Genomic DNA, 54784 nt, shown 5'->3' on the forward strand with positions numbered 1-54784 from the left:
AGCGCATTGCCCTTGCTCGCATCCAGATAGTAAGGCTGGACCGGTCCCGCCGTGCCCTGCTGCACCCACACCGGCTGGCCAGAGGCCATGGGAATGGTGAAGCGGTCGCTGAAGCCCCGCACCCCGGGAAGGGTGCCGTAGTAGTGGTCGAAGGAGCGGTTTTCCTGCATCAGGATGATGACATGCTCCACGTCATTGATGGTTCCGGTCGCGTTGTGGGCGGGAATGGCCAGTGCCCGCTGGATGGCCGGAGGAAATGGTCCCAGCGCGGCGCCGGCCGCAGCGGCGCGCAGGAAATGGCGGCGATTGAGTGATGTCATGGGGTATGAAGGTGGCGTGGTGGTTTGGACGTGCCATCAAGGCGCGCAATCGAGCTCGGTGTTCAGGCGCGCGGGCACATCGGCCCCTTGCGGGGCCTCGCAGGCATTGGCCGGCGCCAGCGTGATCGCCTTTTGCTCCATGGCCATGCCATCGCTGGCGACCACGGGCGGCACTGCAGGGCCGGAGTCACCGCCACAGGCGGTGATCAGACTCGCGGCCACGCAGGCCAGAGCCAGTGTCCGCAACGCACCGGGCACGCCGCGTGCTGAAAGCAGGCAAATGAGTTTGGACATGTCTTTCCTCAGTGGCTGCTCAAGCTCGACAAGGGCTTGTTCGACAGAAAGATCGACTCCAGTTCCGCATCGCTGAGAACGCGGTTCCACATGGCCAAGTCGCCATACTTGTGCTGGAAGGTGGGGGCCGTAGTGCATTTGCCCGGCTGATACGGCGGCTTCACCGTGCCGTTGCATTTGTTCATCAGGAAGGCGCCCGTGCCATCGGCCCCGATCCCCCACTGCGGGTAAGCCGACAGCTTGGACAGGTCGACGCTCCCGGTGGATTTCCCCTGCGCGACGCGGTTGATGGTGCCGGTGACGGAGTCGTAGACGTACATGTTCATGGTCTTGGCCACGCCGTCCAACGAGAATGCGATGTAGACCCAGCGGTTCTCGGTGATCTGCGTGTAGGGACTGGTCGGTCCGTCGGCACGCGCGCCGCCCGAGCCAATATTGAAGGCCACGCCGCACTGGCCGCCCGTGCCACCAAACAAGCCAATGGCCACGCCGGCATTGGCGCCGCTGACGTAGTTCTTGTTGGACACCAGCGTCACGTTGTTTTTGTCCACGCATTGCGGGGTGTTGAACCAGAACCCCAGCGTGAACTGCGGCGCAGCGCCCTGGGACACATCAAAGCCCGCATTGGGGGTCAGCTTGTAGCCTTCGAGGCCTTCGACGGTCGCGTAATTGGTGTCCACCAGCAGGCCATGCGTGCCGGCAAACGGGCCGGGCACCACCAGGCCGGCCTGGGGATCGAGCGCTGGTGAAAAGGCGGCCATGCGGCTATTGCCGATGGCGTCCACGGGCGGCAGGCGGTCGCTGAACGGGTAGTAAGACACCAGTCCGTTGCGCAGCGTGGTCGCCAGGGGCACGGGCGGCACATAGGTGATCGGCGATGTGAGGATGGCGCGCGCCGCCGCTGCCTGGTCGCTGTCGATGACCAGGGTGTAGTTCAGCGCCGCGCTGCCCTGGGCCGTCAGGGCTTGGGCCAGATCGAGATCGGTGAAGCTGCGCGTTCCCGCCGGCAGCCGGGTGGCAATGGCTGCGCCCTCGCGCAGGATGGACACCGTGCCATCAGACGGTGCTTCCCACTCCAGGGCCACCCGCACGTTCGGCGAATTGTTCTCCAGCACCGCCGCCTTGAGCTTTGACACGGCCCGGGGTCCGACCAGCGCGGCGCCATCGAGCTGGTAGTCCCGGGCCTGCGGCAAGGCCTGCAGATGGCCCAGCAGCGTAGGCGCCACATCGGCAAGGCTGTTGTAGGCGTACAAGTCCTTGAGTTCGGACGGCTCGGCGGCGTTGAGGCCCAGCATGCCGTTGTTGACCGGCTGGTTGATGGCCATGAAGGTGGTCGACTGCGGCAACAGCGGCAAGCCGTCATCCTGGCTGTTCAGGCTGAAGCCGTGATTGCCGGTGACGGTGATCAGCCAACGCTCGTTCTTGCGCGCTGCCGTTGCCGCGACCAGTTGGCCCACGGCCTGGTCCAGGCGGGCCAAGGTGTCGGCATATTGTTTCGATCCCAGTCCGTGGTTGAGCACCGCGTCGCTGGCCGCGTGGTATTGCGCGACCACCGTGCGGTAGTCGCCCTCGATCATCTGCCGGGCTGCGGTGGTGACGCAGTCGGTGGCAGCGCCCTGGGCCGCGCAACTGGACAGCGTATCCAGGTAGCCGGCCGCATGCTCCGACGCCAGCATCTGCGCCAGTCCCTTCGAGGCCACCGCGGCCCCGCTGCGCCCGGCATTGCGGTCCTTCAGCCGCTGAAAGACAGTGTCGCCGTGCAGTGCCTGGTTCGGCGCAGAAGACATCACGCGGTGGCGGCTCGCCCACATTCCGGTCAACAGCGTGGCCCATCCCGGCGCGTCAAGCGTGGGCTGCTGGCTGGGCGTGCCGGCGATACCGCCGCTATAGGCGAGATGGACCTCCAACTGCGCCAGCTGCGGCAGTGCCTGCGCAGCCATGCCGCGCTGCACCGCCGCGTAGGTGGCGCCATCCAGGCTGATCACCAGCGCGCGCGGGGTCGCGGGCGTAGCCGGTTCTTGCGGCGTTGCGGGCAGCTCGGTCACGGGAGGCAACTCGGGCGCGGCCACACGCCGCTCATCGCCGCCGCAGGCACTCAAGCCCAGGACGGCCGCCGTGACCAGCGTGCCCAGGCGCAGCCATGGCAATGAACGTGGCCTCCCCCGCTGCGACGGAGAGAACTCCCTGGAACTAGAACCACCAACCTGTTGTACCAACGACATGCTTTCACCTTCCGAGTTACTTGACGATTGAAAATCACCGGACTCTTGCAGCAAGGCGCTGAACGCTGGGGCGTGGTCTTCAATATCCGGAAGTGACCCACGTCATGCCTGGCTTCGCGCCGATGCTTGGCATCGAACTGTGTGCGGCCAGGGCCTCAGCGCTGCAAGATCACAGCGCCATTGCGACGCGTTGAGGCAAATGCTAGGGATGTCAAATGACGGTCAAGTGAAGGTTCCAACGGCGGTTTTGACAGTTTCCATAGAGCAGATCTTGAGATGGAAACAGAGCGCTGACGCACCGGTGCGGCGCTCTCAGGTGGGAGAAATTTCGATCGTGGGCTGGATCCAACCATTGAGGACACTGCCGCAAGCAGGCAACAGACAACAGGAGCGCTTATCGACTGCCGTCAGTGGTAGCCAGGGCAGTGCGCCGTGGCGGCCTTGCGCCGCGTCTGGCCGATGCTGCGCCGACGCCAAAGCCGGCGCATTGCGGCCCTCCGATCCAGCGGACGGCCGCAGGGCTGGCTATGGCCGGAGCGCGGGCATGGCCTGCCTCGACAACTCTTGCAGATAGCGCCCTGCGACCCAGCCCCGTTGTCCCTGTGCCGTCTCGATCTGGCACCAGCGCGCACCTGCCGTCATGGTGCAGCCGAAGTTGCGCAGCACATCGCCATTGCGCACGGTCGCGATGGCGCCAGCGTCGGCGGCGGCTGCCGTTCGAACATTGAGCAGGTCATCGCGGCCAAGCCCTGCCACTTTCCAGAGATCGGGCCCACCATCGAGCCCATCGGCATGGTGGGGCGCGGCCACTGGCGCCGGCAGCGCGGCCGGACTGTGCACCTGAGCGGCGGCGTTCTCCACCGAGACCGTGAGCTGATAATGGGCGGTCTCGTTGCGCCGAGCCGCATTGCGCATCAGGTAGACACTGATCGCGTAGGTGCCGCTCGACGGAACGACGAAGGACGTCGAATTGCCGTTGATACTGCTGTTGTACAGCGCCTCCGAAGCCCCGGGAGCACTGACATTGAAGTAGTTGCTGGCATTGTCGGTGTCGAGTTGGATGCTCATCCGCTGCCCTGCGGAAACGCGCAGCCGGTAGCTTATGGTCTGGTCGCCCCGGATGCTGCCATCGATGGTGGTTCCTGAGCTGCCGCGAGGAAACTTCACATCCACGCGGCTTTGCGCCTGCGCGGTGAAGGACGTCATCATCAACGCCGCGAAGGCAACAAATCCAAGTCGGCTGAGCATTTTGCGCATGGCACCACTCCTGTGGGATCTGGGTTGCATGGGAGGATAATGGCATTGCATCGGATGGCAAGTGATGGGTTGAACGCCCTTTGCGTGGCGCGCTTGGATGGGGGTCTTGGCAATATCCGCCTGGCAACGCCCTTGAATGGCGACCTGCATGCGCCGGCGCGGCCCCCGCCGGGCGGGTGGATTCACAAGCTGGAGCGCTGAACGCGAGTCGCCCTATGAAGCCCCTCTTTTCCCTGGCCATCGCCTTGGCGTGTCTGAACGCGGCGCTGGTGACGATCGACATGCTTCGAAGCGCACGCCCCCTGTATGCCGTGAGCCTGACGCTCATTGCCGTGATGCTGTCAATCGCCTTGGTCTGCTGGCGCACGCGGCGGCACCTGGGCGCGGCGTTGGCACTTGCCGGATCGGACGGCTCGCCGCTCGGCCAACGACTTCTGGGCTCGATCCAGGCACTCACGCGGTGGCTCAGCCTCGCCGCACTGCTGGTCGCCATGGCCATGGGCGGTGTTCTCACCGGGATCCTCAGCAGAATGGCCGAAGGCTACCCGCTTTTCGGGTGATCGCCGGCGCCTGCGTTTGCCTGCGGCGGCCAGGCGGCGGCACGGCGCACCGCGGCGGCCAGGGCAGCAGCGTGCCAAAGGGATGGGCCGGGTCTGCGGCGGACAGTGCCAGCGCGCCGGCCTGGCCAGCGCCCTGCTCAATGCGTCAGCGCCTTCATGATCTGCCCATGCACCTCGAACAGCGCCGGGTCCTCGGGGTCGCGTGCGCGCGGGATGTCGACGTCGATCACCGCGCTGAAGTGCGCCCCCGCTCCCGGATGGCCCATCACATAGATGCGGTCGGCGAGAAAGGCGGCCTCCATCATGTTGTGCGTGACCAGGATGCCGGTGGGGCGCGGGCCGGCGTTGTCCATCCACAGCTCCTGCATCAGCAGCCACAGGCGGCGCGCCGTGAGTTCGTCCAGCAGCAGCACGTCCGGCCGCGCCCGGGCGATGGCCACGCGCTGCTTCTGGCCGCCCGGGAGGAACTGCGGATAGGTGGCGGCATGCTCCTGCAGCTGGACCCGCGCGAGCAGTTCGGCCGCCACCTGGCGCGGGTCGCCTGCGGGGCGGCGTTCGCGCTCGAACACCAGATGGCGCCGCTGGACGGCGCGCAGCGGCAGCAGTTGATCGACTCGCTGCAGCAACTGGTGCGCGGGCTGGAGCACTGTGCCCGTGCACCGCTGGTGCCGTTGATCTGACGCATTGCTGGTGTCTGGGCAGCCGCTCCTCTGGCGCGATAAGTCCCTGCTGCCGCTGTGACGCAAGCCTCTGCGCCTCTGGCGCCGTGTACCCGTCCCGGGTGGGGGTTGGCCCTGGCTTGGAATTCCCCTGCGCTGCGGACTCGTCCTGCGCGGTTGCCGGCAGCCGCGCCCGGCCTCACTTCGCCCGCGAAGAAAGATAGGCCAGCCCCGCGCCCAGCATCTCGCCGATAAGCTTTTGCACCGGCTGCGCGGTCACCTCGCGGTACTCGTAGGGGTAGGCCTCGTTCATGTAGAGGCTCTGGCACATCTCCAGCTGGATGGTATGCACGCCGCGGCCGGGTTGGCCGTAATGGCGGGTGTTGTAGCCGCCCTTGAAGCGGCCGTTGACCACGTGCGAGAAACCCGGCGCCGCCTGCAGTGGCGCGGTGGCGGCCGCGAACAGTTGGGGATCGCAGGAGATGCCGCCGTTGGTGCCGAAGTTCAGGTCGGGCAGCTTGCCATCGAACAGCCGCGGAATCACGCTGGCGATCGAATGCGCTTCCCACACCAGCACCTGGCCGTGCTGCGCGCGCAGGCGCTCGATCTCGGCCTGCAGCGCCTGGTGGTAGGGTGTCCAGTAAGTCTCCACCCGGCGCTGGATCTCGGCCGCGTCGGGCGCGCAGCCGTCCTTGTAGAGCGGGTTGCCGTGGAAGGTGGTCAGAGGACACAGTCCGGTGGTGTTCTGGCCCGGGTAGAGGCTCTCGCCGCCCGGGGGACGGTTCAGGTCGACGATGTAGCGCGAGACCTTGGCGCCCAGCAGGCTGGCGCCCAGGGATCGGGCCACGGCGTAGACCTGGTCCAGGTGCCAGTCGCTGTCGCCCGTCTGCAGCGCCTCGTCCGTGTAGAGCTCCCGGAACGGCGCGGGAATCGACGTGCCCAGGTGCGGGATCGAGATCAGCAGGGGCACGCTGCCCTGGTGCAAATGGTAGGTCGGCGTTTCAATGGCGGTGCTCATGGAGGCGTGTGAATCGTGGTTTCGGAAGGGCGGCCCCGAGGGGCGGCCTGGAGATCTGCGGGCCGCGGAAACCGTCACATGCCAACGCAGTCGAAGGCACCGCCATTGCCGCGTGCCGCCGCAGGGATTCTAGGCCAGGTCCTGGTGCTGGCTGGGCCTGCGGCGTGCCCCAGGTGCCAGCTCAGTCGAGTTCGATATGCGCCGCTTCGGCCACCTGCTTGAACTTGGCGATCTCGCGGCGGATCTGGGCCGAGAACTCGGTCGGTGTCGTGCCCGACGCAAACAGCCCCAGGCCGGCGAGGCGTGCCCGCACCTCCGGGTCCTTGAGGGCCGTGGCGACGGCCTGCTGCACCTGCAGCAGGATCGCGGGCGGCGTGGCGGCAGGCGCGACCAGTCCAAACCAGGAGGGCTCGTTGATCGAGGCCTGGCCCAGCTCGGCATAGGTCGGCACATTGGGCAGCACCTCGAGGCGTTCGTTCCAGGACACCGCCAGCGCCCGCAGCTTGCCGGACTTGACGTGGGGCAAGGCGGCGATGACCTGGTCGAAGTAGGCCGCGACCTGGCCGGCCAGCACGTCGTTGAGCGCCGGCCCCGAGCCACGGTAGGGCACGTGCACCATGCTGGTGCCTGTGGCGCGCTTGAACAGTTCGCCCCACAGGTGGCCGATGGTGCCGTTGCCAGGCGAGGCATAGGACAGCTTGCCGGGATTGGCCTTGAGGTAGGCCACGAATTCATTGAAGTTCGTGACTCCGGGCACCTGGGCGGGGTTGATGACGAGAATGCCGGGGGCCTTGACGATCTCGGTGACGCCGACGAAGTCCTTGAGCGGGTCGTAGGGCAGCTTCTTGTACACGGCAGGGTTCACGCCGTGCGTCGACAGCGTGGCCACGGCCAGGACCGTGCCGTCCGCCGGCGCGCGAGCCGCCTCCGCCATGCCGACCGAGCCGCCGGCGCCAGCGCGGTTGTCGACGATGACCGGGCGGCCCAGCAGCCGCGTGAGTGGCTCGATCAGGGCGCGGGCCGAGGCGTCGGTGGCGCCGCCCGGCGGGAAGGGCACCACCAGGCGCAGCGGCTTGCCCTGGGCCCAGGAGATGCCAGGAAGAAGGGGCGATGCCGCCAGGGCGGTCAGGATATGGCGGCGTTGCAGGGTACGTTGCATGTAGGCTATCTCTCGATTCGATCAGGTGAAGTCAGATGTGTGGCTTCATCAAGCAAGAGCCGTGCCGCGTGCTGCTGAGATGCTTGCTGAACCGGTGTTGTCCCGACTTCCCGCCCCGCTGCGCGCAAGCCGGCCGCGAGACCAACGACAATCGGCGCATGGAAAACGTCGATTCACCGCAGGGTGACCTGCAGCGGCGCAGCAGCCGCCAGCGCAATGCGGTGCAGCATGCCATCGCGCATGCGCACCAGCCCCTGCTGCCCCCCGAAATCCTGGCGCTTGCCCAGGTCCAGCAGCCCACGCTGGGAATAGCCACCGTCTACCGCAATCTGAAGATCCTGCTCGATGCCGGTGAAGTGCTGGCGGTGGAGCTGCCCGGCGAGCCCACGCGCTACGAAAGCGCGCACCGCGGCCACCACCACCACTTCCACTGCAGCCGCTGCCTGCAGGTCTTTGACATCCCGGGCTGTCCGCCGCAGCTGGAGCAGTTCGCCCCGGCGGGCTACCAGGTCGAGCGCCATGAGCTCACGCTCTACGGCGTCTGCGCGCAATGCGCGCAAGCCACGGGATGAATCGCCCGTCCCTTTGCTTCCCGCGATGCAAGACGCCACTACAATTCAATACTGATAAATCATTATCGTTATTGGGTTGTTATGATCGTTTGCTGGATATGCCCGCGCCGCACGGGTTTCTCGATGCTGCCTCTGGCACTGCTGTCGGCGCAGGCCTTGGCCCAGGTGGAGCGCGCTGCCGCGGCCACGCTGGCAGCGGTGGAAGTACGCGGCACCGCCCTTCCCAGCGCCACCACCGAAGGCAGCCCGGGCTATGCACCGAGCCATGCGACCGTCGGCGCCAAGGAGGCGACGTCGGTGCTGCAGATTCCGCAGTCGGTGAGCGTGATCACGCGCGCCCGCATCGAGGACCAGAACCTGCAGACCGCCGAGGACGCGCTGCGCCAGGTCACGGGCGTCACGGTGACCCCCTGGGATGGCGCCACCGCGCAGATCCGCTCGCGCGGCTATTTCCTCGAGCCCAGCCTCGATGGCATTCCCGGCTATGGCGGGCTCAACGCCACGCAGCAGTTCGACCTCGCCATGTTCGATCGCGTCGAAGTGCTGCGCGGGCCCGGCGGCTTGTTCCAGGGATCGGGCCAGCCCGGCGGCAGCGTCAACTTCGTGCGCCGCCAGGGCCTGGCCGAATTCGCGGCGGACGCCTCGGCCTCCGTCGGCTCCTGGTCGCAATACCATGCCGAGGCCAGCGTCGGCGGCGCGCTGGATGACGGCAAGACGCTGCGCAGCCGCCTCGTCATGTCCGGCACCGACCGCGGCTTCTACTACACGCGCGCGCACAGCCGCAGGACCCTGGCCTACGGCACGCTGGACTACGACCTGAGCCCGGCCACGACGCTGTCGCTCTACGGCGCGTACCAGCAGGACAGGACCAACCCGTTTTCGGGCCTGCCCGCCTATGCCGATGGGCGCTTCATTGCCGCGCCGCGCTCGACCAACCCCTACCCTGGCTGGGCGGTCGCGGACACCGCCACGGCGCTGCTGGCGGCCGAGGCCGAGCACCGCTGGGGCAATGGCTGGAAGCTGCGCGCGCGCTACAGCCGCCAGGTGCAGGATTACGATCTGCGCGACAGCTACCCCACCACCGGCGTCGATCCCGCGACCGGGCTGGTCCCCTATGCCCGGCGCGGCTGGGATTCGCAGACCACGCGCGACACCGTCGACGTCTATGTCGCGGGACCGTTCCAGCTGCTGGGCCGCGCGCACTCCGCCACTGCCGGCTGGAACCATGGCAAGGTGAGCAGCGACACCGACTACGGCGCCAACGACACCATCTCGGGCATTGCCTTCGGCAACCCCGATGCCGTGCCGGAATTGACCGTTCCGCCCTATGTGCGCGGCTACAGCGACGACACCCGCCAGCGCGGCTTCTATGGCCAGTTGCGGCTCAGCGTGAACGATGCGATGACGCTGGTGACGGGCGCGCGCAGCAGCGATTTCTCGGTGCGCTCGCGCAGCACGCGTCCCGGCAGCGCGCCTCCCGCCTGGAGCCAGGGTGCACGCGAGACCGGCCAGTTCAGTCCTTATGCCGGCCTGGTGCTGAGCCTGGCGCAGGACACGACGGCCTACGCCAGCTACTCCGACATCTTCATGCCGCAGACCGCCAAGGATGTGGCCGGGCGTACGCTGCAGCCGCGCGTGGGCAAGCAGATCGAACTGGGCCTCAAGAAGAGCCTGTCGGACGGCCGCCTGCTGGCTTCGGCAGCACTGTTTCGCACGCGTGATGAAAACCGCTCGATGCCCGACACGGCACACCCCGGCTCCTTTGTCCAGGCGGGAGAAGTGCAGGTCAAAGGCTGGGAATTCGAGCTCAGCGGCAGCCCCTGGGCGAATCTCGAACTGGTGCTGGGCTACACCCGACTGGATACCGCATACCGCGCGCACCCGACGCTGGCCGGCACGCAGTTCAGCTTGTTCGAGCCCCGGCACAGCCTCAAGGGCTATGCGCATTACCGGCTTGCCGGCCCCTGGTCGGTGGGCGGCGGGTTACAGATCACCAGCGGTGTCATCGGCACCGGCGTGGCCGGCACGCGGGAATCCGGCGGCTACGGCATTGCCAGCCTGCAGCTCGGCTACCAGCTCGATGCGCACACCAGCGTGACGCTGGCCGTCAACAATGCGTTCGACCGCAACTACTACGCGCGCGTCGGTGGCCTGAACTCATACAACACCTATGGCGAGCCGCGCAATGCGCAGCTGGCGCTGCGCTCGAAATTCTGACTTCGCTCGAGGTCCGTGCCGCTGGCGCGGGCGCAGCGCCCGACCGCTGTTTGCCCGGCTTTGCCTTACAGGAACTCACCCCCGACAAACAAAACGCACCCCGGACTTGGGGTGCGATGCGGGCCCGCAAAGCTCGGCAATGTGCTACGGCGTGGTCTTTTTCTCTCCGTGCCGCAGGGCACCGGTGGGTGAACCGCTGTCCTTATCTGCGGACTTCTTTACCTTTTCCTCTGTGGCGCTCGACTTCGCATGCGTATTCTTCGTCGAATGGGCGTTGCCGCCCTTGGAGTCTTTGGTCGATTGCGGCATATGAGATTCCTTCCAATACGCTGTGAATTCAGCCACTCCAATTTCAAGCAGACGCGTCATGAACCATGTAGGACCCGAGGAAATCCGCCCGAGGGGATGGTGCCCGTGAGCTATGGGCCCACCCGGTTGAAGGGGCAACCGCTGGCGCGAGGTCCCTCCCCGGCAGCGCACCCGCGGTCTGCCGCACGGCGCCGGCTGTGTGCGCCCGTTATTTCCTGAGCCTGCAAGCGGCACGCACCAGGCGCTGCGCCTCGCCTGGAATGTCCTTGAACGCCACCGGCGCGCTGCCCAGCTCGAAGCTGCGGCTCATCGTCATTGGCCCCTTCCAGGCGGGAAGTTGGTAGAACTTCATCTGGGTGTACCAGCCCGCCTGGTTCTCGCAGTCGATCACTGCCATGGAATGGTGCGAGCGGTACTTGCCGCCGCCATAGGCGACCCGAGACGCGCTGCGGGACACGCGCACCTCGACCGCCAGGTGATCCGCCTGGGATGGCGAGGGCAGGCGGATCTCGATCAGGTCCGCCTCCGGCTGAAGCGGATCACCATAGACGGTGAACCAATCCTGCGCCCAGGAAGAAGCGCAGACGGTGGCCAGCAATAGCGTTGCAAGGGTGCGGTGCATCAATGACAGTGGGAGTTGTGCGTGGATTGTCCTCGCTCCGCTTCACAGTGCCCATTTTGAAGGGCCACTGCGCTAGTCGGACTTCCGTGACCGGCGCCGGCTTTCTTCAGGGTTTCAATCCCGCGACCGGAAGCGTCATCAGCAAAATGGCCGGATTGGCCACGACCAGGCCGACGCCAGCCGCCATGTAGATCGGCGAGAGCAGTTTCAGCGCCTCGGCGCTGCTTTGGGAGTCGGTGACTTGCACCTCATAGCGCTTGTGCAGTTGCATCGAAGCCGCCGCCGCCGCGTCCGGGCGTGGCACATAGCGGCTGCCGACCATGAAGGCGGTGTAGTAGATCAGGCCGTCCTGGGTTTCTCCATAGCCCAGCTTCCGGGCTTCGGCCTTGTCCTGCGCCGTCGCGTCCGGTGTCAACTGCAGCCGGACATAGCCTGAGGTCTTGCCGCCCGCCGCGACATTGAAAGGCCGGATCATCTCGGCGGTCAGATGGCGCCGAAAGCCCGCGCCGAACGAGGCCGCCATGACGGGATCGGTGTCGAAAATATAGTGATACCGCTCGCCCAGCACCACGAACATGCGCGCGTCCGATGACATGCCCAGCGTCGAGAAGGTTTCGGTGTAACGCCGGGTCGATGCACAGGCCGAAAGCGCGATCACCAGCGCCCCAAGGATCAGCGCACGCAGCAGCGTCGGCAGGGTCATGGTGGGTGGCATTGGCGTTTCGCGCATAGGGCAGGCAGAAAATTGCGGGATGGGAGGCTAGTGCACCAGCTTGAACACGCTGACCGTCACGGACAGTCCCATGGCCTGGTTGCTGAGCAACTGGGACGCGGCCACCGATTCCTCGACCAGCGCCGCATTCTGCTGCGTGGCCTGGTCCATGTGGGCGATCGACTGGTTGACCTGCGCGATGCCCGCGCCCTGCTCGTGGCTCGCGGCGCTGATTTCGCCCACCATCTCGGTCACGCGCTGGACGCTGGTGACGACTTCGCGCATGGTCACGCCCGCCTGCTCGACCAGGTGGGTACCGGAGTCGACCTTGGCCACCGAGTCGTCGATCAGGGCCTTGATTTCCTTGGCGGCGGCGGCCGAGCGCTGGGCCAGGCTGCGCACTTCGCCGGCGACCACCGCAAAGCCGCGGCCCTGCTCGCCCGCGCGTGCCGCCTCGACGGCTGCGTTCAGCGCCAGGATGTTGGTCTGGAACGCAATGCCGTCGATGACGCTGATGATGTCCACGATCTTGCGCGACGAGGCGTTGATCGAGCCCATGGTGACCACTACCTGGTCGACCACGGCGCCGCCGCGCACGGCAATCCCCGAGGCCGACAGCGCCAGCTGGTTGACCTGCTGGGCGTTCTGCGCGTTCTGCTGCACGGTCGAGGTCAGTTCCTCCATGGCGCTGGCGGTTTCCTGCAGCGCCCCGGCCTGGGCTTCGGTGCGGTTGGCCAGATTGTGGCTGCCGGAGGCGATCTCGGCCGAGGCGGTGGTGATGGTGTCGGTGCTGGTGCGCACCTGCGCCACCATGCGCGCCAGGTTGTCGCGCATGGTCTGGATGGCGAACAGCAGGCTGCTGCGGTCCTTGGGGTCGGTGGCCACCTGCACGGTCAGGTCGCCGCCGGCAATCTGCGTCACGATGTCCGCCGCATACTGGGGCTCGCCGCCAAGCTGCCGCACCACCGCGCGCAACATGCTCCACGCCATGCCGGCAATCACCAGCATCAACAAGCCGCCGATGGTCAGCAGTATCACGGTGTTGCGCCAGAAGGCGTCGTCGATGTCGTCGATGTAATCGCCAAAGCCAATGGTCCAGTCCCACGGAGCGAACTTGATCACGGCGTAAAGCTTGTCGACCGCTTCCTTGGCGCCTGGCCGCGTGCCCTTGGCCACCACCGTGCCGATGACCTTGCCCTCCAGCGCCGCGCGGTAGCGCACGCCCGCTTCCTTGCCGCCCTTTTCATCGACGATACCAACCCGCTTGGGGTTGGGATGCACCAGGTTCACGTCATCGGTGAAGCCCCGCACGAAGAAATACTGGTCGCCCTTGATGAAACTGCCAATGATGCGTTTGCCCTCGGTCTGGGCTTCGGCGCGGGTCATCTTGCCGCTTTGCTCCTGGGCGCTGAGGTTTTCCAGGGCGGCATGGGCCAGGGTGACCAGCCTGGAGAGCTGCGCCGTGCGCTCCTCGATCATGGACTGGCGCAGGGTCGACAATGAAACGGCGGCAAGCACCGCCATGCTGAGAAGCGCGACGCTGCACAGCAGCAGGATACGGGTCTGTAATTTCATGCGAAGCCTTGTCGAAACCCTGGTTATCGGCAAGCGACCGGAAAACTGCAGCAGTAAAGTGAGGAATTACCCACTGCACTGCTCTCTATCGCGGGTTCACGCGGCTGGCCGCCGGCATGGACGGCGGCACACCCGCAACAGCGGCGGGCTGCTGCCACCCAGCGCTCAAACCCGGCGCCACACGCTGGCCAGCCAGGGTTGCTGTTCGATCGGCAACCCGGCAGGACGGTAGAAGTGTTCCAGCTCCTCGAAGCCGGCCGCGGTCACCACGGCGCGCCACGCCGGCCAGTCGTGGAACACGCCGTAGCGCTCCCCGCTCCAGCCCTCCTGCCCAGCCCCGCGCGGGTTGGAGCTGAACAGCACCCCGCCCGGCCGCAGGCAGGCGTGCAACTGGCCCAGCACCCGGGGCAGCGCCTGGCTGGGCACATGGAACAGCACGGCGTTCGCAAACACGCCGTCGAAGCGCTGCGCCGGCAGTTCCAGCTGCAGAAAGCTCTGCTCCCACACCGCGCAGCCGCTGTGCGCGCGCGCCATTGCCGCCAGCCGGGGCGCGCCTTCGAGGCCCACGGCGCGGTGGCCCAGCGCCGCGAAGCTGCGCAGGTCGCGCCCCGGGCCGCAGCCGAAATCCAGCAGGTCGAACGGCGGCGGCGCGTCGATGTGCGTGAGCAGCGCGGCGATGTTCTGGCTGACGTCGTGGTCGCGCGTGCCTTCCCAGAAGCTTTGCGCATGCTGTTCGTAGTGCGCCAGCGTGCGGGCGGCAATCTGTTGCAGGTCTTCGGAATGCTCGGTCATGCCACATCATGGCATACGGCAGCGCCCGGGTCTGGCACGCCGCGCGCGCTTCAAGCCCGCCTAGAGAAAACCAATCCAGCGCCCGGCCAGCAGCACGGCGCACCACAGCAGGGTCGAGGCCGCGGCGCGCAGGCGCAGTCCGGTGGAGAGCGTGCCATCGCGCAGGCTGCGGGCCAGGGCCGGGCTCGCATGCTGCCAGGCGATATTGCCCACGGCCAGCAGCAGCAGTCCCAGCTTGAACTGGAATGCCGCGTTGTCCAGATACTCGTGCGGGCGCACCGTGAACAGCCACAGCCCGGTGGCGACGGCCAGGCCCAGCCCGGCGGCGGCGGCCCGGCTGGAAAACGGCAGCAGCACCGGCAAAGGCACATTGCGCCACAGTCCCGCCAGGCGCAGGTCCAGCGGCACGATGGCGCCAAGCAGCAAACCCAGGCCCAGGATATGGGCCGCGTTCAGGAACAGATACGCCGTGCCCGAACCCCGCAGCCAGAGCGCTCCCGGCCAGGCGGCCAGGCTGTCCAACAGCCCCTCCATGGCGCTCAATGCTTCAGGCGCTCGGGATACATGTCGTAGTTCTTGCCATCGATGGTGATGCGCACCGCCTTCATGTGCCGCTTTTGCGGATCGAGGTCGCGGTTGCCGCGCACGGTGATGGCATCGCCCACCCGGGCGCTCGACTCCTGGAAGCCGGAACGCTCGGTCTGGGCCGGGTTGCCCAGGTCGACCTGCCAGCGCGCGCCGTCAGCCGCCACGACGACCAGCGTGGGATGCGGCGGCGCCATGGAGATCTGCGCGATCCGGCCTTCGAGCGTCATCTGCTCGCTTTCGGCCCAGGACCAGCCATGGTGGGCCAGCGCGACATGCGCGGTCGAGACCAGGGCGGCGCCCAACAGCAAACGCGTGGCTTGCGTCATGAGGTTCCTGCGGGATACAGAACGGAAACAGGACATGGCGACTCCTTGGCAACGGGTTGGCTAGCGCCGGCCTTGCGCGCCCAAGGCCAGGGCCACGACGGCAATGCCGCCGGCAATGATGAGCGCGTCCTCGATCAGGCCGCTGCGCGTCTGGCCGATGTGCTTCATGGCGCTTTTGCGTGCGTCGAGGGTCACATAGGCCAGCGGCACCGCGGTGGCAATGGCGGCCACCGCTCCGGCTTGCTCGCGGCCCTTGGGCGCCAGCGCCGCGCCCGCGATGCCGGCGCTCGCGACGCGGGCCAGCAGGCCCAGGAACACGGTTCTGTCAGGTGCGGTCTTCATCTTGTCGCCGGCCAGCTCGCCCGCGCCCATGAACAGAGCGCCGAAGCGGAACAGGGGGCGATCGAGCAGCGCCAGCTTGCCCGGCGTGGATTTCCCCAGCAGCCGCGCCGCCGACAAGGTGGCCATCGGTGTCATGGAGCGCGCGCTGGCGACCGCGCCAATCAGGGCAGAGTACAGAAGGCCGGTGTTTTTCATGATGGTTTCAATGCAGGTCAAAATACCATCCTTGACCACATGGCGCCGCCTGTCGATGCGCGAAAGCGCGACCGTGCGTAGGACAAAAGCAGGAGTTCTGAACTGCGGCCTGAAGAAATTCCGGATCCGGCAACTGCGGGCCCTCTTGCCAGATGAAGCCTAAAAGGCAACAATCATAGCCTTATGAGCAACACCCAGCAAGCCATGGATCTGCTGTTTCCCAGCCTGCGCCAGCAGGTGCTGGCGGCGTTGCTGCTGCAGCCCGGCAGCAGTCTGCACCTGCGCGAACTGGCACGGCTGACCGGCAGCCACGCAGGCACATTGACGCGCGAGCTCGCCAAGCTGGCCCAGGCCGGGTTGCTGCTGCGCAGCAACCAGGGCAACCAGGCACGCTACAGCGCCAACGTCCAGCACCCGCTGTTTGCGGAACTGGCAGCCATGTTCCGCAAGACCCATGGCGTGGCGGCGGCGCTGCGCACGGCCCTGGAGCCGCTGGCCGACCAGATCAGGCTGGCGTTCGTTTATGGCTCCATGGCGAGCGGCACGGCGCATCAGCACAGCGATATCGATCTGCTGCTGGTGGGAACGCCGGACTTCGTGGCGGTCGTTCAGGCCGTATACCCGCTGCATGCGCAGTTGGGCCGCGAGATCAACCCGGTGGTCTGGACGCCGCAGGAGTTGGCGGCCAAGGCACAAGCGGGCGATCTCTTCGTGCGCGAACTGCTGCGCAAACCCAAACTCTGGATACAGGGGGATGACCATGGGCTTGAACAACTTGCAGGCCATCGGCCGCCTGCAGGCGCATCCGCCTGATCCCGGGGGCATGACCAAGCTGCTTCAGGCGGCGCAGCGCAATCTGGCTGATGCGCAGGTGGCGCAGATCAGTGCCGGCAACCGATTCGATGCCGCCTACAAGTGCGTGATGCAATGCGCCATGCTGGGCCTGTGGGCCCATGGCTGGCGCACGTCCACCAGCCAGCCCGGCCACCATCAGACGGCGATCCAGACGCTGGACCAGACCCTGGGCGTGGACAAGCAGGACCTGATCCTGCTCGACGCCTTGCGCCGCCAGCGCAATGTCAACGACTATGAAGGCGATCCGATTTCCGATGCCAGCTTGCAAGCCTGCCTGCAAGCGGCCGCCAAGCTGCTCGCACACACGCGGCAGTGGCTGCATGCCCAGCATCCGGAATGGCGCTTGGACTGAGCACTGATAGCGCGCGGGCGAAACTCGTCGCGCCATGTCGGTCAACCTGCTCGCGCATCGAAGTGCAGCGGCCGCAACGGCCTGGTTGACGCTTCACTCCTCCCGGGCGCGCGGGTAGCCGGCCTCGGCCCAGCGCTCGGCAGACGCGCGCGTGAGGCGATGGTCGGGCCGGACCCGGATCCTGGCCAGCTCGCTGCCCTCGGCATCGGTGGCGGTGAGCGTCGCGGACGGGTTGTCCTCATCGGGCTCGATATCGAGCGCCACCGTCACGCGCCGCCCGCGGACCTCGATCTCGATGTCCTTGTGCAGCAGCGCGGCCTGGTGCTGCTCGTTGCGGCGTATCACTTCGCTGGCCGTCTTCACCAGCGTGTTGAAGGCCGACATGTCCAGGGGTTTGGGACTCTTCTTGTCCCGGCCCATGGTCCAGGGACCGACCAGCGCCGGCTCGGCCTGGCCGTCCTGGGTCATTGCCACGGCCCAGCCGTCGTCGTCTTCATTCTTGATGACGCGGGCCATCCAGCCCTTGTGGTGCCAAAGGCGGTCTTCGAAGATCGAAACGTCTTCGTGCTCGGGTTCAACGGACATGTGCGGACTTCTGGAAGCGATCAAGTCCAAAGTCTACTGTTTTTTTACACAGCTCTGCTGGCGTGCGCGCTTCTTTGCCTCTGGAGAAATGGTCATTGCGCAGGCGCGGGCAAGTTTTCCCGCCGATGCGCGCGCGGGGCGCCAGCGCGTCACGCGCGCCACCCTGCACGGCCCTCTGCCTATAATCCGCGAGCCCCGTGATCCACGGGGCATCCGTGCGCCAGGTGTCTGCATGTCTTGCATGCAGAGTAAACGGGAACGGGGTGAAGGCCGCAGCAATGCGCCCATTCCCCGGCTGCCCCCGCAACGGTAAGCAAGCGACAACGCCAATCGCTTGCCGGCTGGACTCCAGCCCGGCAAGCCGTCACTGGGCCTCTACGTGGTCTGCAACAGCAGATGCGCGGCGGGCCTGGGAAGACGCGGCGCTGGCGGAAAGCCTTTTCCGCCCCTTGTGAGCCCGGATACCGGCCTGGCGCGTTTGCGCATGCTCCAGCATGCGCCGAGCCGACCGTCTGCGGGGTGCAGACAGCGGCGCGAAGCCGGCTGCCCATGCGGGGAGAGCCGCGCGCGTTGCTGTCACAACAGATGGTCCTACCTGTTTGACCAATGCAACGCCCATTTTTCGCTCTCCGTCCCGTCGCCCTGTGCGCGGCCCTGCTTTGCGCGCCGGTCCTGGCGCAGCCCTCGCTGCCGGAAGTTCGCGTCGCTGCCGCGCCGCAATACCCCGGTGAACAGTTGACACTGCCGGCGCAGACCGCGAGCCGCACCGGCCTCTCCATTCAGGACACACCCGCCAGCATCGACGGCGTGTCGGCCGAGCAGGTGCGCGAACGCGGCGACCACGGCGTGGCCGAGGCCGTCACCCGTACCGTGGGCCTGACTTCCAGCGCCTCGCCCGGCAATGGCGGCCTGGCGTTCGGCAGCCGCGGTTTCGCGGGCGTGAACTCGGTGGGGGTGGCCGAAGACGGCCTGTCCGCGGCCATTGCCGCCGGCACCATTTCCTCTCCCTCGGACAGCTGGGGCTACGAGCGCCTCGAGGTGCTGCGCGGCCCCGGTTCGCTGATGTACGGCAGCGGCACCCTGGGCGCGACCATCAACGCGGTGCGCAAGCAGCCCAGCCGCGTTGCCAGCCATGAAGCCATGGTCTCCGGGGGCTCCGACGCCACGGCACGCATCGGCCTGGGCGCGACCGGCCCGCTGGGCGATATCGTGAGCTACCGCCTCGATGTCCATGGCCAGCGCAGCGACGGCGAGCGCGCGCTGGACGATTCGCGCAGCGGCAAGTTCATGGGCACGTTGCGCATCGAGCCCTCGAGCGACCTGCAGATCGACCTGATGGCCGACCACAGCCTGCAAAATCCCACGCGCTACTGGGGCACGCCCGGCCTCAACGGCCGCGTGGTCGAGGCACTGCGCGGCGAGAACTACAACGCCGGCGACAGCATCATCCGCTATGAAGAGGACCGCCTCCGCGCCAGGCTGCGCTGGCGCGCGACCGACGCCATCACCGTGCGCAACGACCTGTTCCATCTCCAGACCGACCGCCGCTGGCGCAATATCGAAGCCTATGCGTACCACCCCGCGGCCAGCACCGTGGCCCGCTCTGACTACCTGGAAATCCTGCATGACCTGGAGCAGACCGGCAACCGTTTCGGCGTGGACCTGGCGCTGGGCGCGCACCAGCTTGCCCTGGGCTGGGACGTCTCCAAAGCCAGCTTCGAGCTCGGCAACAACGCACCCTATGGCGGCTCCTCGGTGGTCTCGGCCTTCCATCCGCAGCCTGGCCGCTGGATCAGCCCCGACCCGACACTGGCCAAGTCGGCGACCGAACTGCGCCAGAACGCGCTTTATCTCGAAGACGCATGGAAGCTGTCCGAGCAGTGGCTGCTGCTCGCCGGCCTGCGCCGCGACACCTACGACTTCGAACGTGCCGAACGGGTCGCGGGCACGCCCTTCGACAAGAAGCTGGGCGGCACTTCGGCGCGCCTGGGCCTGAGCTACAAGCTCGATGCGCGCACCAGCCTCCATGCGCAATACAGCAGCGGCCACGATCCCGTGACCACGCTGCTCACGCTGAACCTGGCCAACCGCGATTTCAGGCTGAGCCAGGGCCGGCAGCTGGAGTTGGGCATGAAGCAGCAGCTCCCGGACCAGCGCGGCGAATGGACGCTGGCCGTCTACGACATCCAGAAGGATGACATCGTCACGCGCGATCCGAACCGGCCCGCGATCTCGATACAGGGCGGTTCGCAGTCGGCCCGGGGCGTGGAGCTGACCGGCGTGCTGCGCGCCAGCGCCGCGCTGCGCTTCGAAGGCAACGCCAGCTACACCGACGCGCACTTCGACACGCTGCTTGAAGCCGGTGGCAACCGCGCCGGCAATCGCCCGCCAGGCGTGGCCAGACAGACCGCCAACTTCTGGGCCCACTACCGCCTGCAGGCCTGGCAGGCCTCGCTGGGCGCGCGCCACGTGGGCCAGCGCTATGCGAACAACGCCAACACCATCGCGGTGCCGGGCTACACGCTGTTCGACGCGGCGCTGCATTGGCAGTTCAATGCCCACACCACTTTCAGCCTGTTGGCGCGCAACCTGACCGACCGCTTCTACGCGAACGCCACCTACGGCAGCCAGTTCCTGGTCGGCGCGGGCCGGCAGTTCGAGCTGGGCGCCAACTTCCGCTTCTGAGATGCATATGCGCCAAGCTTCTCTTTGTATTGCAACGGCGCTGGTGCTGGCGCTGGGCGCCTGCTCGCGGCGGGAGAGTCCGGCCGCGCCGGCACCTGCGGCGCCATCCGCCGTGGCGCCCGTGACCGTGGACGTCTGCGGCAAGCCCGTGGCATTTGCCCAGGTGCCGCAGCGCGCGGTGACCTATGACGTCGGCATCACCGAGATGTTTCTGTACCTGGGGCTGGGCGACCGGCTGGTGGGCACGGCGGGCATCCCGGCCGACAAGGAAATCGATCCGGTGTTCCGCGCGCAGCTCGAGCGCGCGCCGGTGCTGTCGCGCAAGGGCATCAATATGGAGTCCATCATCGATGCCAAAGCCGACTTCGTGTTTGCCGGCTGGAGCTATGGCTTTCGCCCGGGCGAGGTGACACCCGAGCTGCTCGCGGGCTACGGCATTGCCAGCTATGTGCTGACCGAGTCCTGCATCCGCGTGGGGCCGCGCACGCGCGTGCGCATGGACGACACGCTGGCCGACCTGCGCAATGTGGCGCGCATCTTTGGCGTGCAGGACGAGGCCGAGCCGCGCATCGAGCGGCTCGAGCAGTCGCTGCGCGCACTGGAGCGCCGCACGCAAGGCGTGCAGCAGCGCCCGCGCGTGTTTGTCTACGACAGCGGCGAAGACATTCCCACCACCTCGGGCCGATTCGGCATGCCGCAGGCCATCATCGAGGCCGCGGGCGGCAGCAATATCTTCGACGACATCGCCAGCAACTGGCCGCGGGGCAACTGGGAGGACGTGGTCGAGCGCAACCCCGAATGGATCGTCATCGTCGACTATGGCGTGCCCGACGCGCAGGGCAAGATCGACTTCCTGCGGCGCAAGCCGCAGCTGTCGCAGGTGGATGCGATCCGCGACCAGCGCTTTTTCGTGCTGAGCTATGCCGAGGCCACGCCGGGCCCGCGCAACATCGCACGCGCCCGGGACCTGGCGGCCGCCATGCATCCGGCTTTGATGGCCCCCGCCAAACCCTGAGCCACCCATGCAGCCTATACACCCTCTTCTTGCGCCAGCGCGGCGCTGGCCTATCGCGCTCTGGTGCGCAGTGCTGGCAGCGATCTTGGCAACTGCCCTCACCTTCGCGATCACCTGGGGCACGGTGAGCATCGAGCCCGCCACGGTCTGGCGCATTGCCGCGGCGCAGCTGCTGCAAGCCGCCGGCATCGAACCTGCGGTGCAGACCAGTTGGTCGGTACAGCAGTTCCAGATCGTCTGGCTGATCCGCATGCCGCGCGTGCTGCTCGCGGCGCTGGTGGGCGCGGGCCTGGCCGTGGTGGGCGTGGTCATGCAGGCCATGGTGCGCAACCTGCTGGCCGATCCCTATCTGCTGGGGGTGTCGTCCGGCGCCTCGGTGGGCGCCGTCTCGGTGCTGGCCTACGGCACGCTGGCCATGGCCGGCAGCTACGCGCTGACGGCCGGTGCGTTTGCGGGCGCGCTCGCGGCCACGCTGCTGGTCTATGCGCTGGCGCAGGTGCAGGGGCGCATCCATGCGACGCGGCTGATCCTGTCGGGCGTGGCCGTGGGGTATGTATTGGTCGGCCTCACCAGCCTGATCACGCTGACCTCGGGCCAGCGCGAACTCGCGGCCGCGCTGATGACCTGGACGCTGGGCACGCTGGCCGGCACCGAATGGAAGGAACTGGGCCTGCCGGCGCTGGTGCTGGCGGCCAGCCTGGCCTGGCTGCTGCTGCAGGCCCGCACGCTCAATGCGCTGGGCAGCGGCGAGGAAACCGCCATGACGCTGGGAGTGAACACGCATGGGCTGCGGCGCCGGCTGTTCATCGTGGTCTCGCTGCTGACCGGCACCATGGTCGCGGTCAGCGGCGCCATCGGTTTCATCGGCCTGGTGATTCCGCACATCACGCGCATGCTGGTGGGCAGCAACCACCGGCGCGTGCTGCCCGTGGCGGCGCTGGGCGGGGCGATCTTCCTGGTGCTGGTGGACCTGCTGGCGCGCACCTGGCTCGCACCCACCGAGATTCCTGCGGGCGTGCTCACTTCCCTGATCGGCGGGCCGTTTTTCGTGGGCATGCTGCTGCGCCACACGGGCTTTGGCGGGAGGCCGGCATGAGCGCTGTGCTCGAAGGCCGCGAACTGCAGTGGCAGGTGCATGCGCGCCGCATTGTCGACGGCGCGAGCATCGCGCTCGCGCGTGGCGAATGCGTGGGGCTGATCGGGCCCAACGGCAGCGGCAAGTCCAGCCTGCTGCGCATGCTCTACCGCGTGTTGCCGCCCACGCATGGCCGCGTGCTGCTGCTGGGCCAGGACGTCGCGGACATCGAGGGGCGCGCGTTTGCGCGCCAGGTGGCGGTGCTCGCGCAGGAATCGGCGCCGGCCTTTGACACCCGCGTGGCCGAACTGGTGATGCTGGGCCGCATCCCGCACCAGGCGGGCTGGGCGCGCGACAGCGCGCAGGACCAGGCCATCGTGCGCGAAGCCCTGCGCCAGGTGGGTGCCGGCGCGCTCGTGGACCGCTCGCTGGCCGAGCTGTCGGGCGGCGAGAAGCAACGCGTGCTGCTGGCGCGCGCGCTGGCCCAGCAGCCGCAGGTGCTGCTGCTCGACGAGCCCACCAACCATCTCGACATCCGCCACCAGCTCGAGGTGATGGGCCTGCTGCGGCGCCAGCGGCTCAGTGCCATCGTGGCGCTGCACGACCTCAACATCGCCGCGCACTACTGCGACCGCCTGGTGCTGCTCGACCAGGGCCGCATCGTGGCCGAGGGGGAACCGGCCCAGGTGCTCACGCCGGCCCGCTTGCAGCAGGTCTACGGCGTGGCGGCCGAGGTCGACATCCATCCGGGCACGGGACGGACGCGCATCAGCTTCACTCCCGAGGCAATTCACGGGTGAGCACCCGCAGCCGCGGGAAGACCTGCGGGGCTGGATCAGCGCACTGCACCCTGGTGTTTATGCTGGCCTGATAGACTGGATCCCATACGCCAAGTCACACACCATGTCTTCCAAGCCCCAACCCACCATTTTGACCGAACGCGGAATGCAGATCGCCGAGCGACGCATCCCCGCGATTGCCGCCAAGGCGGGTCATGATGCGTACTGGAATACGCTCAGGCATACCGGCGCGGTCACCGTGAAGACCGCCAGCGGCCAGGTCGTCGAACGCAAGCTCGACGGCAGCGTCACGGTCCTGATGAATCTCCCGATCGGCAAGCGCGTCAAGCCCGGCACCATCCTCAAGCGTGTCAAGTAAAGCTGCGCGCGCCGGACGCGCGCCGTCTCCCGCCATGCGCTCGGCACAGCCGCGCCTGCGGGTGCTGGCAGGACCGAATGGATCGGGCAAGAGCACCATCATGTCCGAGCTCAAGCCGCAGTGGATCGGCGTCTTCGTCAATGCCGACGAGTTGGAGAAGGCCCTCAATGCCTCGGACGGGTTTTTGCCGCTTCGGGATTTCGGCATTACGGGAGCGCCTGCCCGAGTGCTCGCGCGGATCAAGACCAGCCTGCAGACGTTTGGGCTCGACAAGCAACTGGACATGCCGGCCTTGTTGCAGGGAATCGCTTTGGACCCAGCGCTGACGCTGTGGGTGCCCGGGCCCTTCAACTCCTATCTGGCGGCCTCGCTGGCCGAGGCCATCCGCCAGGAACTGCTGCACGAAGGCAAGACCTTCACCTTCGAGACGGTGATGTCGCACGACTCGAAGATTGCCTTCATGCGCGCAGCGCGCGAGCGCGGCTACCGCATCTACCTGTACTTCGTGGCCACCGATGATCCCACCATCAACATCGACCGGGTACGCCGGCGCGTGCTGCAAGGGGGCCACCCCGTGCCCGATGACAAGGTCATCGACCGCTACCACAAGTCCATCGATCTGATGACCGCGGCTTGCGAGGTCGCGCACCGGGCCTATATCTTCGACAACTCCGGAGCCCGGCACAAGCTGCTGGCCGAGGTCACGGATTTCGACACCATCCGCCTGGAAACCAGCGTCATCAATCCCTGGTTGCTCGGCACGGCACTGTGGTGCAGCTTCTCCTGAGGTGCTGATCCGGCGGGGCCCGAGACCGCGCCAGCGCGTCCGGCGTCAGCGTTTGCGCTGCAGCGCCGCTTGGCGAACGCGCGCAACGGCCTGACCAACGCAGCATTCTGGTCAGGCCAAGCCAGTACGTACTGCTGATGCTGGCCTCCTCGATCTGCCCGCAGATCTCGGCCGAGGAATTGACCGCGGTGGCCAACCGTGTGCAGTCCGAGACCTTCCGCTCGGTCGAGACCTATGTGCTGGTGGCCGCCGCCCATCTGCTGATGTCGCTGCTGATGCGCGCCGTGTCCTGGCTGGTGGCGCCGACCGTGGGGCTTCATGGTGCAGATCGTGAAGAACACCTCGCTGGCTTCGGCCATCGGCTTCGCCGCGGCCAGCGCCTTGGCGCCGTAACGGCGCACGCCCGGCGTCCGCGGCGGCACGGCGCGCGAGAGCTTGCTAATGCAGCTCCAGCGCCTCGTCGCTGCGCGGCTCGAAGCTCTCGGCCTGCGCCAGCTGCCACATGCGCGCATAGAACTCGCCCTGCACGGCGTTGCCCAGCAGCTCGCCGGGCTTGAGGAACACATGCAGCTGCGAGAACAGCTTGACCTCGGTGGCCGACATGCGCCGCACCAGGTGCTTGGCCTGCAGCTGGGAAGGGTGCGTCAGGCCGGCCGCGGCCAGCATCTCGGCCAGCGCGGCCAGCGTGTTGCGGTGGAAGCTGTAGACGCGCTCGGCCTTGTCGGGCACGACCAGCGCGCGCTGGCGCAGCGGGTCCTGGGTGGCCACGCCCGTGGGACATTTGTTGGTATGGCAGCTTTGCGACTGGATGCAGCCGATGGCAAACATGAAGCCGCGCGCGCTGTTGCACCAGTCGGCGCCGATGGCCAGCACGCTGGCGATGTCGAACGCGCTGACGATCTTGCCGCTCGCGCCAAGCCGGATCTTGTCGCGCAGGTTCAGGCCCACCAGCGTGTTGTGCACGAACAGCAGGCCTTCGCGCATCGGCACGCCCATATGGTCGGTGAACTCCACGGGCGCAGCGCCGGTGCCGCCTTCCTTTCCATCGACGACGATGAAGTCCGGCAGGATGCCGGTGGCCAGCATGGCCTTGGCAATGCCCATGAACTCCCAGGGATGGCCCAGGCACAGCTTGAAGCCCACGGGCTTGCCGCCGGACAGCGCGCGCAGCTGGGCAATGAACTCCATCAGCTCGATCGGCGTGGAAAACGCACTGTGGTTCGACGGCGAGATGCAGTCCTGGCCCATCGGCACGCCGCGCGTGCTGGCGATCTCCAGCGTCACCTTGTGCTTGGGCAGGATGCCGCCATGGCCGGGCTTGGCGCCCTGGCTGATCTTGATCTCGATCATGCGCACCTGCGGCGACGCGGCCTGCTCGGCAAAGCGCTGCGGATCGAAGCGGCCGTCGTCCGTGCGGCAGCCGAAGTAGCCGCTGCCCAGCTCCCAGATCAGGTCGCCGCCATGCTCGCGGTGATAGGGGCTGATGCTGCCCTCGCCGGTGTCATGCGCGAAGTTGCCGCGCTGCGCGCCCTGGTTCAGCGCGCGGATCGCATTGGCGCTGAGCGCGCCGAAACTCATCGCCGAGATATTGAACACCGAGGCCGAATACGGCTGCGTGCACTGCGGCCCGCCGATGCTGACGCGAAAGCCGGCCGGATCGCTCAGCGGCGCGGGGCGGATCGAGTGGCTGATGAATTCAAAGCCCGGCTGGTAGACGTCGATCAGCGTGCCGAACGGCTTGTCCGCGGTTTCCTTCTTGGCGCGCGAATAGACCAGCGAGCGCTGGGCGCGCGAAAACGGCAGCGCCTCGCTGTCGGATTCCAGCAGGTACTGGCGGATCTCCGGCCGGATGGCTTCGATCAGGTAGCGGATGTTGCCCAGGATGGGATAGTTGCGGCGCACCGCGTGGGACTTTTGCAGCAGGTCGAACAGTCCCAGCAGGCTCAGCAGCCCGGTCGCCAGCGTGATCGGCCAGAGCCCGCTGCGCGCGACGAAGGGCAGGCTGACCAGGGTGTAGGCGACGCAGAGCGCAAAAAAGGCGTAACGGCTCAGTAGGGACAGGCTCACAGGGTTTTCTCCGGTTCGGTGCATGGCGGGCCAGGCATGGTTGTACCAGCGATACCCGGCTGGCCGCAACGCGCCTCAGTCAGCCGCCGCGGCAGCACTGCGCCACCAGCGTGCGGTCGGCCGCGGCTGCGCCAGGCTGACCTGCGCGCCCATGACCGGCGTGAGGGTGGACACGCCACGCGCCTCGGCCAGCTGCACGATGCGCTCGAACGGCTCGCTCCAGGCATGCAAGGCCAGGTCGAATGTGCCGTTATGGATAGGCAGCAAGCTCCGGCCGCGCAGGTCCAGATGGGCCTGCAGCGTTTCCTCGGGCTGCATGTGGACGTCCGGCCACTGCGGGTCGTAGGCGCCGGTTTCGACCATGGTCACGTCAAACGGGCCATAGCGCTCGCCAATGCGGCGAAAGTCGGCGTGGTAGCCGGTATCGCCGCTGAAGAACAGCCGCAGTTCACCGGACAACAGCACCCACGATGCCCAGAGGCTGCGGTTGCGGTCGCCCAAGGAACGGCCGGAGAAGTGCTGTGCCGGTGTGGCGATCAATTGCACGCCTTCGACCTCGACCGACTGCCACCAGTCCAGTTGCTGCACCTTGGCCGCAGCCACGCCCCACTCGATCAGGCGGTCGCCCACGCCCAGCGGGGTGATGAAATGCCTGACCTTGGGGGCCAGCGCCCGGATGGCGGCATGGTCCAGATGATCGTAATGGTCGTGCGACAGGATCACGCCCGCGATGGGCGGCAGGTCTTCGAGGCGGATCGGCGGGGCATGGAAACGTTTCGGTCCCATCCATTGCATCGGCGAGGCACGCTGCGAAAACACCGGGTCGGTCAGCCACAGCCCGCCCTGAAGCTTCATCAACAGGGTCGAATGTCCGAGCCGCCACAGGCTGCCCTCGGCTGCCGCCTGCAGCTGCGCCGCCGTCAGCGCGGCCACCGGCACCGGCGCTGCCGGCACGCTGTCGGCAGGCTTGTGGAAAAGAAAGCGCCAGGCGATCGCCAAGCTCTTGCGCCACCCCGGCGCCTCGGCCTGGACCACATTGCGGAAACGGCCCTGCTGCATTTGCGGCGAGCCGCTGTGCTTGGGAAGGACGCTGCTGGCGGAGAACGAAAGACATGCCATGGTGGTGAAATTTCCGGCCAAAAAAAAAGGGGCGCATGAAACGCCGGCAAGCGACTGGCCGAGGCCCGGCCGCAAAGTACACTGATGAGTGTAGTTTTCAAGCGTAAAAAAGTAAACCCGTCAGTGTGATAATTTCGGACATGACGAACGAGCGACTCACAGACCGCAAACGCGCGGCCATCGTGCAAGCCGCCGTGGCGGAGTTCCGCGCCCGCGGCTTCGAGGCCACCAGCATGGACCAGGTGGCGGCCACGGCAGAGGTCTCCAAACGCACGCTGTACAACCACTTTGCCAGCAAGGAAGCGCTGTTCGCGCAGATCCTGCGGCAGCTCTGGGACCGCAGCGCGGCCCGGATGGACCTGGCCTACCGGCCCGATCTGCCGCTCGCGCCACAGCTGTCTGCGCTGCTGCTGCAGAAAGTGGCGCTGGTGTCGGGCGCGGATTTCATCGACCTGGCGCGGGTGGCCCTCACCGCCACGCTGCACTCGCCGCAGCGGGCGCAGGACATGCTGCAGCGACTGGCGCAAAAGGAAAATGCGCTGCTCACCTGGGTGTGCGCGGCGCAACAGGACGGGCGGCTGAAGCCGGCCGATCCCCTGCAGGTGGTGCAGCAAATGGAAAGTTTGGTGAAAGGCAGCGCCTTCTGGCCCCAGGTCACGCTGGGGCAGCCGCGGCTGGGCCCGCGGATGCAAAAGCAGCTGGCGGCCGACACCGCCGAACTGGTTCTGAGCCGCTACGCGGCATGAAGCCGGGGCAACGACGACCTGAGCCGGTTTGGCCACCGTTGAACGTGTCTGCCGGCAGCCGCGGCATCCGGCCAGGCAGGCTGCGGCTCACGGAACAGTGCCGGGCTGCGCGCGGGTTCAGGCAATGGTCATCAGGCTGGCATTGCCGCCCGCGGCCGCGGTGTTGACGCTCAGCGCGCGCTCCATGACCAGCCGCTCCAGCGGCAGTTCCTGCCCGCTGCTGGTGATGCCGGCAATCGGGCCGGGCCGGGCCGCAATGGCCTGCTGGAGCTGGAGCAGCGCGCTGTCGTCGCCATGGTGCAGGACCGCGTCGTATTCGACCTCGGCGGCGGCCCAGTCGGGCACCACGCGGATCGCCTGGCGCACGGCCGGCGGCAGTTGCGCGCACAAGGCCTGGGCCTGCGCCGGCCAGACGGCGCGGCTGCCGACGGCCAGCACCGCCGCCAGCTGCAGCAGGCGGGCGTCGTCGTGGTCCGCCAGGCACAGCACGGCCATGCGCGGCACCAGCGTGTAGACATTGCGCTCGCCCGTGGGCCCGGTCAGTTCGCGCGCCTGACAGCCCGGCGCCAGTGCGTGCCAACGCGTGCAGGCCGCGGCCAGATCGGGCTTGCCGGCATCGGCGGCCCAGCGGCGCAGCGCGTCCAGCGCCGAGCCCTGCGGCCAGCGCGCTGCCGCGGCCTGCTGCGGCGCCGGCGGCATGGCGCGCTGCAGCACATCGCCGGGCCGTTGCGACAGCAGGCGGTAGAGATACAGCGGGCCGCCGGCCTTGGGGCCGGTGCCCGACAAGCCCTCGCCGCCAAACGGCTGCACGCCCACCACCGCACCCACCATGTTGCGGTTCACATAGACATTGCCCGCATGCGCCGCGTCCACCACCTGGGCAATGGTCTCGTCGATGCGGGTATGCAGGCCCAGCGTGAGGCCGTAGCCGGTGGCGTTGATCTGCGCCAGCAGCCGGGGCAGTTCGCTGCGGCGGTAGCGCACGACATGCAGCACCGGGCCGAAGACCTCGCGCTCGAGTTCGGCGATGGCGTCGATCTCGATCAAGGTGGGCAGCACGAAGCTGCCGTGCGCCGGCGCCCCGGCATCGGCCTGCCACGCGCTGCGCCACACCGTGCGGCCCTTGGCCTGCAGCGCGGCCACATGCGCCTCGATGCCGTCGCGGGCCTGCGCGTCGATGACCGGGCCGATGTCCACCGCCAGCTGCGCCGGGTTGCCGATGCGGCTTTGCGCCATCGCGCCGCGCAGCATCTCCAGCGTGCGCTCGGCGCAGTCCTCCTGCAGGCACAGCACGCGCAGCGCCGAGCAGCGCTGGCCGGCGCTGTCAAAGGCCGAAGCGACGACATCGGCCACCACCTGCTCGGCCAGCGCGGAGGAGTCGACGATCATCGCGTTCTGGCCGCCGGTCTCGGCCACCAGCGGCACCGGCTGGCCACTGCGTCCCAGGCGCCGGGCCAGCGTGCGCTGCAGGATGCGCGCGACCTCGGTGGAGCCGGTGAACAGCACGCCTTGCACGCGCGCGTCGCCGACCAGCATCGCGCCCACGGTCTCGCCCTGGCCCGGCAGCAACTGCACGACGGCCGGCGGAACGCCCGCCTGCCAGAGCCGGCGCACCGCCTGCGCGGCCACCAGCGGCGTCTGCTCGGCGGGCTTGGCCAGCACCGGGTTGCCCGCGGCAATGGCGGCGCTGACCTGGCCGATGAAAATCGCCAGCGGGAAGTTCCACGGGCTGATGCAGACCACCGGGCCCAAGGGCACATGTGTGTCGGTGCGGAAATCGGCGCGCGCCTGGGCGGCATAAAAGCGCAGGAAGTCGACGGCTTCGCGCACTTCGGCAATGGCGTTGGCAGCGGTCTTGCCGGCTTCGCGCGCCAGCAGTGCCAGCAGCTGCGCCCGGTCGGCTTCGAGCAGATCGGCCGCGCGCTCGAGGCACGCGGCGCGCTGCGCGGGCGGCGTGGCGGCCCAGGCCGGGGCCGCGGCCTCGGCCGCGCGCAGCGCCTGCTCCACCTGCTGCGATGACGCTTCCTGCACCTGGCCGACCAGATCACGGCGGTCGGCCGGGTTGCGGATCTCGACGGCCTGGCCGTCGAAGCCCTGGCCTGCCGCGGCCGGAGTGGACACGCCGGGCGTCGACACGCCGGGCGCGAGCAAAGGCCCGGCCGACCAGTCGAGGTCCGTGTGCATGGCCGCGCCAATCGCCTGCAGCGTGTCTTCGTTGGACAGGTCCAGGCCTTGCGAGTTGGCGCGGTCCGGGCCGTACAGCGCCACTGGCAGCGGGATCGCTGGATGCGCGGCGCCCAGCTGGCCGGCCGCGCCGGCCATGCGCTCGACGGTGCGCAGTGGGTCTTCCACCAGCGTCTCCAGCGCAATGGCCGGGTCGGCAATGCGGTTCACGAACGAGGTGTTGGCGCCGTTTTCCAGCAGCCGGCGCACCAGGTAGGCCAGCAGGGTTTCATGCGTGCCCACGGGGGCGTAGATGCGGCAGGGCCGGCCCAGCCCGGCCACCACCTGCTCGTACAGCGGCTCGCCCATGCCGTGCAGGCACTGGAATTCATACTGGCCGGCGGTGTAGCGCGCCGGATCGGCCATCTGGTGGATGGCGGCGACGGTGTGCGCGTTGTGCGTGGCGAACTGCGCGAACACCGCGTCCGGCGCATCCAGCAACTGGCGCGCGCAGGCGAGATAGGCCAGGTCGGTGTGCGGCTTGCGCGTGTAGACCGGGTAGCCGTCCTGGCCGTCGACCTGGGCGCGCTTGATCTCGCTGTCCCAGTAGGCGCCCTTGACCAGGCGCACCATCAACCGGTGGCCGCTGCGGCGCGCCAGGTCGACCAGGAAGTCGATGACCGCGGGGCAGCGCTTCTGGTAGGCCTGGATCACGAAGCCGATGCCGTTCCAGCCGGCGAGCCCGGGCTCGAAGCACAGGCGTTCGAGCAGGTCCAGCGACAGCTCGAGCCGGTCGGCCTCCTCGGCATCGATGTTCAGGCCGATGTCGTATTGCCGGGCCTGCAAGGCCAGCGCCAGCACGCGGGGATAGAGTTCCTCCATCACACGCGTGTACTGCGCGCGGCTGTAGCGCGGGTGCAGCGCCGACAGCTTGATCGAGATGCCCGGCCCGGCTTCGATGCCCGCACCCGCGGCGGCGCGGCCGATGGCGTCGATGGCCTGCCGGTAGTCGGCCAGATAGCGCTGCGCGTCGGCTTCGGTCAGCGCGGCCTCGCCCAGCATGTCGTAGGAATAGCGAAAGCCCCTGGCCTCGAGCGCCTGGGCGTGCTGCAGCGCCTCGGCAATGGTTTCACCGGCGACGAACTGCTCGCCCATCACGCGCATGGCCATGTCCACGCCCTTGCGGATCAGCGGCTCGCCGCCTTTGCCGATGATGCGCGCCAGCGTGGCCGACAGCCCGCTCTCGCTGTGGGTTGCCACCAGCCGGCCGGTGAGCAGCAGCCCCCAGGTGGCGGCGTTGACGAACAGCGAGGGGCTGCGGCCGAGGTGCCGGCGCCAGTCGCCCTCGGCAATCTTGTCGCGGATCAGCGCGTCGCGCGTGGCGGCATCGGGAATGCGCAGCAGCGCCTCGGCCAGGCACATCAGCGCCACGCCTTCGCTGGACGACAGCGAGTATTCCTGCAGCAGGCCCTGCACGAGGCCGGCACGTCCGCTGGCGCTTTTGCGCTCGCGCAGGCCGCGCGCCAGCTGCAGCGCGAGCGCATCGGTGGCCGGGGTATCGGCCGCAGCCGCACGGGCGCGCGGCAGCAGCGCCGCAACGGCGTCGGCTTCAGGCAGGCGCGTCGCCGCGGTGATGGCCTGGCGCAGCGGCGCGCGCGGGTGGGTGGGGCCTTCGGCAAAAGCCGGGCGGCAAGCGGCAGCGGGAGAAAAGGACATGGCGTCGAGGGTGAGTTGATGCGCCAATGGTGCTGGGGAGTGGCTAAAATATTTATCCAAAATAACGACGTCAGACCGAATAAAAAGCCAGAAAATGGAAAACGACCACGCATCTGAACGGCTCGACCGCATGGACCTGCGCATTCTCTCGCTGCTGCAGTCCGACGGCCGCCTCTCCAACCTCAAGCTGGCCGAGGCCATCAGCCTCTCGCCCACGGCCACGCTGGCGCGCGTGCAGCGGCTCACGCGCGAAGGCTTCATCCTGGGCTACGAAGCCCGGCTCAATCCCATCAAGCTCGAGGCCGGCATGCTGGTGTTTGTCGAAGTGCTGCTCGACCGCACCACGCCCAATGTCTTCGAGGAGTTCAAGGTGGCGGTGCAGCTGCAGCCCGAGATCATGGAATGCCACATGGTGGCCGGCGGCTTCGACTACCTGCTCAAGACGCGCAGCGCCGACATGAACGCCTACCGGGTGTTTGCCGGCAACGTGCTGTGGCAGCTGCCCGGGGTGCGCGAGACGCGCACCTATGCGGTGATGGAGGAGGTGAAGAACTCCTCGCATCTGCACCTGCGCGGATTGGGCTGAAGTCATCGCCCCTGTCGCGCCCTGGCATCGCGCGGGACCGGCCCGTGACCAGGCACCGGTCAATGCTTGACCGGCGATTGCCAGCGCCCGGCTCAGCCGGGCTGCGCCTCGGCAAGCTGCAAGACATAGGCGCGCACGTCCCGCGGCCAGGAGGACATCCGTGCCGCCAGTTGCGCGTGGTCATCGGCAAACAGCGCACGCGCGGCATCCTCGAAGCCGCAGAGGTCGCCGGCCAGCGCGGACATGGCGTGGTACGCGCGTTCGCGCCGGCGGCGCGTCAGGCCCAGGTCGGCATCGCCGCGCCGTGCTTCATGCACCAGCTTGCGCAAGGCCACCGAGGCGCCGCCAGGCTGCGCTGCCAGCCACTCCCAATGTTCGGGCAGCAGCGTCACTTCCCGGGCCACGACACCCAGCCTGGGACGGCCACGGCTTCTGGCCGACGGGGCTGCGACCGCGGGCGCAGGCGCGCTGGCATAGCGCGCCGAGACCGCTGGCTCATCCCCGCGCAGATCCAGGTCCGTGGGCTGGCCGGTGGCGTCGCTGAAGACCAGCGCCTGCGCCTCGGGCTGCGCCTGCTGCGCACGCAAAACGGCCAGCGCCACTTCATGCAGCGGGCCGGAGGCAATGCGGCAGCCATTGGCGAAGGCGGTGTGGTGCAGAGGGGTAGATGTTTCCATGCCGAAATATTACCCGGATTAAATTAACCAGTCAATAACACCCGGGTATAAATCAGGCAAGAGCATTGCCAGCTCTTCACGCAATGTGAAGAGGGGGTGCCGCGCACAGACTGGGCGCGCGCGCGCTGCCTGCCGAGAATGCTCCCAAGCCCGCTTGCCCAGGTGCGGCAGGCGGGCAAACAACGACAGGAGACCCCGATGACAGCCCCCGACCCCCATCCCTTGCAGATTCCTTCGCTGCGCGGCCAGTGCTCCGAGGCCGAATGGCAGGCGCGCGTCGACCTGGCCGCGTGCTACCGGCTGATCGCGCACTACGGCATGGCCGACATGATGGCCAACCATATCTCGGCGCGCGTTCCCGGCGAGGACGGCGCCTTCCTGATCAACGCCTACGGAATGATGTACGAGGAAATCACGGCCTCGAGCCTGATCAAGGTCGACCATGAGGGCAATGTGCTGTCCAAGCCCGATTTCGGCGCGCTCGATTACGGTGTCAACCAGGCCGGCTATGTGATCCACAGCGCCGTGCATGCGGCCCGGCCCGAGGTCGACTGCGTGATCCACACCCACAGCTGGGCCTCGATGGCGGTGTCGTCGCTGGCCTGCGGCCTGCTGCCGCTCACGCAGACCGCGATGCGCTTTCTGAAGATCGGCTACCACGACTACCAGGGCGTGGTGCTGAACCTCGACGAGCAGGAATCAATCATCCGCGACCTGGGCCAGGGCGAGGCCTTGATCCTGCGCAACCACGGCGCCATGACCGTGGGCCGCTCGGTGGGCGAAGCCTTCAACTGGATGCACAGGCTCGAGCTGGCCTGCCGCGCGCAGCTCGCGGCCATGGCCTGCAATACGCCGTTGGCCGCGGTCGCGCCCGCGGTGCTGGAGGAGACCTGGAACAACTACCAGCCCGGCACGCGCCGCCCCTACGGCCTGATGGAATGGCCTGCGCTGCTGCGCAAGCTCGACCGCATGGACCCCGGCTACCGCCTCTGAGGCGCGGTGCCAAGAATTACAAGCAGGAGACAAACCGATGAAATCCGCATCCGCTGGCGCCGCGCGCGCCCATCCGCACCAGCCTGCCCGGCGCCGCGCGCTGTGCGCCGGCCTCGGCCTCGCGCTGGCCCTGCCGCTGGCCGCGCCGGCGCAGACCGCGGCCTATCCCGCCAAGCCGGTCAAGGTCATCGTCGCGTTCACGGCCGGCGGCACCACCGACCTGCTGGCGCGCAGCGTGTCGCAAAAGCTCTCGGAAAAACTGGGCCAGTCGTTCGTGATCGAGAACCGGCCCGGTGGCGGCGGCAACATCGGCACCGAATCCGTGGTGCGCGCCGCGCCCGACGGCTACACGCTGATCGTGAACTCGGTGGGGCCGATCTCGGTCAACCAGTCGCTCTACAAGAAGATGGCGTACGACCCCCTCAAGGACCTGGTGCCTATCGTGCAGATCGCCGACGTGCCCAATGTGCTGGTGGTCCACCCGTCGGTGCCGGCCAACAGCTTCGATGAATTCCTGGCCTATGCGAAGACGCGCCCGGCCGACTTCAACTACGGCTCCACCGGCGTGGGCACCTCGTCGCACCTGTCGAGCTTCATGCTGATGCAGAACCTGGGCGTCGAGGCCTTGCACGTGCCCTACAAGGGCGCGAATGCGCTCAACGACCTGCTCGCGGGCCGGCTGCAGTTCATGTTCGCGACGATTCCCTCGGTGGTCTCGCAGATCCACGCCGGCAAGCTCAAGGCGCTGGCCGTCTCGAGCGCCCAGCCCTCGCGCGCGCTGCCCAGGGTGCCGACGGTGGCCAGCCGCATCCCGGGCTTCGAGGCCGGCTCCTGGTTCGGCTTCTTCGCGCCCAAGGGCACGGCGCCCGAGGTCGTGCAGCTGCTCAACCAGGAAGTCAACGCCATCCTGCCCCAGCTCAATGACCAGATGGTGCGCGAAGGCGCCGACCCGGTCGGCGGCTCGGCGGAGCAGTTCGCGCGCATGACCCAGCGCGAGTTCGTCAAGTGGCGCAAGATCGTCAAGGACTCGGGTGCTTCGGTCGATTGAGGAAACACTGCGCATGACGCCTCTTTGCATTCTGGTTTCGGCGGCGGCGCGCGCGGCCCACGGCGACGCCATTGCCCGGGCCCTGGACGGGCGCGCGCACGCGCTGGTCACGCCCGAAGATGACGCGGCGCATGCCGCGGAAATCGCCTTTGTCTCGCGCGATGTCACCGGCCTGTCGACCAAGCATGAAATCCTGCCCGAGACCCAGCGCTTCTACGCTGCGATGGCGGCGTCGCCGCGCCTGCGCTGGGTGCAGGTGCACTCGGCGGGCATGGACCGTGCGATCTACACCGAGCTGCAGCAAAAAGGCGTCATGCTCAGCACCTCGGCGGGCAGCAATGCGGAGGTCGTGGCGCAGACCGCGGTCGCGGGCCTGCTCGCGCTCGGGCGCCGGTTCCCGGAACTGATCGCGGCGCAGCGCCGCGGCGAATGGTCGCCCCTGATCCACCGGCCGCTGCCGCCCGATATCCACGGCCAGACCGCGACCATCGTCGGCTGGGGCGAGATCGGCCAGGCCATCGCCCGCATCCTGGCGGCGATCGGCCTGCAGATCCAGGTGGTGCGCAGCAGCGGCGCGCCCACGGACCAGGGCCATGCGTGCTGCGCCTACGAGCAGATCGCGCAGCTGCTGCCGGCCAGCGACTGGCTGATCCTGGCCTGCCCGCTGACCGCGCGCACGCAGCAGCTGATCGATGCCGCGGCCCTGCGCGCGCTGCCGCGCGGCGCGGGCGTGATCAATGTCGCGCGCGGCGATGTGCTGGATGAAGCCGCGCTGATTGCCGCGCTCGACAGCGGGCACCTGGGCGGCGCCTACCTCGACGTGTTCGCGCATGAGCCGCTCGCGCCCGACTCGCCGTTGTGGTCCATGCCGCAGGTGCTGGCCACGCCGCACAGCGCCGGCTTTTCGGCGGGCAATGCGCAGCGCGTGGTGCAGCTGTTTCTGGGCAACCTGCGCCGCTACGCCCAGGGGCAGACGCCGCAGCGGCTGGCGCCGGCCGCCTGAGCCGCGCGCTCAATCCTGGAAAAGCCGCGCGCCTTTCCACTGCCCGCGCTGCACGGCCGCGCGCGCGACATCGGCAATGACCACGCGCGCGGCGCGTGCCGCGGGTGACAGATCCTCGTCCGACAAACTCGCCAGCAGGTTCTGCCGGCCCATGCCCTCGTCGGCGATTTCCAGGTGCCGCAGGCCGGCATCGGCATGCCGCGTGGTCGCGGCGCCGGGCTGGATCGAGGCCGCGCCGCCGTCCAGGACGCTGTCCATCAGCAGCGCCAGGCCGTCGACTTCGAGCGCGATATGCGGCGTGACCTTGGCGCGCATGAAGCCTGCGTCCACCAGCGCGCGCAGGCCGTGCGTTGCGCTGGGCAGCACCAGCGGCACATCGGCGAGCTCGGACAGGAATATCTTTTCCTTGAACGCCAGGCCCGCAAGCGTGGGCGCGGCGATCAGAAACAGCTTCTCCTCGAGCAGCGGCGCGGTGTGCCAATGGCGGTGCGCATCGGCCTTGAAGATGATGCCCAGGTCGATGCGCCGCGCATTGAGCATGCCGGCCAGGTTGCCCGACAGCGCTTCGACCAGGTGCAGGCGGATCTCGGGATAGCGCGCGCGCATTGCCTGCTGGAACGGCAGCCCGAGCACCGAGGCCGTGGTCGGCGCGAAGCCCACGCTGACCTGCCCCGACAGGCGCGCCTGCTTGGCGGCCTGCGCCGCGTTGTCGAGGTTGCGCAGCGCGAGCATGGCATGGTGCAGGAAGGCCATGCCGGCCTCGGTGGGCACCACGCCCGCGGGCGAGCGCTGCAGCAGCCGCGTCGACAGCTCGCTCTCGAGCCGGCTGATCTGCTGGCTCAGCGCCGACGTGACCACCTCCAGCTCGCTTGCGGCCCGGCCCATGCTGCCCAGCTCGCAGGTCTTGATGAAATAGCGCAGTTGCCTGATTTCCATGGCGGGGTCCCTCGTTGTGCGGCGATCGCCAGCGCCGCGCTGCAATGCCGGCAGGCGGCCATTATGGTGCGATGATCTGCCTCCTCTGCGCCAGCCGGCGGGACAGCTACAGGACAGGCCATGGAATTGCGGCAGCTGCGCTACTTTGTGCGCATCGTGGAAATGGGTTCGATGAGCCGCGCGGCGCGCGAGCTCGACGTGGTGCAGTCGGCATTGAGCCAGCAGATCACCAAGCTCGAAAGCGAGCTCGCGGTGCGGCTGCTGCAGCGCACGCCGCGCGGCGTCGAGCCGACCGAAGCCGGCGTGGCCTTTTTTCGCGAAGCCCAGCTGGCGCTGCGCCATGCCGACCAGGCGGTGCGCAGCGCCCAGCAGTCGCGGCTGTCGGGCTCGGTGAGCCTGGGCCTGGCGCCGACCACGGCCAGCATTGTCGGGCTGCCGCTGATGCAGGCGATGCGCGCGCGCTATCCCGACGTGCGGCTGCATCTGGTCGGCAGCATGTCGGGCCATCTCGCGGAAATGCTCAACGCGCGCGCGCTGGACCTGGCGGTGCTGTTTGATTCGCGCCTGCATGGCGCACAGGCCCGTCCCGGCGGGCGGCGCTGGCAGGTGCAGCCGCTGATCGAGGAACGGCTGTTCCTGATCCGCTCGCGGCGCCACGCGCCGGCGCGCGCGCTGCCCGCGTCCATGGCGCTGGCCGAGCTCGCCGACGAGCCGCTGATCCTGCCCACGGGCCAGCACGGCCTGCGCAGCACGCTGGACACGGCGTTTGCGCAGGCGCGCTTCGCGCCGCAGGTGGTGCTCGAGGTCGACTCGCTGGCCATGGTCATGGCGGCCGTCGATGCGGGTCTGGGCTCGACGCTGCAGCCCTGGGCGGCGCTCGGTCGCTTCGAGGATGCGCAGCAGCGCTTCGAAGCCGTGCCCATCACCGACCGCGATGCCCAGCGCACCAACCTGCTGTGCAGCCTGTCCGAGGACGAGCTGTCGCCAGCCGCGCTGGCGACGCGCGTGGTGCTGGTCGACTGCGTGCGCACGCTGGTGCAGTCCGGCCGCTGGAGCGGCGCCACGCTGATCCATCACGATCACTGATACCCCCATGCCATAGCCCCCCTGCACCGGGGGCCAGCGAATTCCTACAGTGGAGCTCCCACGAGAGAGACTGCAAGGAGAATTCGCATGGACACCGATGTACTGGTCATCGGTGGCGGCAACGCTGCCCTTTGCGCCGCCCTGATGGCGCGCGAGGCGGGCATGCGCGTGCTGCTGCTGGAGTCCGCCCCGCGCGCCTGGCGCGGCGGCAACTCCGCCCACACCCGCAACCTGCGCTGCATGCATGACGCGCCGCAAGACGTGCTGGTCGAGGCCTATCCCGAGGAAGAGTACTGGCAGGACCTGCTCAAGGTCACGGGCGGCCTCACCGACGAGCATCTGGCGCGCCTGGTGATCCGCGCGTCCTCGACCTGCCGCGACTGGATGCGCCGCCACGGCGTGCACTTCCAGCCGCCGCTGTCGGGCGCGCTGCATGTGGCGCGCACCAATGCCTTCTTCATGGGCGGCGGCAAGGCGCTGGTCAATGCCTACTTCCGCAGCGCCGAGGCGCTGGGCGTCGAGATCCGCTACGAGGCGCCCGTCGACCGGCTCGAGATCGAGGACGGCCGCTTTGTCGCGGCATGGTCCCAGGGCCAGCGCATCAGCGCCAGGAGCTGCGTGCTGGCGGCCGGCGGCTTCGAGTCCAACCGCGACTGGCTGCGCGAGGCCTGGGGCCGGAACGCGCGCGGCGAATGGCCGTCGGACAACTTCCTGATCCGCGGCACGGCCTACAACCAGGGCGTGCTGCTGCGCCACATGCTCGACGAACAGCAGGCCGACCGCATCGGCGACCCGACGCAGGCGCACATGGTGGCCATCGACGCGCGCGCCCCGCTCTACGACGGCGGCATCTGCACGCGCATCGACTGCGTCTCGCTGGGCGTGGTGGTCAACCGCGACGCGGAGCGCTTCTACGACGAAGGCGAGGATTTCTGGCCCAAGCGCTATGCGATCTGGGGCCGGCTGGTGGCGCAGCAGCCGGGCCAGGTCGCCTACTCGATCATCGATGCCAAGGCCATCGGCCGCTTCATGCCGCCGGTGTTCCCGGGCATCCGCGCCGACAGCCTGCCCGAACTGGCACAAAAGCTCGGGCTCGACGTCGCGACCTTCATGCAGACCCTGGACAGCTACAACGCGGCCTGCCGTGTCGGCCAGTTCGACCACACCGCGCTCGACGACTGCTACACCGAGGGCGTCGCGCCGGCCAAGACCCACTGGGCCCGGCCCATCGATACCGCGCCGTTCTACGGCTATGCGCTGCGCCCGGGCGTGACCTTCACCTACCTGGGCCTCAAGGTCGACGACACCGCGGCCGTGCGCTTTGCCGGCAAGCCCAGCGGCAATCTGTTCGTGGCCGGCGAAATGATGGCCGGCAATGTGCTCGGCAAGGGCTACACGGCCGGCGTCGGCATGTCCATCGGCACGGCCTTCGGCCGCATTGCCGGGCGCAACGCGGCCTTGGCCGCACAGGGCCGGCCGGCCATGGCCGGCGCCGTCCAAGACTAGGAAGCGTTCCATGCAAACCCTGCAATCCCTGACCGAAGACGCCAAGGCGCTGGCCAACGGCATGCCCGTCATCGCCGCCAAGTCAAGTGCCAAAGTCATCCCCATCCAGGCCATCTCCGCCGAAGCCGAGGTCGCGCGCGCGCTGCAGATCTGCAATGCCTGCCGCTACTGCGAAGGTTTTTGCGCGGTGTTCCCGGCGATGACGCGCCGGCTCGAGTTCGGCACGGCCGACGTGCACTATCTCGCCAACCTGTGCCACAACTGCGGCGCCTGCCTGCATGCCTGCCAGTACGCGCCGCCGCACGAATTCGCCGTCAACATCCCCAAGGCCATGGCCGAGGTGCGCGGCAAGACCTATGCCGACTACGCCTGGCCCAGCGCGCTCGGAGGCCTCTACCGGCGCAACGGCCTGACGCTGTCGCTGGCGCTGGTGGCGGCGCTGACGCTGTTCCTGGTGCTGGCCGTCGTGCTGCAGGGCCAGGGCCTGGGCGCGCTCTGGGGCGCCGAGCCGGGCGGCAATTTCTACCGCCTGTTCCCGCACAACCTGCTGGTGGGCATGTTCGCGCCGGTGTTCCTGTTCGTGGTGTTCGCGCTGGGCATGGGCGTGCGCCGCTTCTGGAAGGAGGTCAAGCCCGCGACCAGCGGCGCCGATGTCAACCGCCCCGCGGCCGCCGAAGCCGCATCCGACGTGCTGCGCCTCAAGTACCTGGACGGCGGCCACGGCGAGGGCTGCAGCAACGCGGACGACGCCTACACGCTGGCGCGCCGGCGCTGCCATCACCTGACCTTCTACGGCTTTGTGCTGTGCTTTGCCGCGACCGCGCTGGCCACGGTCTACCACTACGTGTTCGGCTGGGCCGCGCCCTACGACCTGCCCAGCCTGCCCAAGCTCCTGGGCGCGGTCGGCGGCGTGGGCCTGATGCTGGGCACGGCCGGCCTGTGGCGCCTGAACCGCCGGCGCGATCCGCAGCACGGCGACCTGCGGCAAAAGCCCATGGACCTGGGTTTCATCGCCCTGCTGTTCCTGGTGAGCAGCAGTGGCCTGGCGCTGTGGCTCGGACGCGGCACGCCCGCGCTGGCGCTGCTGCTGTGCCTGCACCTGGGCGCGGTGATGGCGCTGTTTGCCACCCTGCCCTACGGCAAGTTCGCGCATGGCGTGTTCCGCACGGCCGCGCTGCTGCGCCACAACACCGAAAAGCGCCAGCCCAACCCGATCGGGCTGGGCGCCGACTGAAGCCCCGGCCAGGCCAGGCCCGGCCGGGCCGGGCCGGGCCGGCCGCACTTTTTCCTCATAACGATTCGGAGACAAACCCATGTATCGTCGCTCACTGCTGCATACCGCATTGCTTGCCGCCTCGGCGCTGGCCCTGGCCGGCCTGGCCCAGGCCCAGGACTTTCCACCGAAGAAATCCGTGACCATGGTCGTGGGCTTTGCCGCCGGCGGCGCCGCCGATGCGGCCGCGCGGCTGATCGCCAAGAAGCTCGGCGAGAACATCGGCCAGTCGGTCGTGGTCGAGAACAAGGGCGGCGCGGGCGGCAACATCGCGCATGGCCAGGTGGCCAATGCCGCCACCGACGGCTCGGTGCTGCTGTTCGGCTCGGTCGGGCCGCTGACCATTGCGCCGCATGTGATGAAGCTCAACTACGACCCGTTCAAGGACCTCGCGCCGATCTCGGGCGGCGTGAACTTCCCGAATGTGCTGGTCGTGCACCGCGGCGCGGGCGTGAAGACGCTCCAGGAGTTCGTCGCGCTGGCGAAGAAGAAGCCCGCCAGCGTGGACTACGCCTCGTCGGGCGCGGCCTCGGCCTCGCACCTCGCGGGCGAACTGTTCAACCAGCGCGCGGGCGTGGAGATGGTGCATGTGCCCTACAAGGGCGGCGCGCCGGCGCTGCAGGACCTGCTGGGCGAGCGCGTGACCAGCTACTTTGCCGCGCCGCCCACGGCGCTGCCGCATGTCGAGACCGGCAAGCTGATTCCCCTGGCCACCACCGGCCTCACGCGGCCCGCCTACATGCCCGACATTCCCACCGTGGCCGAGGCCGGCTTCCCCGGCTTCGAAGCCCTCAACTGGTATGCGTTTGTCGGCCCGGCCAAGACGCCCACGGCCATTCTGGAGCGCTGGAACCGCGAGATCGTCAAGGTGCTGGGCGACGAGGAAGTCCGCAAGGCGCTGCTGCACCACGGCCTGACCCCGCAGCCCACGACGCGCGCGGAGCTCGCGGCCTTCATGCAAAAGGAATACGCGCAGTGGGGCAAGGTGGTGCGCGAGCGCAAGCTGGCGGCGAACTGAGCCCGGCTAGAACAGCGGCGTGGCCGGCAGCTGCTGCTCGGCGCGCCCGCGCGCCGTGGCCATCAGTTCCTTGCGGGTGTGGTCGATGTGCGCCTCCAGCAGCTTGACCACCTTGTCGACATCGTGCTCGCGGCAGGCGCCCAGCAGCGCGTAGTGGTCTTCCATGGGCTTGTCGCGGCCCGTCGCCTCCGACATCGCCACGTGGGTGTAGCGGTCGGTGTTGAGGCAGTATTCCTCGATCAGCTGGCGCAGCCGGCCATTGTTGGCCGGCGCCGACAGCGCCAGGTGGAACTGGCGGTTGTACTCGGCCCAGTCGCCCACGACCTCCGACACCGAATACGCGGCCAGGATGCGCTCCATGGCCTCGAAATCGCGCTCCACCATGTTCGGCACCGCCAGCCGGGCCGCATGGCATTCGAGCGCCACCCGGATGTCCAGCAACTCGCAGATCTGCTGCGCGTTCATGCCCGCCACCACCGCGCCGCGGTTCAGGTGATGCACCACCAGGCCCTCTGACTCCAACTGGCGCAATGCCTCGCGCACCGGGATGCGGCTTGCGCTGAAGCGCGTGGCCAGCGCGTCCTGGCGCAACTGATGACCCGCCTGCAATTTGCCACTCAGGATTTCGTTGCGCAGCACTTCACGAATGGTTTGGTGAAGGGCCTGGGACGTGGTGCTCGTACGGGATCTCATGGGTGTATTGGATCAGATTGCGAAAACATCGGCGCGAAGCATTGCCAAATTGGATCCAATTATTTATATTTGGATCCAATTTGTTGCACATTGGATATTTTGTGCTGCAGGGACCTGCACCGAACGGCGCTGCCGGCGCCGGGTCCCGCCCGGTATCTCGTACCCCCCGCCCGCGCCCCTGGCGCGTTTTTTGTTGACCTTGTTGGAGTTCCCATGCCACTGACCTCGCGTTTCCCCCGCCATGCCGCAGCGCTCGCGCTGTGCCTGTCCGCCCCTTTCGCCGTGCTGGCGCAGGACACCGTCTCGATGGGCGCGGTGCTGTCGCTCACCGGCGCCAACGCCACCGTGGGTGAAGACGTGCGCCGTGCCGTCGCCCTGGCCGTGGAGAAGGTCAACGCCGATGGCGGCGTGCTGGGCAAGAAGTTCAACGTGATCGTCGAGGACTCGGGCGGCAATGCCACGACGGCGCTGAACGCCGCGCGCAAGCTGGTGAGCGTCGACAAGGTGCCGGTCGTGATCGGCGAATACTCCTCGGGCATCACGCTGCCCATGGCGCAGTACCTCGTCAAGGAAGGCGTGGCGCACATCAATGTCGCCAGCACCAGCGTCAAGGTCCGCGACCTGGGCGCGTCGTCATTCAACCTGATCGGACTGGAGGACAAGGGCAATCAGTTCTCGTCCAAGGATGCGTGGGACCTGGGCTACCGCAACGTGGCCATGATCGCCCCCAACAATGCCTACGGCCAGGGCGTGGTGCATGGCTTCAAGCAGGAGTTCGAGAAGCTCGGTGGCAAGGTCGTGACCGAAGTGCTCTACACCGCGGGCCAGTCCACCTACCGGCGCGAACTGCAGCAGATGTCGCGCAGCAACCCCGATGCCTATGTCTACAGCGCCTACGGCCAGGAGTCGGCGGTGATCAACCGCGAGGCCATGGAGCTGGGCCTGCGCGCCAAGCCGTTCTACGCCATCCTGATCTCCATGAGCCTGTCGGACACCGCACCCGAGATCGCCAAGGGCCAGCTCGGCATGGAAGTCGGCAGCGTCTATGGCGCGGCCGGCAAGGCCTACGCCGATGCGTTTGCCGCGAAGTACAAGGAAGGCATGAAGACCTCGTACACCGGCTATGCCTACGACGCCGTGCTGATGACGGCCGCGGCCATGAACAAGGCCAAGTCCACCGACACCGCCGCGGTACAGGCCGCGCTCAAGGAGATCGGCAAGGGCGGCTACGTCGGCGTGACCGGTCCGATCGCACTGGACGCCAACCGCCAGCGCATCGACCCGCCCTACGCCAAGCTGAAGTACGACGGCAAGGTGGTGCCGCGCTGAGCGCCAACCGCGCGGGCGGCGGCGCCGCAGCCGCGCAGCCCGGCGCGGCCTGCCGGCCGGCGGGCCGCGCGCGCATCCACGCCACACGCCCACCCCTTGGCGGCTCTTGCGCGCCAAAAGCGCTCCATCCCTCCTGAAAAGACATCCCTGACATGCTGCAACTTCTCTTTGACACGCTGCTGCGTGCGTCGGACCTCGCGCTCATTGCGCTGGGACTGAGCACCGTCTACGGCCTGGTCAAGTTTCCCAATATCGCGCATGTGCAGTACGCCATGCTGGGCGCCTACGCGACCTATGCCTTGTTTGCGCTGGGCCTGCCCTTGCCGCTGGCGATTGCCGCGGCCTGCGGGCTCACCGGCCTGCTGACCCTGGCGCTGCACCTGCTGGTGTTTCGCCGCCTGCTGCGCTCGGGACCGGCGATCACCATGATCGGCTCGCTGGCCGTGGCCATGCTGGTCGTCGCTGCGGCGCAAGGCTTCGCGGGTTCGTTTCCGCGCATGTTCAACCTGCCGATCACGGCGCCGGTGCTGATCGGCGAGGTGCGCCTGTCGCATACGCAGATCTATGCGATGGCCACCACCGCGGTGCTGCTGGTGCTGTTCACGCTGCTGCTGTTTTGCACCCGCACCGGGCGCGCCATGCGCGCGCTGTCCACCAACCCGGCGCTGGCCGCGGCCTCGGGCCTGAACGCCGAAGGCATCACGCGCCTGGTCAACTTTGCCAGCGGCGCGATCGCCGGGCTGGGCGGCAGCCTGCTGGCGCTGTCCACGGGCGCGCATGTCAACCTGGGCCACGACCTGCTGCTGCCGGTGTTTGCCGCCGCCATCCTGGGCGGGCTGGGCAACCCGCTGGGCGCAGTGGTCGGAGCCACGCTCATCGCGCTGGCCGAAACCCTGTTCACCAACCTCAACTTCGGCCCGCTGCTGGGCCGCAGCGTGGCGTTCCTGCCCGTCTCGTACATCAGCGCGGGCTCGTTCCTGATCCTGCTGCTGGCCTTGATCTTCAAGCCCTACGGCCTTTTCGACCGCGAGGTGCGCCGTGTTTGACTTCCTCATCTCCACTCTGACCATCGCCGGCATCTACGGCCTGATGGCCCTGGGCCTGAACCTGCAGGCCGGCGTATCGGGCCTGCTGAACTTCGGCCACATCGCGTTTGCCGGCATCGGCGCCTATGCCACCGGCATCGCCGTGCAGGCCGGCTGGTCGCCGCTGGCCGGCGCGGCGCTCGGCGTGCTGGCGGCAATGCTGCTGGGCTGGTGCGTGGCCCGCCTCGGCCGGCAGCTGGGCGCCGACTACTGGGGCATCGCCACGCTGGCCATCGCCGAGATCCTGCGCACCGTCGCCACCAACGAAGACTGGCTCACCGGCGGCGCCAACGGCATCTCCGGCATCCCTTCGCTGTTCGACGGCCTGGGCCGCCCGTGGAGCGCGCTGGCCTTCCTGGGCGTGGTGCTCGCGGCCGTGGCGCTGTTTGCGCTGCTCGCCCGCCGCCTGGCCAACGGCCGCTTCGGCCGCGCCCTGCGCCTGATGCGCGAGGAGCCGCAGCTCGCGGTATGCATGGGCTACGACCTGCGCCAGCTCAAGTCGCATGCCATCATGACCGGCGCGGCCGTCACGGCGCTGGGCGGCTCGCTCTATGCGCACTACATGAGCTTTGTCGGGCCCGACTACATGGTGGCCTCGGAAACCTTTCTGCTGTGGACCATGCTGATGATCGGCGGCCTGGGCAACACCGCCGGCGTGCTGGTCGGCGTGGTGCTGGTGCAGTCCGCCTACGCGCTGGTACCGTTTGCCAAGGATTACTTCCACTTCAGCTCCGACCTGGCGGGCGCGCTGCGCCTGGGCCTGATCGGCGCCATCCTCCTGGCATGCCTGCTGTGGCGCAGCCAGGGTCTCGTTCCCGAAAAGCTGAGGAAGATGCCATGAACCGCACTCCCGCCAATGCATTCCTCGATATCCGCTCGGTCGCCAAGGCCTTCGGCGGCAACCAGGTCCTGGAGGACGTGAGCGTCCAGATCGCCCCGGGCGAGATCGTCGGCCTGCTCGGCCCCAACGGCTCGGGCAAGAGCACGCTGCTCAATGTCATCACCGGCTTCACGCCGGCCGACGCCGGCAGCGTGCATTTCGATGGCCGGCGCATCGACCGCGTGGCCGCGCACCGCATCGTGCGCACCGGCATGGCGCGCACCTTCCAGTTGCCATCGATGCCCGCCAAGATGTCGGTGATGGAGGTCGCCATGGCCGCCGCGACGGCGCACCACGGCGTGTTCGACACCCTGGTCGGCACGGCGCGGGCACGCGCCACCGAACGCGCGGCGCGCGACAAGGCCGCGCACCTGCTGCAGGAGCTGCTGCTGACGCCCGTGCGCGATCTGCCCGCCGCAGCCATCTCCGGCGGGCAAAAGAAGCTGCTGGGCATCGTCTGCGCTCTCATGGCCGAGCCGCGCATGCTGCTGCTCGACGAGCCCACGGCGGGCGTGCACCCCAACCTGCGGCGCGACATCGTGGCCGCGCTGCAGCGCCTCAACGCCCAGGGCATGACGCTGGTCATCGTCGAACACGACATGCATTTCATCCGCGACGTCTGCACGCGCTGCGTCGTGCTCGACCGCGGCAGCATCGTGGCCAGCTGCCGTCCCGACGAACTCGCCAGCAATGATCGCGTGCTGCAGGCCTACCTCGGCACCGCCGGTGCCAAACCCCTTGCGACGGAGGGCGCATGATCGACATCGACAACGTGGTGGCCGGGTACACGGCCGAGATCGACATCCTGCGCGGCATGACGCTGGCCGTGCGGCCCGCGGAAATCGTCACCCTGCTCGGGCCCAACGGCTGCGGCAAGAGCACCTTGCTCAAGACCATCGCCGGCTACCTGCTGCCGCGCGGCGGCCGCGTCACGCTGCGCGGCAAGGACGTCTCGCAGATTCCCGTGCACCACAAGATCCGGCATTGCAGCCTGGGTTTCGTGCCGCAGACCGAGAACGTGTTCAGCGCCCTCACCATTCGCGAGAACCTGCAGGTCGGCGGGCACTACATGGCCAAGGCCGACTGCGCGCGGCGCATGGAGGAACTCTGCGCGCTATACCCGATCCTGGGCCGGAAGTTCGACGCGCGCGCGGCCTCCATGTCGGGCGGCGAACGGCAGATCCTGGCGCTGGCGCGGGCGCTGATGCCGCGGCCCGAGATCCTGCTGCTGGACGAGCCGTCCGCCGGGCTGTCGCCCAAGGTGCTGCATGAGGTCTTCGACGCCATCGTGCAGGTGCGCGACCAGGAGCGCGTGACCATCCTGATGGTGGAGCAGAACGCCATGGAGGCCCTGCGCATCTCCGACCGCGCCTACGTCCTGTCCATGGGCAGCGTGGCGCTGACCGGCGACGCCGCGGCGCTGATGCGCGACGAGAAAGTGCGCGAGCTCTACCTCGGCGGCCGCGCCCACTGACGCCGCATGGCCATGCTCACGCGCATCACGCTGCGGGCCCGCCTGCTGGCCCTCGTGGCCGGACTGGCCGTGCTGTTGGCCGCGACCGGCGGACTGGGGTTGCTCAGCCTGCAGCGCAGCAACGCTGCCCTGCAGGCGCTGGTCGACCAGCGCCTGGTGCCGATGCAGCAGCTGGCACAGGTCGCGCAGGCGGTGGATCTGGGCCGCTACGGCGTGCTCTCGGTGCTGGCCGACCCCGGCAACATCGATCAGGACCTCGCGGCCCTGGGCCGCACGCTGGCCCGGGGCGAATCGGCCTGGCGCGAATACCTGGGCGGCCGCTTGAGCGACGCCGAGCGCCGTCTCGCGCAGCGCTTCTCGGCGGAGTACGCACGCTTGCGCGGCGAAGGCGTGCAGCCCGCGCTGGACGCGCTGCAGGCCGTGAACCTGCCGGGTGCCACCGAGCTCTATGGCCAGACCCTGCTGCCGCTGTACCAGCCGGCGCGCCAGACCATCGAGCAACTCATGGCGGTACAGCGCGAGGCCGGCCAGGCGCTGTATGCCCAGTCGCAGCAAGACTATGCCCAGGTGCGTGCGCTGTCGCTGCTGGTCGTCGCGGCCGGGGTGCTGCTGGCGCTGGGGCTGGGCGGCTGGCTGGCACGCGCCATGGTGCGGCCGCTGGGCCAGGCGGTGCGGATCGCCGAGCGCGTGGCCGCCGGCGACCTGACGCAGCGCATCGAAGTCGCGTCGGGCGACGAAACCGGCCAGCTGCTGGCCGCGCTGCAGCGCATGAACGATGGCCTGTGCGACATCGTGCAGGGCGTGCGCCGCGGCACCGACGGCCTGGATAGCGCCGCCACACGCATTGCCGGCGGCAATGCCGAACTCGCGCAGCGCACCGCCGAACAGGCCGCGGCGCTCGTCGAAACCGCCGCCGCCATGGAGCAGATTGCCGTGGCCGTTCAGCGCAATGCCGAGCACGCCGAGCAGGCACGCCGGCAGGCCCAGTCCGCCAGCGGCGTCGCGCTCGATTGCGGCGCCGCGGTCGGCCGCGTGGTGCAGACCATGGCCGACATCCAGGCCGCAGCGCGCAACGTCAACGAGATCGTCGCCGTGATCGACGGCATTGCCTTCCAGACCAATCTGCTGGCGCTGAACGCTGCCGTGGAAGCCGCGCGCGCGGGCGAGCAAGGGCGCGGCTTCTCGGTGGTGGCAGCGCAGGTGCGGGAGCTGGCCGGCCGCAGTGCCCAGGCGGCACGCGAGATCAAGGCCTTGATTGCGCACTCCACGGCGCGCGTCGACGCGGGCAGCGCCCTGGTGACGCAGGCGGGAGCAACGATGCAGCAGGTCGTTGAGCGCGTGCAGCAGGTGGTGGGCAACGCCGATGCGATTGCCGTCGCGAGCCGGGAACAAAGCCGTGGCGTGGCCCAGGTCCATGCGGCGCTGGCCGAGATGGACCGCAACACGCAGGAGAACGCGGCGCTGGTCGATGCCGCCAGCAGCGCCGCCAGCGCCCTGCATGCCGAAGCCCGGGGACTGGCGCAAAGCGTGCGCGTGTTTGCCCTGGGCGATTTCGCGCCGCACACCGGTGCCCTTGGGCACTGATTCCTTCAACTGTCTTTCTGTCACACATGGCTGCGTCCACTGAATCCTCTTTCGACACCATTGCCTTCATCGGCGGCGGCAACATGGCCAGCGCCATCATTGGCGGCCTGATCCGCCAGGGAATGCCCGCGGCGCGCATTGCCGTGGCCGAGCCCTGGGACGAGGCGCGCGCGGCGCTGCTGCAAGCCCATGGCATCACCGCCTTGGCCGAGCCCGGCGCCGCGCTGGAGCGCGCCCGCCTGGTGGTCTGGGCCGTCAAGCCCCAGATGCTGCGCCAGGCGGCGGCCGCAGCCGGCAGCTTCACGCGCCATGCCATGCATCTGAGCGTGGCTGCGGGCGTGCGCTCCGACAGCATCGCCGAGTGGGTCGGCTCGCAGCGCGTGGTGCGCGCCATGCCCAATACGCCGGCGCTCATCGGCCGCGGCATGACCGCACTCTTTGCGCGCGCAGCCATCACGGCCGCCGAACGCGCCGACGTCGAGCAGGTGATCGCCACCACGGGCGAGTACCTGTGGATGGATGACGAAGCGCAGCTCGACGCCGCGACGGCGCTTTCGGGTTCGGGCCCCGCATATGTCTACTTCTTCCTGCAGGCCATGACCCAGGCCGGCAGCGACATGGGGCTCACACGGGATCAGGCGCACCAGTTGGCCGTGGCGACCTTTGCCGGCGCGGCCGAACTGGCGCACCGGTCGGCTGAACCGCCCGAACTGCTGCGCCGGCGCGTGACCTCGAAGGGCGGCACGACGCACGCCGCCATCACATCGATGCAGCACAGCCGGATCGACTGGCATTTCATGCGCGCCCTGCATGCCGCGAGGGACCGCGCCCGCGCGCTGGGCGATGAATTCGGCAATGCGCCGTCCGGTCTCGCGGAGCTTCCAGCAGCGCGCAGCTAGGCCCGGCGCCCCCTCCTTGAACGCTCCTGCGCACGCGAGGTCTGGTAGCGTCGGAGACTTCCCGGCATTCGCCTCCGGAGTCGCCTGCGCCGCGGCCCGCACTGCGAACATGGCGCGACGAAAGGCACCTCATGCACCCAAAGTCACAGCAACATGCGGCCATCGCGTCGGCTTACGATCAGCTTGCAGACCGATGGCGCGATGGAACATTCAACCCCGATGACGGCGTCGAGCAGTTCAGGCGCGCGCTGCGTTTTCTGGGCGAAGGCGAAGGATGGGCACTCAACGTCGGCTGCGGCTGCAATACGCGCTTCAATGCGTTGCTGCGCGCGCGCGAATTGCGTCTCGAGGGCGTCGACATCTCGCAGCGCATGATTGCCATGGCCCGGCGGGCCGACCCGGCAGTGCTATTGCAGCACGCCGATGTGTGCGCATGGCGTGCGCAACGCGGCTATCGCTTCATCGCTGCCTGGGACAGCATCTGGCATGTCGACCTTGGACAGCAGCGGGCGCTGATGCTGAAGCTGATGCAGGCCCTGGAGCCCGGCGGCGTGTTTCTTTTCACGGCCGGGGGACTCGATGCCGAAGGCAGCCATGTGGATTCCTCCATGGGCGTGGAGGTTTCCTACAGCACGCTGGGCGTGCCCGGCTTGCTGGCTGTCGTCAAGCAAGCCGGCTGTGTCTGCCGGCATCTTGAATTCGACCAGTATCCGCTCAAGCATCTGGTGGTCATCGTCCAACGCAGTGCCGCCATCGCGGCATGATGCGCTGTGCCGCGCGGTTTGGAACGCGACGCCTGGCAGCCGCCTTGATGCTGTGGCTCGGCAGCGCACACCGCAAGCCAAGAAGGCACGCCGAAACCCCGGCACCCGGCTAGCGAAAGCGCACGATACGGCCCGAACCGCTCGCGGACGCCGAACTGCCGGCGTCCGCGGCCGGGTCCGGCCCGCTATAGACCGCGCGCGGGCGTATCAGCTGGCCCGAAGCGCGCTGCTCCAACGCATGCGCGATCCAGCCCACCGTGCGGCCCAGCGCAAAGACCGCGAACGCCGCCCCGGGCGGCAGGCGCCAGCTGCGCTGCAACGCCACCAGCGCATAGTCCAGGCTGGGCAGCAGGCCGGCGTGCGCGTAAACCTGGTCGATCAGACGCTCGCGCCCCGGGTCGGGCGGCAACTGCTGCAGTATTGCCTGGGCGCGCGGATCGCCCTGGGGATAGAGCGGGTGGCCAAAGCCGGTGAAGCCGGCGGGCGCATGGCCCGAGCGGGCATCCCTGAGCAGCAGCGCGAGCGAGGGCGCCAGCGTGCTCTGGGCATGCCATGCCTCCCATTGCCGGTCGATCTGCCGCGTGACACCGCCATGCATTGGGCCGGACAGTGCGGCCAGGCCGGCGCCCACGCAGGCCTGCAGGCTCGCGCCCGTGGAGGCCACCACGCGCGTCGCGAAGCTCGAGGCATTGAACTCATGGTCGGCGCACAGCACCAGCGCGCGGCGCAGGCTGCTGGCGCCCGGGGCATCCAGGCGCCAGCGCTGCGCGAGGTGCTCATGTGCCGGCTGTGAGCTCTCATGGGATGGCGCGCCCAGCAGTGCGGTGGCCATGGCCTGGAGCAAGGCCTGCGGCTGGTCGGGCTGCGCCTGCGCATGCCAGGCCGCCAGGATGCAGGCGAAATCCGGCAGGCTGGCTGGCCTGTGGCCAGCCGGGGGCGCCACTGCCGCGTGATCCACCGCCGGGCGCGGCTCGAATGCGACGCCTTGCCACATCCATTCAGCGGTCTGTTCGAGGCTTGCGTGTTCCGCCCACTGCAGCGCGTCGCGGCCGCGGTAATAAAGGCGCCCGCCCCGCACCAGGGTCAGGGACGAGGCCATCACCGGCTGGCCCCAATCGAGCGTCGACTGGGCCAGCGATGCGGGATTGCGCACCGTCTGCCGCTGCCGGGCCAGGCGCAGCACATCGCTTTGCAGATAACGCTTGCCGCGCTGGCCCGCCATCGACTGCGCCCGCAGCAGGCCGCGGCTCACATAGCTGTACAGGCTGCTGCGCCGCACCTTCAACAGGGCGGCCGCGTCCTCGGCCGACAGCCAGGGAGAGTCGTGGGAGAGGGAGTTCACGGCCTGCATTCTGTGCTTTTTCCAAGCCGGCAGCCAGGTCGATCGGCCCGATCAAGATTGACGCTGGCGGTGCGACCAGCAATCCTTGCGCGCCATGACCGCTTCTTCCACACCCCCCTCCTCCATGGCCGTGCTCGAAGCCTTGTGGCACGAAGCCCGGCTCGATGCCAGTGCGCTGCGCCGCGCGCATCTGACCGGATCCAGCGACCATCTGCGCAGCAGCTTCGCGGCAGCCACCCTGGCGCAGGCCAGCGCCGCTGCCGGTGCGCTCGCGGCGACCGAAATCGGCGCCCTGCGGCAGCCGCAGTGGCCGGCGCAGGAGGTGGCCGTGGACATCGCGCCCGTGCTGGCCGAAACCACCGGCTATTTCACGCTGGACGGCCTGCGCCCGCCCTCGTGGGCGCCGATCTCCGGGCTGTATGCCTGCGGCGAGGCCATCGCGCAGCCCGGCTGGGTGCGCATCCACGCCAATTTCGAGCATCACCGCGATGGCGCGCTGCGCCTGCTGGGGCTGGCGCCGGGCCCGCACATGTCCCGGGACCAGGTCGCCCAGGCATTGCGCGGCTGGAACGCGCTGGATTTCGAGGCCCGCGCCACCGCGGCGGGGCTGGTGGTGGCCGCAGTGCGCAGCCTGGAGGAATGGGCGCAGCACCCGCAGTGCGCCGCGCTGCGCACCCAGCCGCTGCTAGCCATCACCCAGCTCGATGCCGGCCATGCCGCGCCACCGCGTGCCTGGCCGGCCAGCGGCTGCGCGGCGCTGCCCTTGGAGGGTCTGCGCATTCTTGACCTCACCCGCATCCTCGCGGGGCCGGTGGCCACGCGGACCCTGGCGGCCTATGGTGCCGAGGTGTTGATGGTCAATGCGCCGCACCTGCCGAACATCGAAGCCATTGCCGATCTGAGCCGTGGCAAGCGCTCGGCGCTGCTGGATCTGCGCAGCGGCGACGCGATGGCGCAGATGCAGCGCCTGCTGCCGCATGCGCATGTGTTTGTGCAAGGCTACCGGCCGGGGAGCCTGCAGGCCCTGGGCCTGGGCGTGGACGCCGTGGCGCGCACCGCTCCCGGAATCGTCTACGCCAGCCTGTCGGCCTACGGACGCAGCGGGCCCTGGGCCGACCAGCGCGGCTTCGACTCCCTGGTGCAGGCGGTGAGCGGACTGAACCTGGCGGAAGCACAGGCCTTCGGCGACGCCACGCCCAGGGCCTTGCCGATGCAGATTCTCGACTACGGCGCCGGCTACCTTTTGGCGTTTGGCATACAGTCCGCCCTGCTGCGCCAGGCCACCCAGGGCGGGACCTGGCATGTCGAGGTCTCGCTGGCGCGCGTCGCGCAGTGGCTGGTGGCGCTGGGGCGGGTGCCGGTGCCGCACCCGCCAGGCGCGGCGGGCACGACCGACTGGATCGAGCCCTGGCTGGAGACGGTCGCCAGTGGCTATGGCGAACTGCGTGCAGTGCGGCCGAGCGCCGTGCTGTCGCGGACCCCGGCGCGTTGGCGCCGGCCCGTCGTTCGCCCCGGTACAGACGCCCCCTGCTGGTCCTAGCGGCGGGCGCGGCGGGTCTCAGCGCGGGATGCCGCTGCCGCTGGCCGGCGCCAGCGCCTGGAGCAGCCGCGCGGCGTTGGCCTGCATCATCTCGACATAGGTCGCCGCCGGCCCGCCGGGCGCAGACAGCGCATCCGAATACAGGCGCCCGCCCAGGGCCACGCCGGTCTCGCGCGCGAGTTGCTCGAGCAGGCGCGGATCGGAAATGTTCTCGAGGAAGATGGCGCCAACGCGTTCCTGGCGCACCTGCCGTATCAGCTGCGCCAGATCGCGCGCCGAGGGTTCGGCCTCGGTGGACAGCCCGCGCACCGGGATGAAGCGCAGCCCATAGGCCTGCGCGAAGTAGCCAAACGCATCATGCGTCGAGACCACGCTGCGGCGCTGCGGTGGCAGGCCCGCGAACTGCGCGCGCAGCTGCGCATCGAGCGCCGCGAGGCGCGCCCCATAGCCGGTGGCGCGCTGGCGGTAGCGCGCGGCGTTGGCCGGGTCGGCCTGGGCCAGGCCGCGGGCGATGTTGCCCACATAGGCAATGGCATTGCGCACGTCCTGCCAGGCATGCGGGTCGGCGCCGCCGTGGGCATGGGCGTGCGCGTGGCCATGCGCATGGCCATGGGCGTGCTCGCCGTGGGCCGATGCGGGCATGGCGCGCGGCGCGATGCCTTGCGCGGCAACGATTTCCACGCCGCCGAAGCCTGCCGCGTTCTTCAGCCGCGGCAGCCAGGGCTCGAACCCCAGGCCGTTGCTGACCAGCACCCGCGCCTGCTGCAACTGCCGCGCCTGGCGCGGCGTGGGCTCGAACACATGGGCGTCGCCATCGGGGCCGACCAGCGCGGTGACGTCCACCATTTCGCCGCCGACTTCGCGCGCCAGATCGGCAAGAATCGAAAAGCTGGCCACGACGGGCAGGCGGGCAGCGGCGGCGTGGCCGGCCGTGGCGGCCGTGGCGGCCGTGGCGGCCGTGGCGGCCGTGGCGGCCGTGGCGGCCGTGGCCAAGGCCATGCCCAGC

General features: G+C 68.5%; 53 protein-coding genes, 1 pseudogene and 1 riboswitch (1 of these 55 cut by a window edge). Of the genes and pseudogenes, 30 read left to right on the forward strand and 24 right to left on the reverse strand.

Going from position 1 to position 54784, the window contains the following annotated elements:
* The 4 genes from HUK68_RS21405 to HUK68_RS21420 form a co-directional block, all read right to left on the reverse strand.
* A protein-coding gene (locus HUK68_RS21405; RefSeq protein WP_175506263.1) for a phosphocholine-specific phospholipase C crosses the window boundary here: on the reverse strand, positions 1 to 320 show its 5' end (the start). The gene continues 1831 nt to the left of window position 1, outside the view; the window shows 320 of its 2151 coding nt (coding positions 1–320); it begins with the start codon at positions 318 to 320; the stop codon falls past the left edge of the window.
* 36 nt (positions 321 to 356) lie between these two features.
* Entirely contained in the window at positions 357 to 614 is a 258-nt protein-coding gene (locus tag HUK68_RS21410; protein ID WP_175506264.1) for a hypothetical protein, read from the reverse strand.
* A gap of 8 nt (positions 615 to 622) precedes the next feature.
* Positions 623 to 2761 carry an alkaline phosphatase family protein gene (locus tag HUK68_RS21415; RefSeq protein ID WP_175506265.1) on the reverse strand — a complete coding sequence of 713 codons (2139 nt, stop codon included), beginning with the start codon at positions 2759 to 2761 and terminating at the stop codon, positions 623 to 625.
* A 600-nt stretch (positions 2762 to 3361) separates the two neighbouring features.
* Complete coding sequence (locus HUK68_RS21420) at positions 3362 to 4093, reverse strand: SH3 domain-containing protein (RefSeq protein ID WP_175506266.1); 732 nt, start codon at positions 4091 to 4093, stop codon at positions 3362 to 3364.
* Between the two features lie 215 nt (positions 4094 to 4308).
* Here HUK68_RS21420 and HUK68_RS21425 point away from each other — a divergent pair, with 215 nt between their 5' ends.
* Positions 4309 to 4653 carry a hypothetical protein gene (locus HUK68_RS21425; RefSeq protein WP_175506267.1) on the forward strand — a complete coding sequence of 115 codons (345 nt, stop codon included), beginning with the start codon at positions 4309 to 4311 and terminating at the stop codon, positions 4651 to 4653.
* Between the two features lie 137 nt (positions 4654 to 4790).
* Here the strand turns inward: HUK68_RS21425 and HUK68_RS21430 are convergent, their stop codons facing one another.
* The 3 genes from HUK68_RS21430 to HUK68_RS21440 form a co-directional block, all read right to left on the reverse strand.
* The gene (locus HUK68_RS21430; protein ID WP_175506268.1) at positions 4791 to 5300 is read right to left on the reverse strand and encodes an ATP-binding cassette domain-containing protein; all 510 of its coding nucleotides are present in this window, start codon (positions 5298 to 5300) and stop codon (positions 4791 to 4793) included.
* A 211-nt stretch (positions 5301 to 5511) separates the two neighbouring features.
* Positions 5512 to 6330 carry an N-formylglutamate deformylase gene (gene hutG, locus HUK68_RS21435; protein ID WP_175506269.1) on the reverse strand — a complete coding sequence of 273 codons (819 nt, stop codon included), beginning with the start codon at positions 6328 to 6330 and terminating at the stop codon, positions 5512 to 5514.
* A gap of 181 nt (positions 6331 to 6511) precedes the next feature.
* Positions 6512 to 7477, reverse strand: coding sequence for a Bug family tripartite tricarboxylate transporter substrate binding protein (locus tag HUK68_RS21440; RefSeq protein WP_175506449.1), 966 nt, complete (start codon positions 7475 to 7477; stop codon positions 6512 to 6514).
* Positions 7478 to 7647: 170 nt separating this feature from the next.
* Here HUK68_RS21440 and HUK68_RS21445 point away from each other — a divergent pair, with 170 nt between their 5' ends.
* Positions 7648 to 8061 carry a Fur family transcriptional regulator gene (locus tag HUK68_RS21445; protein ID WP_175506270.1) on the forward strand — a complete coding sequence of 138 codons (414 nt, stop codon included), beginning with the start codon at positions 7648 to 7650 and terminating at the stop codon, positions 8059 to 8061.
* 123 nt (positions 8062 to 8184) lie between these two features.
* On the forward strand, positions 8185 to 10278 hold the full coding sequence (locus HUK68_RS21450) for a TonB-dependent siderophore receptor (protein ID WP_175506271.1): 2094 nt from the start codon (positions 8185 to 8187) through the stop codon (positions 10276 to 10278).
* Between the two features lie 144 nt (positions 10279 to 10422).
* On the opposite strand, the gene HUK68_RS21455 is transcribed toward HUK68_RS21450, so the two are convergent.
* The 8 genes from HUK68_RS21455 to HUK68_RS21490 all read right to left on the reverse strand — a co-directional run bounded on the left by HUK68_RS21455 (position 10423) and on the right by HUK68_RS21490 (position 15739).
* Positions 10423 to 10587 carry a hypothetical protein gene (locus HUK68_RS21455; protein ID WP_175506272.1) on the reverse strand — a complete coding sequence of 55 codons (165 nt, stop codon included), beginning with the start codon at positions 10585 to 10587 and terminating at the stop codon, positions 10423 to 10425.
* Between the two features lie 208 nt (positions 10588 to 10795).
* Positions 10796 to 11209 (reverse strand): hypothetical protein, encoded by a 414-nt coding sequence (locus HUK68_RS21460; protein ID WP_175506273.1) that lies wholly within the window; start codon positions 11207 to 11209, stop codon positions 10796 to 10798.
* 106 nt (positions 11210 to 11315) lie between these two features.
* Positions 11316 to 11912: a hypothetical protein gene (locus HUK68_RS21465; RefSeq protein ID WP_175506274.1), complete on the reverse strand. Its 597-nt coding sequence runs from the start codon at positions 11910 to 11912 to the stop codon at positions 11316 to 11318.
* 57 nt (positions 11913 to 11969) lie between these two features.
* On the reverse strand, positions 11970 to 13496 hold the full coding sequence (locus HUK68_RS21470; RefSeq protein ID WP_175506275.1) for a methyl-accepting chemotaxis protein: 1527 nt from the start codon (positions 13494 to 13496) through the stop codon (positions 11970 to 11972).
* Positions 13497 to 13661: 165 nt separating this feature from the next.
* On the reverse strand, positions 13662 to 14288 hold the full coding sequence (locus HUK68_RS21475) for a class I SAM-dependent methyltransferase (RefSeq protein WP_175506276.1): 627 nt from the start codon (positions 14286 to 14288) through the stop codon (positions 13662 to 13664).
* Between the two features lie 60 nt (positions 14289 to 14348).
* The gene (locus tag HUK68_RS21480) at positions 14349 to 14822 is read right to left on the reverse strand and encodes a DUF6644 family protein (RefSeq protein WP_175506277.1); all 474 of its coding nucleotides are present in this window, start codon (positions 14820 to 14822) and stop codon (positions 14349 to 14351) included.
* A 5-nt stretch (positions 14823 to 14827) separates the two neighbouring features.
* Complete coding sequence (locus tag HUK68_RS21485) at positions 14828 to 15202, reverse strand: DUF6152 family protein (protein WP_175506278.1); 375 nt, start codon at positions 15200 to 15202, stop codon at positions 14828 to 14830.
* Between the two features lie 60 nt (positions 15203 to 15262).
* Complete coding sequence (locus HUK68_RS21490) at positions 15263 to 15739, reverse strand: hypothetical protein (RefSeq protein ID WP_175506279.1); 477 nt, start codon at positions 15737 to 15739, stop codon at positions 15263 to 15265.
* Between the two features lie 183 nt (positions 15740 to 15922).
* On the opposite strand from HUK68_RS21490, the gene HUK68_RS21495 reads away from it, so the two are divergent.
* Both HUK68_RS21495 and HUK68_RS21500 read left to right on the forward strand, forming a co-directional pair.
* Complete coding sequence (locus HUK68_RS21495; protein ID WP_175506280.1) at positions 15923 to 16552, forward strand: nucleotidyltransferase domain-containing protein; 630 nt, start codon at positions 15923 to 15925, stop codon at positions 16550 to 16552.
* A gap of 10 nt (positions 16553 to 16562) precedes the next feature.
* A complete protein-coding gene (locus HUK68_RS21500; RefSeq protein WP_244146378.1) occupies positions 16563 to 16946 on the forward strand; it encodes a DNA-binding protein in 384 nt (127 codons plus the stop codon).
* A gap of 93 nt (positions 16947 to 17039) precedes the next feature.
* Here HUK68_RS21500 and HUK68_RS21505 read toward each other — a convergent pair whose 3' ends face one another.
* The gene (locus HUK68_RS21505; RefSeq protein WP_175506282.1) at positions 17040 to 17531 is read right to left on the reverse strand and encodes a hypothetical protein; all 492 of its coding nucleotides are present in this window, start codon (positions 17529 to 17531) and stop codon (positions 17040 to 17042) included.
* 205 nt (positions 17532 to 17736) lie between these two features.
* A riboswitch (cobalamin riboswitch) is annotated at positions 17737 to 18018 on the forward strand.
* 119 nt (positions 18019 to 18137) lie between these two features.
* Between HUK68_RS21505 and HUK68_RS21510 the strand changes: the two genes are divergently transcribed.
* The 7 genes and pseudogenes from HUK68_RS21510 to HUK68_RS23360 form a co-directional block, all read left to right on the forward strand.
* A complete protein-coding gene (locus tag HUK68_RS21510; protein WP_175506283.1) occupies positions 18138 to 20216 on the forward strand; it encodes a TonB-dependent receptor in 2079 nt (692 codons plus the stop codon).
* 7 nt (positions 20217 to 20223) lie between these two features.
* Positions 20224 to 21231, forward strand: a complete 1008-nt coding sequence (locus HUK68_RS21515) for an ABC transporter substrate-binding protein (protein ID WP_244146379.1) — start codon at positions 20224 to 20226, stop codon at positions 21229 to 21231.
* A 7-nt stretch (positions 21232 to 21238) separates the two neighbouring features.
* Positions 21239 to 22327 (forward strand): FecCD family ABC transporter permease, encoded by a 1089-nt coding sequence (locus HUK68_RS21520; RefSeq protein ID WP_175506285.1) that lies wholly within the window; start codon positions 21239 to 21241, stop codon positions 22325 to 22327.
* Positions 22324 to 23106 (forward strand): ABC transporter ATP-binding protein, encoded by a 783-nt coding sequence (locus HUK68_RS21525; RefSeq protein WP_175506286.1) that lies wholly within the window; start codon positions 22324 to 22326, stop codon positions 23104 to 23106. The genes HUK68_RS21520 and HUK68_RS21525 overlap by 4 nt, the downstream gene beginning before the upstream one ends.
* 103 nt (positions 23107 to 23209) lie before the next feature.
* Positions 23210 to 23464 (forward strand): hypothetical protein, encoded by a 255-nt coding sequence (locus HUK68_RS21530; protein ID WP_244146380.1) that lies wholly within the window; start codon positions 23210 to 23212, stop codon positions 23462 to 23464.
* 34 nt (positions 23465 to 23498) lie between these two features.
* The gene (locus tag HUK68_RS21535) at positions 23499 to 24251 is read left to right on the forward strand and encodes an ATPase (RefSeq protein WP_175506287.1); all 753 of its coding nucleotides are present in this window, start codon (positions 23499 to 23501) and stop codon (positions 24249 to 24251) included.
* Positions 24252 to 24370: 119 nt separating this feature from the next.
* A pseudogene (locus HUK68_RS23360) lies at positions 24371 to 24550 on the forward strand (amino acid ABC transporter permease); the annotation flags it as partial.
* A gap of 139 nt (positions 24551 to 24689) precedes the next feature.
* Here HUK68_RS23360 and HUK68_RS21540 read toward each other — a convergent pair.
* A complete protein-coding gene (locus HUK68_RS21540) occupies positions 24690 to 26318 on the reverse strand; it encodes an FMN-binding glutamate synthase family protein (protein ID WP_175506288.1) in 1629 nt (542 codons plus the stop codon).
* A gap of 75 nt (positions 26319 to 26393) precedes the next feature.
* A complete protein-coding gene (locus HUK68_RS21545) occupies positions 26394 to 27437 on the reverse strand; it encodes an MBL fold metallo-hydrolase (RefSeq protein ID WP_175506289.1) in 1044 nt (347 codons plus the stop codon).
* 140 nt (positions 27438 to 27577) lie between these two features.
* On the opposite strand from HUK68_RS21545, the gene HUK68_RS21550 reads away from it, so the two are divergent.
* Positions 27578 to 28183, forward strand: a complete 606-nt coding sequence (locus HUK68_RS21550; RefSeq protein ID WP_175506290.1) for a TetR/AcrR family transcriptional regulator — start codon at positions 27578 to 27580, stop codon at positions 28181 to 28183.
* 117 nt (positions 28184 to 28300) lie between these two features.
* On the opposite strand, the gene putA is transcribed toward HUK68_RS21550, so the two are convergent.
* A complete protein-coding gene (gene putA / locus HUK68_RS21555; protein ID WP_244146381.1) occupies positions 28301 to 32062 on the reverse strand; it encodes a trifunctional transcriptional regulator/proline dehydrogenase/L-glutamate gamma-semialdehyde dehydrogenase in 3762 nt (1253 codons plus the stop codon).
* Between the two features lie 94 nt (positions 32063 to 32156).
* Between putA and HUK68_RS21560 the strand changes: the two genes are divergently transcribed.
* Positions 32157 to 32648 (forward strand): Lrp/AsnC ligand binding domain-containing protein, encoded by a 492-nt coding sequence (locus HUK68_RS21560; protein WP_175506292.1) that lies wholly within the window; start codon positions 32157 to 32159, stop codon positions 32646 to 32648.
* Positions 32649 to 32740: 92 nt separating this feature from the next.
* On the opposite strand, the gene HUK68_RS21565 is transcribed toward HUK68_RS21560, so the two are convergent.
* On the reverse strand, positions 32741 to 33325 hold the full coding sequence (locus HUK68_RS21565; protein WP_175506293.1) for a DUF2239 family protein: 585 nt from the start codon (positions 33323 to 33325) through the stop codon (positions 32741 to 32743).
* 198 nt (positions 33326 to 33523) lie between these two features.
* On the opposite strand from HUK68_RS21565, the gene HUK68_RS21570 reads away from it, so the two are divergent.
* From HUK68_RS21570 to HUK68_RS21580, 3 genes are read left to right on the forward strand one after another with little or no spacing between them, the layout of a single operon-like run.
* A complete protein-coding gene (locus HUK68_RS21570) occupies positions 33524 to 34318 on the forward strand; it encodes a class II aldolase/adducin family protein (RefSeq protein WP_175506294.1) in 795 nt (264 codons plus the stop codon).
* Between the two features lie 37 nt (positions 34319 to 34355).
* Complete coding sequence (locus HUK68_RS21575) at positions 34356 to 35366, forward strand: Bug family tripartite tricarboxylate transporter substrate binding protein (RefSeq protein ID WP_175506295.1); 1011 nt, start codon at positions 34356 to 34358, stop codon at positions 35364 to 35366.
* Positions 35367 to 35379: 13 nt separating this feature from the next.
* Positions 35380 to 36369 (forward strand): D-2-hydroxyacid dehydrogenase, encoded by a 990-nt coding sequence (locus HUK68_RS21580; RefSeq protein ID WP_175506296.1) that lies wholly within the window; start codon positions 35380 to 35382, stop codon positions 36367 to 36369.
* Between the two features lie 9 nt (positions 36370 to 36378).
* Here HUK68_RS21580 and HUK68_RS21585 read toward each other — a convergent pair whose 3' ends face one another.
* Positions 36379 to 37305 carry a LysR family transcriptional regulator gene (locus HUK68_RS21585; protein ID WP_175506297.1) on the reverse strand — a complete coding sequence of 309 codons (927 nt, stop codon included), beginning with the start codon at positions 37303 to 37305 and terminating at the stop codon, positions 36379 to 36381.
* A 120-nt stretch (positions 37306 to 37425) separates the two neighbouring features.
* Between HUK68_RS21585 and HUK68_RS21590 the strand changes: the two genes are divergently transcribed.
* The 4 genes from HUK68_RS21590 (at position 37426) to HUK68_RS21605 (ending at position 42188) form a co-directional block, all read left to right on the forward strand.
* Positions 37426 to 38391, forward strand: a complete 966-nt coding sequence (locus tag HUK68_RS21590) for a LysR family transcriptional regulator (RefSeq protein WP_175506298.1) — start codon at positions 37426 to 37428, stop codon at positions 38389 to 38391.
* Positions 38392 to 38478: 87 nt separating this feature from the next.
* The gene (tcuA, locus tag HUK68_RS21595) at positions 38479 to 39897 is read left to right on the forward strand and encodes an FAD-dependent tricarballylate dehydrogenase TcuA (RefSeq protein WP_175506299.1); all 1419 of its coding nucleotides are present in this window, start codon (positions 38479 to 38481) and stop codon (positions 39895 to 39897) included.
* Between the two features lie 10 nt (positions 39898 to 39907).
* The gene (gene tcuB / locus HUK68_RS21600) at positions 39908 to 41131 is read left to right on the forward strand and encodes a tricarballylate utilization 4Fe-4S protein TcuB (protein ID WP_175506300.1); all 1224 of its coding nucleotides are present in this window, start codon (positions 39908 to 39910) and stop codon (positions 41129 to 41131) included.
* A 79-nt stretch (positions 41132 to 41210) separates the two neighbouring features.
* Positions 41211 to 42188 (forward strand): Bug family tripartite tricarboxylate transporter substrate binding protein, encoded by a 978-nt coding sequence (locus HUK68_RS21605; protein ID WP_175506301.1) that lies wholly within the window; start codon positions 41211 to 41213, stop codon positions 42186 to 42188.
* Positions 42189 to 42194: 6 nt separating this feature from the next.
* Here the strand turns inward: HUK68_RS21605 and HUK68_RS21610 are convergent, their stop codons facing one another.
* A complete protein-coding gene (locus tag HUK68_RS21610) occupies positions 42195 to 42881 on the reverse strand; it encodes a GntR family transcriptional regulator (RefSeq protein ID WP_175506302.1) in 687 nt (228 codons plus the stop codon).
* Positions 42882 to 43094: 213 nt separating this feature from the next.
* Here HUK68_RS21610 and HUK68_RS21615 point away from each other — a divergent pair, with 213 nt between their 5' ends.
* The 8 genes from HUK68_RS21615 to HUK68_RS21650 all read left to right on the forward strand — a co-directional run bounded on the left by HUK68_RS21615 (position 43095) and on the right by HUK68_RS21650 (position 50896).
* Positions 43095 to 44210 carry an ABC transporter substrate-binding protein gene (locus tag HUK68_RS21615; protein ID WP_175506303.1) on the forward strand — a complete coding sequence of 372 codons (1116 nt, stop codon included), beginning with the start codon at positions 43095 to 43097 and terminating at the stop codon, positions 44208 to 44210.
* A gap of 152 nt (positions 44211 to 44362) precedes the next feature.
* Positions 44363 to 45256, forward strand: a complete 894-nt coding sequence (locus HUK68_RS21620) for a branched-chain amino acid ABC transporter permease (protein ID WP_175506304.1) — start codon at positions 44363 to 44365, stop codon at positions 45254 to 45256.
* Positions 45249 to 46136, forward strand: coding sequence for a branched-chain amino acid ABC transporter permease (locus HUK68_RS21625; protein WP_175506305.1), 888 nt, complete (start codon positions 45249 to 45251; stop codon positions 46134 to 46136). The genes HUK68_RS21620 and HUK68_RS21625 overlap by 8 nt, the downstream gene beginning before the upstream one ends.
* Positions 46133 to 46933, forward strand: a complete 801-nt coding sequence (locus HUK68_RS21630) for an ABC transporter ATP-binding protein (RefSeq protein ID WP_175506306.1) — start codon at positions 46133 to 46135, stop codon at positions 46931 to 46933. The genes HUK68_RS21625 and HUK68_RS21630 overlap by 4 nt, the downstream gene beginning before the upstream one ends.
* The gene (locus HUK68_RS21635) at positions 46930 to 47649 is read left to right on the forward strand and encodes an ABC transporter ATP-binding protein (protein WP_175506307.1); all 720 of its coding nucleotides are present in this window, start codon (positions 46930 to 46932) and stop codon (positions 47647 to 47649) included. Before HUK68_RS21630 ends, HUK68_RS21635 begins: the two co-directional genes overlap by 4 nt.
* Positions 47650 to 47655: 6 nt before the next feature.
* Positions 47656 to 49233: a methyl-accepting chemotaxis protein gene (locus HUK68_RS21640; protein WP_175506308.1), complete on the forward strand. Its 1578-nt coding sequence runs from the start codon at positions 47656 to 47658 to the stop codon at positions 49231 to 49233.
* 26 nt (positions 49234 to 49259) lie between these two features.
* Positions 49260 to 50132, forward strand: coding sequence for a pyrroline-5-carboxylate reductase (gene proC / locus HUK68_RS21645; RefSeq protein ID WP_175506309.1), 873 nt, complete (start codon positions 49260 to 49262; stop codon positions 50130 to 50132).
* 131 nt (positions 50133 to 50263) lie between these two features.
* Positions 50264 to 50896 carry a class I SAM-dependent DNA methyltransferase gene (locus tag HUK68_RS21650; RefSeq protein WP_175506310.1) on the forward strand — a complete coding sequence of 211 codons (633 nt, stop codon included), beginning with the start codon at positions 50264 to 50266 and terminating at the stop codon, positions 50894 to 50896.
* A 109-nt stretch (positions 50897 to 51005) separates the two neighbouring features.
* Here HUK68_RS21650 and HUK68_RS21655 read toward each other — a convergent pair whose 3' ends face one another.
* Positions 51006 to 52238: a citrate synthase family protein gene (locus HUK68_RS21655; protein WP_244146382.1), complete on the reverse strand. Its 1233-nt coding sequence runs from the start codon at positions 52236 to 52238 to the stop codon at positions 51006 to 51008.
* A 94-nt stretch (positions 52239 to 52332) separates the two neighbouring features.
* Between HUK68_RS21655 and HUK68_RS21660 the strand changes: the two genes are divergently transcribed.
* Positions 52333 to 53778: a CoA transferase gene (locus HUK68_RS21660; protein ID WP_175506312.1), complete on the forward strand. Its 1446-nt coding sequence runs from the start codon at positions 52333 to 52335 to the stop codon at positions 53776 to 53778.
* Between the two features lie 18 nt (positions 53779 to 53796).
* On the opposite strand, the gene HUK68_RS21665 is transcribed toward HUK68_RS21660, so the two are convergent.
* Positions 53797 to 54777 carry a metal ABC transporter solute-binding protein, Zn/Mn family gene (locus HUK68_RS21665; RefSeq protein ID WP_175506451.1) on the reverse strand — a complete coding sequence of 327 codons (981 nt, stop codon included), beginning with the start codon at positions 54775 to 54777 and terminating at the stop codon, positions 53797 to 53799.
* Positions 54778 to 54784 lie beyond the last annotated feature (7 nt).

Source organism: Comamonas antarctica (assembly GCF_013363755.1).
In the GTDB taxonomy this organism is placed as follows: Bacteria; Pseudomonadota; Gammaproteobacteria; order Burkholderiales; family Burkholderiaceae_C; genus Comamonas; species Comamonas antarctica.

What these genes read in the sequence shown, in the direction of transcription:
- HUK68_RS21410 (WP_175506264.1), bottom strand. Translation starts at nt 614, where the DNA reads ATGTCCAAACTCATTTGCCTGCTTTCAGCACGCGGCGTGCCCGGTGCG.
- HUK68_RS21420 (WP_175506266.1), bottom strand. Translation starts at nt 4,093, where the DNA reads ATGCGCAAAATGCTCAGCCGACTTGGATTTGTTGCCTTCGCGGCGTTG.
- HUK68_RS21425 (WP_175506267.1), top strand. Translation starts at nt 4,309, where the DNA reads ATGAAGCCCCTCTTTTCCCTGGCCATCGCCTTGGCGTGTCTGAACGCG.
- hutG (WP_175506269.1), bottom strand. Translation starts at nt 6,330, where the DNA reads ATGAGCACCGCCATTGAAACGCCGACCTACCATTTGCACCAGGGCAGC.
- HUK68_RS21445 (WP_175506270.1), top strand. Translation starts at nt 7,648, where the DNA reads ATGGAAAACGTCGATTCACCGCAGGGTGACCTGCAGCGGCGCAGCAGC.
- HUK68_RS21450 (WP_175506271.1), top strand. Translation starts at nt 8,185, where the DNA reads ATGCTGCCTCTGGCACTGCTGTCGGCGCAGGCCTTGGCCCAGGTGGAG.
- HUK68_RS21455 (WP_175506272.1), bottom strand. Translation starts at nt 10,587, where the DNA reads ATGCCGCAATCGACCAAAGACTCCAAGGGCGGCAACGCCCATTCGACG.
- HUK68_RS21460 (WP_175506273.1), bottom strand. Translation starts at nt 11,209, where the DNA reads ATGCACCGCACCCTTGCAACGCTATTGCTGGCCACCGTCTGCGCTTCT.
- HUK68_RS21465 (WP_175506274.1), bottom strand. Translation starts at nt 11,912, where the DNA reads ATGACCCTGCCGACGCTGCTGCGTGCGCTGATCCTTGGGGCGCTGGTG.
- HUK68_RS21470 (WP_175506275.1), bottom strand. Translation starts at nt 13,496, where the DNA reads ATGAAATTACAGACCCGTATCCTGCTGCTGTGCAGCGTCGCGCTTCTC.
- HUK68_RS21475 (WP_175506276.1), bottom strand. Translation starts at nt 14,288, where the DNA reads ATGACCGAGCATTCCGAAGACCTGCAACAGATTGCCGCCCGCACGCTG.
- HUK68_RS21480 (WP_175506277.1), bottom strand. Translation starts at nt 14,822, where the DNA reads ATGGAGGGGCTGTTGGACAGCCTGGCCGCCTGGCCGGGAGCGCTCTGG.
- HUK68_RS21485 (WP_175506278.1), bottom strand. Translation starts at nt 15,202, where the DNA reads ATGACGCAAGCCACGCGTTTGCTGTTGGGCGCCGCCCTGGTCTCGACC.
- HUK68_RS21490 (WP_175506279.1), bottom strand. Translation starts at nt 15,739, where the DNA reads ATGAAAAACACCGGCCTTCTGTACTCTGCCCTGATTGGCGCGGTCGCC.
- HUK68_RS21495 (WP_175506280.1), top strand. Translation starts at nt 15,923, where the DNA reads ATGAGCAACACCCAGCAAGCCATGGATCTGCTGTTTCCCAGCCTGCGC.
- HUK68_RS21500 (WP_244146378.1), top strand. Translation starts at nt 16,563, where the DNA reads ATGACCAAGCTGCTTCAGGCGGCGCAGCGCAATCTGGCTGATGCGCAG.
- HUK68_RS21505 (WP_175506282.1), bottom strand. Translation starts at nt 17,531, where the DNA reads ATGTCCGTTGAACCCGAGCACGAAGACGTTTCGATCTTCGAAGACCGC.
- HUK68_RS21510 (WP_175506283.1), top strand. Translation starts at nt 18,138, where the DNA reads ATGCAACGCCCATTTTTCGCTCTCCGTCCCGTCGCCCTGTGCGCGGCC.
- HUK68_RS21515 (WP_244146379.1), top strand. Translation starts at nt 20,224, where the DNA reads ATGCGCCAAGCTTCTCTTTGTATTGCAACGGCGCTGGTGCTGGCGCTG.
- HUK68_RS21520 (WP_175506285.1), top strand. Translation starts at nt 21,239, where the DNA reads ATGCAGCCTATACACCCTCTTCTTGCGCCAGCGCGGCGCTGGCCTATC.
- HUK68_RS21525 (WP_175506286.1), top strand. Translation starts at nt 22,324, where the DNA reads ATGAGCGCTGTGCTCGAAGGCCGCGAACTGCAGTGGCAGGTGCATGCG.
- HUK68_RS21530 (WP_244146380.1), top strand. Translation starts at nt 23,210, where the DNA reads ATGTCTTCCAAGCCCCAACCCACCATTTTGACCGAACGCGGAATGCAG.
- HUK68_RS21535 (WP_175506287.1), top strand. Translation starts at nt 23,499, where the DNA reads ATGCGCTCGGCACAGCCGCGCCTGCGGGTGCTGGCAGGACCGAATGGA.
- HUK68_RS21545 (WP_175506289.1), bottom strand. Translation starts at nt 27,437, where the DNA reads ATGGCATGTCTTTCGTTCTCCGCCAGCAGCGTCCTTCCCAAGCACAGC.
- HUK68_RS21550 (WP_175506290.1), top strand. Translation starts at nt 27,578, where the DNA reads ATGACGAACGAGCGACTCACAGACCGCAAACGCGCGGCCATCGTGCAA.
- putA (WP_244146381.1), bottom strand. Translation starts at nt 32,062, where the DNA reads ATGTCCTTTTCTCCCGCTGCCGCTTGCCGCCCGGCTTTTGCCGAAGGC.
- HUK68_RS21560 (WP_175506292.1), top strand. Translation starts at nt 32,157, where the DNA reads ATGGAAAACGACCACGCATCTGAACGGCTCGACCGCATGGACCTGCGC.
- HUK68_RS21565 (WP_175506293.1), bottom strand. Translation starts at nt 33,325, where the DNA reads ATGGAAACATCTACCCCTCTGCACCACACCGCCTTCGCCAATGGCTGC.
- HUK68_RS21570 (WP_175506294.1), top strand. Translation starts at nt 33,524, where the DNA reads ATGACAGCCCCCGACCCCCATCCCTTGCAGATTCCTTCGCTGCGCGGC.
- HUK68_RS21575 (WP_175506295.1), top strand. Translation starts at nt 34,356, where the DNA reads ATGAAATCCGCATCCGCTGGCGCCGCGCGCGCCCATCCGCACCAGCCT.
- HUK68_RS21580 (WP_175506296.1), top strand. Translation starts at nt 35,380, where the DNA reads ATGACGCCTCTTTGCATTCTGGTTTCGGCGGCGGCGCGCGCGGCCCAC.
- HUK68_RS21585 (WP_175506297.1), bottom strand. Translation starts at nt 37,305, where the DNA reads ATGGAAATCAGGCAACTGCGCTATTTCATCAAGACCTGCGAGCTGGGC.
- HUK68_RS21590 (WP_175506298.1), top strand. Translation starts at nt 37,426, where the DNA reads ATGGAATTGCGGCAGCTGCGCTACTTTGTGCGCATCGTGGAAATGGGT.
- tcuA (WP_175506299.1), top strand. Translation starts at nt 38,479, where the DNA reads ATGGACACCGATGTACTGGTCATCGGTGGCGGCAACGCTGCCCTTTGC.
- tcuB (WP_175506300.1), top strand. Translation starts at nt 39,908, where the DNA reads ATGCAAACCCTGCAATCCCTGACCGAAGACGCCAAGGCGCTGGCCAAC.
- HUK68_RS21605 (WP_175506301.1), top strand. Translation starts at nt 41,211, where the DNA reads ATGTATCGTCGCTCACTGCTGCATACCGCATTGCTTGCCGCCTCGGCG.
- HUK68_RS21610 (WP_175506302.1), bottom strand. Translation starts at nt 42,881, where the DNA reads ATGAGATCCCGTACGAGCACCACGTCCCAGGCCCTTCACCAAACCATT.
- HUK68_RS21615 (WP_175506303.1), top strand. Translation starts at nt 43,095, where the DNA reads ATGCCACTGACCTCGCGTTTCCCCCGCCATGCCGCAGCGCTCGCGCTG.
- HUK68_RS21620 (WP_175506304.1), top strand. Translation starts at nt 44,363, where the DNA reads ATGCTGCAACTTCTCTTTGACACGCTGCTGCGTGCGTCGGACCTCGCG.
- HUK68_RS21630 (WP_175506306.1), top strand. Translation starts at nt 46,133, where the DNA reads ATGAACCGCACTCCCGCCAATGCATTCCTCGATATCCGCTCGGTCGCC.
- HUK68_RS21635 (WP_175506307.1), top strand. Translation starts at nt 46,930, where the DNA reads ATGATCGACATCGACAACGTGGTGGCCGGGTACACGGCCGAGATCGAC.
- HUK68_RS21640 (WP_175506308.1), top strand. Translation starts at nt 47,656, where the DNA reads ATGGCCATGCTCACGCGCATCACGCTGCGGGCCCGCCTGCTGGCCCTC.
- proC (WP_175506309.1), top strand. Translation starts at nt 49,260, where the DNA reads ATGGCTGCGTCCACTGAATCCTCTTTCGACACCATTGCCTTCATCGGC.
- HUK68_RS21650 (WP_175506310.1), top strand. Translation starts at nt 50,264, where the DNA reads ATGCACCCAAAGTCACAGCAACATGCGGCCATCGCGTCGGCTTACGAT.
- HUK68_RS21660 (WP_175506312.1), top strand. Translation starts at nt 52,333, where the DNA reads ATGACCGCTTCTTCCACACCCCCCTCCTCCATGGCCGTGCTCGAAGCC.
- HUK68_RS21665 (WP_175506451.1), bottom strand. Translation starts at nt 54,777, where the DNA reads ATGGCCTTGGCCACGGCCGCCACGGCCGCCACGGCCGCCACGGCCGCC.